The 57,020-nt window shown below is 71.0% G+C and carries 50 protein-coding genes and 1 tRNA gene (2 of these 51 only partly in view); 30 read left to right on the top strand and 21 right to left on the bottom strand.

Going from position 1 to position 57,020, the window contains the following annotated elements; all coding sequences use genetic code 11:
• Both rlmB and ACSC1Q_RS25855 read left to right on the top strand, forming a co-directional pair.
• On the top strand, positions 1–744 hold the 3' portion of the coding sequence (gene rlmB, locus ACSC1Q_RS25860; protein ID WP_436761268.1) for a 23S rRNA (guanosine(2251)-2'-O)-methyltransferase RlmB. The gene continues 225 nt to the left of window position 1, outside the view; 744 of the gene's 969 nt are visible here — the last part of the coding sequence; its start codon lies beyond the left edge, outside the window; the stop codon is at positions 742–744.
• A 72-nt stretch (positions 745–816) separates the two neighbouring features.
• A tRNA-Thr gene (locus tag ACSC1Q_RS25855) sits at positions 817–889 on the top strand.
• Here ACSC1Q_RS25855 and ACSC1Q_RS25850 read toward each other — a convergent pair.
• From ACSC1Q_RS25850 to ACSC1Q_RS25835, 4 genes are all read right to left on the bottom strand, one after another.
• Positions 863–1,261, bottom strand: coding sequence for a tyrosine-type recombinase/integrase (locus tag ACSC1Q_RS25850; protein ID WP_436761267.1), 399 nt, complete (start codon positions 1,259–1,261; stop codon positions 863–865). The genes ACSC1Q_RS25855 and ACSC1Q_RS25850 overlap by 27 nt on opposite strands.
• Positions 1,262–1,858: 597 nt before the next feature.
• Positions 1,859–2,008 (bottom strand): hypothetical protein, encoded by a 150-nt coding sequence (locus ACSC1Q_RS25845; RefSeq protein ID WP_436761266.1) that lies wholly within the window; start codon positions 2,006–2,008, stop codon positions 1,859–1,861.
• Between the two features lie 263 nt (positions 2,009–2,271).
• Complete coding sequence (locus tag ACSC1Q_RS25840; RefSeq protein ID WP_436761337.1) at positions 2,272–2,997, bottom strand: GntR family transcriptional regulator; 726 nt, start codon at positions 2,995–2,997, stop codon at positions 2,272–2,274.
• Between the two features lie 672 nt (positions 2,998–3,669).
• Entirely contained in the window at positions 3,670–3,972 is a 303-nt protein-coding gene (locus ACSC1Q_RS25835) for a hypothetical protein (RefSeq protein ID WP_436761265.1), read from the bottom strand.
• A 347-nt stretch (positions 3,973–4,319) separates the two neighbouring features.
• On the opposite strand from ACSC1Q_RS25835, the gene ACSC1Q_RS25830 reads away from it, so the two are divergent.
• The 9 genes from ACSC1Q_RS25830 to ACSC1Q_RS25790 all read left to right on the top strand — a co-directional run bounded on the left by ACSC1Q_RS25830 (position 4,320) and on the right by ACSC1Q_RS25790 (position 13,101).
• Positions 4,320–6,278, top strand: a complete 1,959-nt coding sequence (locus ACSC1Q_RS25830; protein WP_436761264.1) for a glycosyltransferase family 2 protein — start codon at positions 4,320–4,322, stop codon at positions 6,276–6,278.
• Positions 6,279–6,347: 69 nt separating this feature from the next.
• Positions 6,348–7,403: an energy-coupling factor ABC transporter permease gene (locus tag ACSC1Q_RS25825; RefSeq protein WP_436761263.1), complete on the top strand. Its 1,056-nt coding sequence runs from the start codon at positions 6,348–6,350 to the stop codon at positions 7,401–7,403.
• Entirely contained in the window at positions 7,403–8,167 is a 765-nt protein-coding gene (cbiQ, locus tag ACSC1Q_RS25820; protein ID WP_436761262.1) for a cobalt ECF transporter T component CbiQ, read from the top strand. Before ACSC1Q_RS25825 ends, cbiQ begins: the two co-directional genes overlap by 1 nt.
• Entirely contained in the window at positions 8,164–8,946 is a 783-nt protein-coding gene (locus ACSC1Q_RS25815; protein WP_436761261.1) for an energy-coupling factor ABC transporter ATP-binding protein, read from the top strand. Before cbiQ ends, ACSC1Q_RS25815 begins: the two co-directional genes overlap by 4 nt.
• 140 nt (positions 8,947–9,086) lie before the next feature.
• Positions 9,087–9,425 (top strand): anti-sigma factor antagonist, encoded by a 339-nt coding sequence (locus ACSC1Q_RS25810; protein WP_344750334.1) that lies wholly within the window; start codon positions 9,087–9,089, stop codon positions 9,423–9,425.
• Between the two features lie 100 nt (positions 9,426–9,525).
• On the top strand, positions 9,526–10,299 hold the full coding sequence (locus ACSC1Q_RS25805; protein WP_436761260.1) for an SDR family NAD(P)-dependent oxidoreductase: 774 nt from the start codon (positions 9,526–9,528) through the stop codon (positions 10,297–10,299).
• Between the two features lie 10 nt (positions 10,300–10,309).
• Positions 10,310–11,074, top strand: coding sequence for a crotonase/enoyl-CoA hydratase family protein (locus ACSC1Q_RS25800; RefSeq protein ID WP_436761259.1), 765 nt, complete (start codon positions 10,310–10,312; stop codon positions 11,072–11,074).
• Positions 11,075–11,357: 283 nt separating this feature from the next.
• The gene (locus tag ACSC1Q_RS25795; RefSeq protein WP_436761258.1) at positions 11,358–12,005 is read left to right on the top strand and encodes a rhomboid family intramembrane serine protease; all 648 of its coding nucleotides are present in this window, start codon (positions 11,358–11,360) and stop codon (positions 12,003–12,005) included.
• A 688-nt stretch (positions 12,006–12,693) separates the two neighbouring features.
• Positions 12,694–13,101, top strand: coding sequence for a BlaI/MecI/CopY family transcriptional regulator (locus tag ACSC1Q_RS25790; RefSeq protein WP_436761257.1), 408 nt, complete (start codon positions 12,694–12,696; stop codon positions 13,099–13,101).
• 84 nt (positions 13,102–13,185) lie between these two features.
• Here the strand turns inward: ACSC1Q_RS25790 and serC are convergent, their stop codons facing one another.
• Positions 13,186–14,295 carry a phosphoserine transaminase gene (serC, locus tag ACSC1Q_RS25785; RefSeq protein WP_436761256.1) on the bottom strand — a complete coding sequence of 370 codons (1,110 nt, stop codon included), beginning with the start codon at positions 14,293–14,295 and terminating at the stop codon, positions 13,186–13,188.
• Between the two features lie 282 nt (positions 14,296–14,577).
• Positions 14,578–15,684 (bottom strand): citrate synthase 2, encoded by a 1,107-nt coding sequence (locus ACSC1Q_RS25780; protein ID WP_436761255.1) that lies wholly within the window; start codon positions 15,682–15,684, stop codon positions 14,578–14,580.
• Positions 15,685–15,880: 196 nt separating this feature from the next.
• Here ACSC1Q_RS25780 and pdxH point away from each other — a divergent pair, with 196 nt between their 5' ends.
• The 5 genes from pdxH to ACSC1Q_RS25755 all read left to right on the top strand — a co-directional run bounded on the left by pdxH (position 15,881) and on the right by ACSC1Q_RS25755 (position 21,845).
• Positions 15,881–16,507 (top strand): pyridoxamine 5'-phosphate oxidase, encoded by a 627-nt coding sequence (pdxH, locus tag ACSC1Q_RS25775; protein ID WP_436761254.1) that lies wholly within the window; start codon positions 15,881–15,883, stop codon positions 16,505–16,507.
• A 56-nt stretch (positions 16,508–16,563) separates the two neighbouring features.
• On the top strand, positions 16,564–17,811 hold the full coding sequence (locus ACSC1Q_RS25770; protein WP_436761253.1) for an MFS transporter: 1,248 nt from the start codon (positions 16,564–16,566) through the stop codon (positions 17,809–17,811).
• A 159-nt stretch (positions 17,812–17,970) separates the two neighbouring features.
• Positions 17,971–18,675, top strand: coding sequence for an iron-dependent transcriptional repressor DtxR (locus ACSC1Q_RS25765; RefSeq protein WP_436761252.1), 705 nt, complete (start codon positions 17,971–17,973; stop codon positions 18,673–18,675).
• A gap of 117 nt (positions 18,676–18,792) precedes the next feature.
• Positions 18,793–21,018: an ATP-binding SpoIIE family protein phosphatase gene (locus ACSC1Q_RS25760; RefSeq protein ID WP_436761251.1), complete on the top strand. Its 2,226-nt coding sequence runs from the start codon at positions 18,793–18,795 to the stop codon at positions 21,016–21,018.
• A 53-nt stretch (positions 21,019–21,071) separates the two neighbouring features.
• Positions 21,072–21,845 (top strand): alpha/beta fold hydrolase, encoded by a 774-nt coding sequence (locus tag ACSC1Q_RS25755; protein WP_436761250.1) that lies wholly within the window; start codon positions 21,072–21,074, stop codon positions 21,843–21,845.
• Between the two features lie 143 nt (positions 21,846–21,988).
• On the opposite strand, the gene ACSC1Q_RS25750 is transcribed toward ACSC1Q_RS25755, so the two are convergent.
• Positions 21,989–22,150 (bottom strand): hypothetical protein, encoded by a 162-nt coding sequence (locus ACSC1Q_RS25750; protein ID WP_436761249.1) that lies wholly within the window; start codon positions 22,148–22,150, stop codon positions 21,989–21,991.
• Between the two features lie 101 nt (positions 22,151–22,251).
• On the opposite strand from ACSC1Q_RS25750, the gene ACSC1Q_RS25745 reads away from it, so the two are divergent.
• Entirely contained in the window at positions 22,252–22,815 is a 564-nt protein-coding gene (locus ACSC1Q_RS25745; RefSeq protein WP_436761248.1) for a hypothetical protein, read from the top strand.
• A 183-nt stretch (positions 22,816–22,998) separates the two neighbouring features.
• Here the strand turns inward: ACSC1Q_RS25745 and ACSC1Q_RS25740 are convergent, their stop codons facing one another.
• Complete coding sequence (locus tag ACSC1Q_RS25740) at positions 22,999–24,144, bottom strand: acyl-CoA dehydrogenase family protein (protein ID WP_436761247.1); 1,146 nt, start codon at positions 24,142–24,144, stop codon at positions 22,999–23,001.
• Between the two features lie 320 nt (positions 24,145–24,464).
• Here ACSC1Q_RS25740 and ACSC1Q_RS25735 point away from each other — a divergent pair, with 320 nt between their 5' ends.
• The 4 genes from ACSC1Q_RS25735 (at position 24,465) to ACSC1Q_RS25720 (ending at position 30,213) form a co-directional block, all read left to right on the top strand.
• Positions 24,465–25,853 carry a hypothetical protein gene (locus ACSC1Q_RS25735; protein ID WP_436761246.1) on the top strand — a complete coding sequence of 463 codons (1,389 nt, stop codon included), beginning with the start codon at positions 24,465–24,467 and terminating at the stop codon, positions 25,851–25,853.
• A gap of 12 nt (positions 25,854–25,865) precedes the next feature.
• Positions 25,866–26,705, top strand: coding sequence for a class F sortase (locus tag ACSC1Q_RS25730; protein WP_436761245.1), 840 nt, complete (start codon positions 25,866–25,868; stop codon positions 26,703–26,705).
• A 1,354-nt stretch (positions 26,706–28,059) separates the two neighbouring features.
• Entirely contained in the window at positions 28,060–29,283 is a 1,224-nt protein-coding gene (locus tag ACSC1Q_RS25725) for a glycerophosphodiester phosphodiesterase family protein (protein WP_436761244.1), read from the top strand.
• A 144-nt stretch (positions 29,284–29,427) separates the two neighbouring features.
• Positions 29,428–30,213 (top strand): class I SAM-dependent methyltransferase, encoded by a 786-nt coding sequence (locus tag ACSC1Q_RS25720; protein WP_436761243.1) that lies wholly within the window; start codon positions 29,428–29,430, stop codon positions 30,211–30,213.
• A gap of 35 nt (positions 30,214–30,248) precedes the next feature.
• On the opposite strand, the gene ACSC1Q_RS25715 is transcribed toward ACSC1Q_RS25720, so the two are convergent.
• From ACSC1Q_RS25715 to ACSC1Q_RS25685, 7 genes are all read right to left on the bottom strand, one after another.
• The gene (locus ACSC1Q_RS25715; protein WP_436761242.1) at positions 30,249–32,351 is read right to left on the bottom strand and encodes a xanthine dehydrogenase family protein molybdopterin-binding subunit; all 2,103 of its coding nucleotides are present in this window, start codon (positions 32,349–32,351) and stop codon (positions 30,249–30,251) included.
• A complete protein-coding gene (locus tag ACSC1Q_RS25710) occupies positions 32,348–33,397 on the bottom strand; it encodes an FAD binding domain-containing protein (protein WP_436761241.1) in 1,050 nt (349 codons plus the stop codon). The genes ACSC1Q_RS25715 and ACSC1Q_RS25710 overlap by 4 nt, the downstream gene beginning before the upstream one ends.
• Positions 33,394–33,972 (bottom strand): 2Fe-2S iron-sulfur cluster-binding protein, encoded by a 579-nt coding sequence (locus tag ACSC1Q_RS25705; protein WP_436761240.1) that lies wholly within the window; start codon positions 33,970–33,972, stop codon positions 33,394–33,396. Before ACSC1Q_RS25705 ends, ACSC1Q_RS25710 begins: the two co-directional genes overlap by 4 nt.
• Positions 33,973–34,119: 147 nt before the next feature.
• On the bottom strand, positions 34,120–35,286 hold the full coding sequence (locus ACSC1Q_RS25700) for a sugar-binding transcriptional regulator (protein ID WP_436761239.1): 1,167 nt from the start codon (positions 35,284–35,286) through the stop codon (positions 34,120–34,122).
• A 251-nt stretch (positions 35,287–35,537) separates the two neighbouring features.
• Positions 35,538–36,650, bottom strand: coding sequence for an ABC transporter permease (locus ACSC1Q_RS25695; protein WP_436761238.1), 1,113 nt, complete (start codon positions 36,648–36,650; stop codon positions 35,538–35,540).
• The gene (locus ACSC1Q_RS25690; RefSeq protein ID WP_436761237.1) at positions 36,647–38,275 is read right to left on the bottom strand and encodes a sugar ABC transporter ATP-binding protein; all 1,629 of its coding nucleotides are present in this window, start codon (positions 38,273–38,275) and stop codon (positions 36,647–36,649) included. Before ACSC1Q_RS25690 ends, ACSC1Q_RS25695 begins: the two co-directional genes overlap by 4 nt.
• Entirely contained in the window at positions 38,272–38,946 is a 675-nt protein-coding gene (locus tag ACSC1Q_RS25685; RefSeq protein WP_436761236.1) for a DUF2291 family protein, read from the bottom strand. The genes ACSC1Q_RS25690 and ACSC1Q_RS25685 overlap by 4 nt, the downstream gene beginning before the upstream one ends.
• 850 nt (positions 38,947–39,796) lie before the next feature.
• Between ACSC1Q_RS25685 and ACSC1Q_RS25680 the strand changes: the two genes are divergently transcribed.
• The 3 genes from ACSC1Q_RS25680 (at position 39,797) to ACSC1Q_RS25670 (ending at position 42,934) form a co-directional block, all read left to right on the top strand.
• Positions 39,797–40,699: a hypothetical protein gene (locus ACSC1Q_RS25680; RefSeq protein WP_436761235.1), complete on the top strand. Its 903-nt coding sequence runs from the start codon at positions 39,797–39,799 to the stop codon at positions 40,697–40,699.
• A 13-nt stretch (positions 40,700–40,712) separates the two neighbouring features.
• On the top strand, positions 40,713–41,567 hold the full coding sequence (locus tag ACSC1Q_RS25675) for a class F sortase (RefSeq protein WP_436761234.1): 855 nt from the start codon (positions 40,713–40,715) through the stop codon (positions 41,565–41,567).
• A gap of 221 nt (positions 41,568–41,788) precedes the next feature.
• The gene (locus ACSC1Q_RS25670) at positions 41,789–42,934 is read left to right on the top strand and encodes an acetyl-CoA C-acetyltransferase (RefSeq protein ID WP_436761233.1); all 1,146 of its coding nucleotides are present in this window, start codon (positions 41,789–41,791) and stop codon (positions 42,932–42,934) included.
• A 221-nt stretch (positions 42,935–43,155) separates the two neighbouring features.
• Here ACSC1Q_RS25670 and ACSC1Q_RS25665 read toward each other — a convergent pair whose 3' ends face one another.
• The 5 genes from ACSC1Q_RS25665 to ACSC1Q_RS25645 form a co-directional block, all read right to left on the bottom strand.
• Positions 43,156–43,347, bottom strand: a complete 192-nt coding sequence (locus ACSC1Q_RS25665) for a hypothetical protein (RefSeq protein WP_436761232.1) — start codon at positions 43,345–43,347, stop codon at positions 43,156–43,158.
• A gap of 412 nt (positions 43,348–43,759) precedes the next feature.
• Entirely contained in the window at positions 43,760–45,169 is a 1,410-nt protein-coding gene (locus ACSC1Q_RS25660) for a sensor histidine kinase (protein WP_436761231.1), read from the bottom strand.
• On the bottom strand, positions 45,169–45,855 hold the full coding sequence (locus ACSC1Q_RS25655) for a response regulator transcription factor (RefSeq protein ID WP_436761230.1): 687 nt from the start codon (positions 45,853–45,855) through the stop codon (positions 45,169–45,171). Before ACSC1Q_RS25655 ends, ACSC1Q_RS25660 begins: the two co-directional genes overlap by 1 nt.
• A gap of 153 nt (positions 45,856–46,008) precedes the next feature.
• Positions 46,009–46,518, bottom strand: coding sequence for a hypothetical protein (locus ACSC1Q_RS25650; protein ID WP_436761229.1), 510 nt, complete (start codon positions 46,516–46,518; stop codon positions 46,009–46,011).
• A 290-nt stretch (positions 46,519–46,808) separates the two neighbouring features.
• Complete coding sequence (locus ACSC1Q_RS25645) at positions 46,809–47,519, bottom strand: class I SAM-dependent methyltransferase (protein ID WP_436761228.1); 711 nt, start codon at positions 47,517–47,519, stop codon at positions 46,809–46,811.
• Positions 47,520–48,047: 528 nt separating this feature from the next.
• Between ACSC1Q_RS25645 and ACSC1Q_RS25640 the strand changes: the two genes are divergently transcribed.
• The 3 genes from ACSC1Q_RS25640 to ACSC1Q_RS25630 all read left to right on the top strand — a co-directional run bounded on the left by ACSC1Q_RS25640 (position 48,048) and on the right by ACSC1Q_RS25630 (position 51,811).
• Positions 48,048–50,144, top strand: coding sequence for an ATP-binding protein (locus tag ACSC1Q_RS25640; protein WP_436761227.1), 2,097 nt, complete (start codon positions 48,048–48,050; stop codon positions 50,142–50,144).
• A 166-nt stretch (positions 50,145–50,310) separates the two neighbouring features.
• The gene (locus ACSC1Q_RS25635; protein ID WP_436761226.1) at positions 50,311–50,883 is read left to right on the top strand and encodes an RNA polymerase sigma factor; all 573 of its coding nucleotides are present in this window, start codon (positions 50,311–50,313) and stop codon (positions 50,881–50,883) included.
• Positions 50,870–51,811 (top strand): hypothetical protein, encoded by a 942-nt coding sequence (locus tag ACSC1Q_RS25630; RefSeq protein ID WP_436761225.1) that lies wholly within the window; start codon positions 50,870–50,872, stop codon positions 51,809–51,811. The genes ACSC1Q_RS25635 and ACSC1Q_RS25630 overlap by 14 nt, the downstream gene beginning before the upstream one ends.
• Before the next feature lie 71 nt (positions 51,812–51,882).
• On the opposite strand, the gene ACSC1Q_RS25625 is transcribed toward ACSC1Q_RS25630, so the two are convergent.
• The gene (locus ACSC1Q_RS25625) at positions 51,883–52,902 is read right to left on the bottom strand and encodes an adenosine deaminase (RefSeq protein WP_436761224.1); all 1,020 of its coding nucleotides are present in this window, start codon (positions 52,900–52,902) and stop codon (positions 51,883–51,885) included.
• 108 nt (positions 52,903–53,010) lie between these two features.
• On the opposite strand from ACSC1Q_RS25625, the gene ACSC1Q_RS25620 reads away from it, so the two are divergent.
• The 3 genes from ACSC1Q_RS25620 to ACSC1Q_RS25610 all read left to right on the top strand — a co-directional run.
• Positions 53,011–53,214 (top strand): hypothetical protein, encoded by a 204-nt coding sequence (locus ACSC1Q_RS25620; RefSeq protein ID WP_436761223.1) that lies wholly within the window; start codon positions 53,011–53,013, stop codon positions 53,212–53,214.
• Between the two features lie 491 nt (positions 53,215–53,705).
• The gene (locus tag ACSC1Q_RS25615; RefSeq protein ID WP_436761222.1) at positions 53,706–55,823 is read left to right on the top strand and encodes an ATP-binding protein; all 2,118 of its coding nucleotides are present in this window, start codon (positions 53,706–53,708) and stop codon (positions 55,821–55,823) included.
• Positions 55,820–57,020: the 5' portion of an ATP-binding protein gene (locus tag ACSC1Q_RS25610; RefSeq protein ID WP_436761221.1), read on the top strand. The gene runs 839 nt beyond the window's last position; 1,201 of the gene's 2,040 nt are visible here — the first part of the coding sequence; its start codon is at positions 55,820–55,822; its stop codon lies beyond the right edge, outside the window. The genes ACSC1Q_RS25615 and ACSC1Q_RS25610 overlap by 4 nt, the downstream gene beginning before the upstream one ends.

Genomic DNA, 57,020 nt, shown 5'->3' with positions numbered 1-57,020 from the left:
GACGCGCCCGAGCACATCGGCGGGCGCAACCCCGTCGTCGAGGCGCTGCGGGCCGGGGTTCCGGCCAGCACGCTCTACGTGGCCCTGCGGATCGACAACGACGACCGCGTCAAGGAGTCGGTCCGCATCGCCGCCGACCGGGGCATCGCGATGCTGGAGGTCGGCAGGGAGAAGCTCGACCGCCTCACCGAGGGCGGGATCCACCAGGGCATCGCCCTGCAGATCCCGGCGTACGACTACGCCCACCCCGACGATCTGGTCCGCGTGGCCCAGGAGGCCGCGGAGGTCCCGCTGATCGTCGCTCTCGACAGCGTCACCGACCCCCGCAACCTGGGCGCCATCGCCCGGTCCGCCACCGCGTTCGGCGCCCACGGCCTGGTCATCCCCTCCCGCCGCTCGGCGGGGGTCACCGGCGGGGCCTGGAAGACCTCCGCGGGCACGCTGGCCAACCTGCCGGTCGCCCGCGCCGCCAACCTCACCGCCACCCTGCGGGAGTACCGCGAGGCGGGCCTGTTCGTGATCGGCCTGGACGGCGAGGGCACGGTCGACATCGGTGAGGCCAACCTCCTCGACGGCCCGCTGGTCGTCATCGTGGGATCCGAGGGCAAGGGCCTGTCCCGCCTGGTCCGCGAGTCGTGTGACCTGGTCGTCCGCATCCCGATGCACGCCGCCGCCGAGTCCCTCAACGCCGGGGTCGCCGCCGGCATCGCCCTCTACGAGGTCGCCCGCCACCGCCGTTCCTAACGGTTCGCAATCGGCAGGGCATACCTCGGTGACGTACGGGGAGCGAGCCGACTACACTCGTCTGGCGACCATGCCGACGTAGCTCAATCGGCAGAGCAACAGTCTTGTAAACTGTAGGTCAGGGGTTCGATTCCCCTCGTCGGCTCGCAACAAAGGGCCAGGTCACCCGGCATACGGTGACCTGGCCCTTTGATCGTTGAGCGGACTTCTTGCCTTTCCGTGCCACCCGCGTGCCATTGACCTTCTTCGTGGCCGTCTCGCGTGCCACCATGAGCGCCTTGCCCAGAGCTTCCGCGATGGCCTTGTCACGGTCCTGACTGGCGTGCTGGTAGATCAGCGCCGCCCGCGTGGAGGAGTGCCCCATCCGGGACCTCAGCTCTTTGAGACTCGCCCCGCTGGAAGCGGCCAGGGTGTTGCCGACGTGGCGGAGATCGTGGAAATGGAGATCGGGAAGCCCGGCAGCCGCACGGGCACTGTTCCACGTCCGGCGAAATCCCGCTCGACTTATCGTCGGCATAGACGCGATCCCCCGACTTGAAAAGCGAGCACCCTCGCAGGTGGGGAGTGTGGCGGTGCGAGACCTCCGGCGCCCCCCGCAACCAGTCACCGCACCACCACACTCGTCTACCGAGCCCGCCCAGCCAGCAACGCCGACCAGAAGGCCCGAGCTTCAGTGATCCTCCACGGACGGGTGTCATGGATCAGATGCCCGCCGTCGTTCTGAACGGTCCGCCTGATGAACCCTTGACCAGCGCCAACGTGAAGTTCGTAGACGACGGCCAAGCACGCGCACGTCCACACCTCCGGGTGTGCCCGCTGCAAAGCCCCGCCCGGGTTCCGCCACTCAAGACGCACATGATCACGCTGAACCATGACCACGTGCGGACTGATGCTGACGCACTCATCAAACAGGGTCGGCACGATGAGCTCCCACCCTCTCGGCGGGCAGCGGATGAGCCTTACGAAGATCGGCATAGCGGAACGCCACTCGCCGCGCGGCCCGGTCAGGTTCCTCCGCCGCATGCCAGGCGTACAGCACCCGTCCGCGCCCGATGTCCAAGCGCCCCGTGCTCCACCAGAAGGTCAGGCCATCGGACCAGACGGTCAATCCCGTCTAGGCCGACACCACGGCCAGCCCGTAACCGTCGTTGACGTCGGCATCGATCCCGCACCGCTCCAACGCCGCCCGCAGAGATTCCGCCGCCCTCACCGGCGAACAGGCACCGCCCAGGACCAGCCGTCCCGCAGGCAGGTGAGGACTCATGCGCCAAACCGCGTCATCGACGCCGGATTGACCCTCTGTCCCTGGCGGAGCAAGCAGTCATCCCGGACGCGAATAAGAGACAGGGTCGACCCTCGCAGACCGCCGATCAGGCCACGCCGCAGGCTTACGTACTTCCATCCTTTGCCGCCGCACGAAATAGACGGTTGCTCGGTCACGACACTCGACCCCCTCAGACTTCAACGCCTCACGCTTACCAGTAGCTCTGCGAAGACATCTACTCGACTAGAGGAGTACGCCAAGTCCTATCGCGCAGGCAGCTCGTACGAGAGCACGTAAGCATCGCTGGACATCACCGTGTCGCACACCTCCACAGCGCGACCATCGGTGGCATACGCCGTACGGACCAGGTGAAACACCGGAACGCCCGGCGCCAGTTTGAGCGCCCGCATCTCGTCACGCAGCGGCATCCGAGAGCGGATCTCCTCCACGAAGTGATCCAGCCGGAACCCCAGCTCCTCCAGCCGGGCGTAGATTCCTCCCGGACCACTGTCCGGCTGCGCGATCTGCGTATCCCGCGCGATGTCCGCCGGAATGTACGACACCGCCGTCTCCACCGGCTGACTGTTGATCAGATACCGGCGCGAGCGCCGGATCACGTGATCCTCCGAAGAGATCCCAAGCTTCTCGGCCACCTCCGCCGACGCCCGCTCCTCGGTGATCTCGATCGAGTCGACGGACGGCTTGCCGCCGGCCCCTTCCGTCTCCGCGATGAACGCCGCCTTGCCCCGCTCCCGATGACGACGGGCGAACCGATCGGAGGCCAGCCGCCGCACCGGAGGATGAGACCGGACGAAGACACCACGCCCATGCTCGGCCACGGTCAGCCCCTCGCCTTGGAGGACCTGGAGCGCGTTGCGGATGGTCATCCGCGCGACGCCGTAATGTTGCATGAGCTGAGCTTCCGAGGGCACCTTGTCACCTTCGGCGAGAACGCCCTGCTCGATCGCATGCCTGATGTGGTCGGCGATCTGCCGAAAGACGGCCCGATCGCTGGTCGTTTATCAAGCGGCGGCACGCCGCGCCACCGTACCCGGCCCTCTGCCGCCCGCCGACCGGGCGTGCGGCGTGGGCGCCGGTCCCGAACGGCGGCGCCCCGGGCCGTCCACCGACCCGCATGCCCGCCGTACCCAAACAACGCACCGACTCCAGCGGCCCGCCGCCACTACCATGACCAAACCTGAGCATGATCGGAGTGCGGCGTGAAGTGGACCCGAATATGGAAGCGTCGACAGTTGGACGGGTGTATCTGTAACCCGCTGTGGCCCGCGCTGGAAGTCGAAATCAACGGATACGTAGATCCCGTGCTACCGAGTGAACATGGCTCACTCATCGGAGGCACTGGCGTTGCCCCGGCTCGCTGTGCCGTCTGCAAGAACACATATCCAGACCCTTGGGTCGGCATCTCCGGGACACTTCCCCCCTTCCCTTGGGCTCGCGAAGAAGAACGTTAGGACCTTTTCGTGCCTGTGGCGGGGGCCTCGGCTCCGGGATGATCGACGTTCCGACACGAGAGCCGTAGATGGCTGAGGTAGGCCTGATCTTCCCGTCTGCCGCGTCCCAGGCAAGCCCAACATCTCGATCTTCCGTGTCCGACGGCTTCTCGTGCCTGCCCGCGCCCTCGGATGGACGACATCTGGTGGTCACTCGTGCCGGGCGGGTATCTCGGCCGGTGGGGCCGGGGTCTCACGCTGGTCGAGGGCGATCACGATGTATCTGCCGTTGGCGTAGCTGATCACGGGCCGCTGGAGCATGTCCCCCACGTCGCGGGCCACCCTCTGCCACAGCTCCACCATCTCCGGGGTGTCGGCGGTCACCCTGAACCGCCCGTCGGCGATGAGGTTCTGGGCGACCAGGGAGGCGAAATTCGCCTCGCCCCGGGCCTTCTCCTCCGCGTCGAGAGGAGTGCGCCGGGGTGCGAGCGGCGCGCCGAGGGGGTGGGTCATCGCTATCTCCTTGTGATCGCCGGCCTCCCAGCATGCCATCCGCGCTCTCCGCCCGAGGCCGGCCCCGAACGCCGTCAACGCGGTGGTGCCGCCGTACGCACGCCGCGACGATGCCGGTCAGGGAGGCGACGGCCGATACGACACCGGCCCCTGCCAGGGGCGGTTACGAGGTCAGGTGAGGTCCGCGGTACGCCGCGAAGTGTGCGAAACGGTTACTTCACGTCCTATGTGCCCCTCGCGTCGGCAGATCGGGGAGGGCACCCTGTGGATTCGCCCCCGTACAGGCGGCTCTTCGTCACATACTGAGACGCTAGATAAGCGGAAAGTGACCGACGAGGGGCGCGGCGGTGACAGTAACGATCCTCCAGCGAGTCCGCACGGAGCGGGGCGGCTGCGATATCACGAGCACGGGGCGGGGCGGCCGTGACATCACGAGCACGGGGCAGGGCTGCCGTGACATCACGAGCGAGGAGGCGATCCGGTCCGACGTCGACGTCACCGTGATCGTCCCCCTCCACAACTGCGGACCATATCTCGACAGGTGCCTGACCTCGCTGCTCATCCAGCGTGTCGCCCTGGAGGTGGTGGTCGTCGACGACGGTTCCACCGACGGCGGTGCCGCGCTGCTCGACCTGTACGCCTCCTGCCACCGCGGGGTGATCCGCGTCGTGAGGCAGGAGGCGTCCGGCGGCGCGGGGCGCCCGCGCAACGTCGGGCTCTCCCACGCGCGCGGCAGATACGTCTTCTTCTGCGACGCGGACGACTACCTCGGCCCCCAGGCGCTGGAGCGGATGCTCGCGATGGCCGACCGCAACGGCTCGGACATCGTGCTCGGGAAGATCGTCGGGCATGACCGCAAGGTGCCGATCTCGATGTTCAAGGAGAACGCCGAGCGGGTGCCTCTCGGCGACAGCGCGGTCTACAACAGCTTGAGCTGCTTCAAGCTGTTCCGCAGGGAGATGCTTGAGCGGCACGCCATCCGTTTCGACGAGACGCTCCTGGTGGGGGAGGACGTCGTCTTCACCACCCACGCCTACTGTCACGCGGACGTGATCTCGGTGGTCGCCGACTACGACTGCTACCACCTGGTCGCCCGGCCCGACGGCACCAGCATCATGCAGCGGCAGGGGAGCCGCGACCCGGTCTCCTGGCTGCGGATGATCAGGCGGCCGATCGAGCTGATGCTCGCCCACGTGCGTCCCGGGGATCTCCGTGACCACCTCCTGCGGCGCCACTTCCGGATGGACGCCTTCGGCAACCTCGGCCGGCCCTTCCTGGACGCCGGGGAGGTCGAGCGCAAGGAGATCGCCGCCGAGGTGGCCGACATGTGCGAGCGGTGGCTGACCGACGGGGTCCGCGAGCGGCTCCCCGCGATCGACCGGAGCCGGATCGCCGCGCTGCAGGACATCGACCGCCTGGTACGGCTCGCGCACATCGAGTCGGCCTCGGTCCGCAGGGAGCTCACCGCGCTCCGCTGGGAGCGGGAGGGGCGGCTCGCGATCTCGGGCAAGGTGGCGCTGAGCACGCTGGAGCGCTACGACCGCCCGGAGATCACCGGCGGCGACCTCGCCCTGGTGCTGCGGCGTCGGCACGTCGACCCCGGCCCGTCCGACGAGGTCGTGGTCCCGGTGACCGGCGACTGCGCGGGGTTCACCGGGATCGTCGACGTCACCACCCTGTCCTCCGGCATCTGGGACGTCCACGTGAGCGTCGCCTTCGAGGGCGTCCCCCGGCTCGCGCGCCTGGGCGCCGACGGGGAGGGGCTGGTGGCGCCGCCCATGCCGCGCGTGGTCGGCGACGTCGTCGCCCTCCCGTACTTCACCCATCCGTACGGCAACCTCAGCCTCGACATCGGCGGGCACGTGGTCGCGGTGCCGGGCAGCGCGAGGCTGGTGCGCGCCCGCTGGGCGGCGGGGCACCGGCTGGTGCTCGACGGCGAGGTCAGCGTGGGCGCGGCGGCCCCGGCGGCCGACGTGGTGCGCTACCTGGTCTGGCGGGAGCGCGAGTCGAGCCGGGAGCGGCGCGAGCCGGTCACGGTCGGCGCGGGCGGCCGGTTCACGGCCTCCCAGGCGATGGGGCGGCTGGGTCCCGGCACCTGGGACGCCTACCTGGAGCTCGACCTGGGCGGGCCGCCCGCGCGCTTCAGGATCGAGGCGGTGCCCGAGGTGATCGAGCAGCCGCGCACGTGGTGGCGCGGCGCGATCCGCTGGAGTGTCAGGCCCTACGCCACCGCGGGGAAGGGCCGGCTCAGCACGGTGGTCCGCACCCTCGGCCCCAGAACTTTCATCAGACGTATCGTTCGTTAATGCCACATTCTTGCAACTACAAGCCGATGGCCTAAAGTTGAGGGCAAATCCGCACCTCGGAGGCTTGTTGTGCACGTACCCGATGGCTTTTTCAACGCCGCGGTCTCGGTGTCGGCGGGGGTGGTCGCCGCCGCCGGCGTCGCCGTCTGCCTGCGCGGCGCCCGCCGCGAGCTCGACGACCGCACCGCTCCGATGGCCGGGCTGGTCGCCGCCTTCATCTTCGCGGTCCAGATGCTCAACTTCCCGGTCGCCGCGGGCACCAGCGGACACCTCCTCGGCGGCGCGCTCGCCGCGATACTCGTCGGCCCGTACACAGCGGTGTTGTGTGTGGCCGTGGTCCTCCTGGTACAGGCGTTCTTCTTCGCCGACGGCGGGCTGACCGCGCTGGGCGTCAACATCACGCTGATGGGCCTCGTCGCCGTGCTGGTCGGGTGGGGTGTCTTCCGCCTGATCACCCGGAGCGTGCGCAACAGGGGGGCCGTGGTGGCGGCCGCGTTCGTCGCGGCGCTGGTCTCGGTGCCCGCCTCGGCACTGGCGTTCACGCTGCTGTTCTGGGCCGGTGGCACCGCGCCCATCGAGATCGGCACGGTCGCCGCTGCCATGGGTGGCGTGCACCTGCTCATCGGGGTGGGCGAGGGGCTGATCACCGCGGTCACCGTGAGCACCGTGCTGGCGATCCGGCCCGACCTGGTGTACGGCGCCCGCGAGCTCGTCGCGCCGCTGGTCCTGCGCGGCGCGGACGGCGACGTGACCGTCACCCCCGAGACCCCGAGGCCGGTCGCGCCGGTCGCCGCCCGCCGTCCCGGCTGGTTCCTGCCCGCCGGGGTCGCGGTGGCGGCGCTGCTGGCGGGCGTCGTCAGCTTCTACGCCTCCTCCTCGCCCGACGGCCTGGAGTGGGTCGCCGAGGACAAGGGGTTCAGCGACCAGGCGACCGACCACTCGCTGGGCGAGCAGCCGCTCGCCGACTACGGGGACGTGGGCGGCATCCCGGTGGGCGTGGCCGGGCTGATCGGCGTCGGGGTGACCCTCGCCGTCGGCGGCGGGGTGTTCTACGCCGTGCGCCGCCGCGAGGACGGCGACGACGGCGGCGCCAGGGGCGACAGCGACAAGAAGGTCTCCGTCTAGTGGGATCGGGCCATCACCACCAGCTGCACCGGCCGGGCGACACGCTCGTGCACCGGCTGCCGCCCCAGTGCAAGCTGGTGGCGGTGGCCGGGTTCGCCCTGGTGGTGGTCGCGACCCCGCGCGAGTGGTTCTGGGCCTTCGGGCTGTACGCCGTGCTCCTGGTCGCGGTGGCGGCCCTCGCGCGCGTCCCGGCGGGGTTCGTGCTGCGGCGGATGGTGGTCGAGGTGCCGTTCGTGGTGTTCGCGCTGGCCATCCCGTTCATCGGGTTCGGCGAGAGGACGACCTTCATGGGCCTCTCGCTCAGCGTGGCGGGCCTGTGGGCCGCCTGGAACATCCTGGCCAAGGCGACCCTGGGCGTGGTCGCGAGCGTGCTGCTCGCGGCCACCACCGAGCCCCGGCTGATCCTGCTGGGCGCCCAGCGCCTCAGGCTGCCGCCGCTGCTGGTGCAGATCGCGATGTTCATGCTCCGCTACATGGACGTGATCCTGGACGAGATGCGCCGGATGCGGGTGGCGAGGGAGTCGCGCGGGTTCGTGGCGAGGGACGTGCGGCACATCCCGGTGATCGCCAGGTCGGCGGGGGCGCTGTTCATCCGCTCGTACGAGCGCGGCGAGCGGGTGCACCTGGCGATGCTCAGCCGGGGCTACACCGGGTCGATGCCGGTCATCCAGGATCTCTCCGCGGCTTCGCGGCAGTGGCTCGTCGCCGGTATGTTGCCGGGTGCGGCACTCGCCGTGTTACTCGGGAGCTGGGGGTTCGCGTGACCGTGCCGTCCTCGCCGACCGCGCCGACCCCGGCCGCGTCCCCGCCACCGCCGCCCTCGCTTGAGGTGAGCCGCCTGGCGTACGCGTACCCCGACGGCACGCAGGCGCTGTTCGGTGTGGACCTCCGGGTGGAGCGCGGTGAGCGGGTCGCGCTGCTCGGGCCGAACGGCGCGGGCAAGACCACGCTGGTGATGCACCTCAACGGCATCCTCACCGCCGGGCACGGCACGGTGGCCGTCGCGGGGCTGCCGGTCGGCAAGGGGTCGCTCATGGAGATCCGCAGGCGGGTCGGGCTCGTCTTCCAGGACCCCGACGACCAGCTCTTCATGCCGACCGTCCGCGAGGACGTGGCCTTCGGCCCGGCCAACATGGGGGTCGCGGGCGAGGAGCTACGGCGCCGGGTCGAGGACGCGCTGGAGCGCGTGGGCATGCTGGAGACGATCGACCGGCCGCCGCACCACCTGTCCTTCGGCCAGCGCCGCCGGGTCGCGGTGGCGACCGTGCTGGCCATGGAGCCGGAGATCCTCGTCCTCGACGAGCCGTCGTCCAACCTGGATCCGGCCTCCCGGCGCGAGCTCGCCGAGATCCTCAGGGGGCTCGACGTGACCGTCCTGATGGTCACCCACGACCTGCCGTACGCGCTGGAGCTGTGCGAACGCTCGCTCATCCTCTCCGGGGGCGTCATCGCCGCCGACGGTCCGACCCGCGAGATCCTCGCCGACGCGAGCCTCCTCGCCGCCCACCGGCTGGAGCTGCCGTACGGTTTCGCCGCGCCCTGACTCCGGGATCTCCGGGCCCGGCCTCGTTCCCGGGAGCCGGGGCGCGGTCGGCGCGAACTTGCTGTGAACAATCGCGCATGACCTCGCGTGGAGTGACGGCGAAGTAAAGTAGGTCTGCCCTTCGGGCGCGAGGAGGACTGATGAAGCTACGGCTGGCTCGCCGCGCCGTCGGGGACGCCGTGGTGGTGGCTGTCGAGGGCGAGCTCGACCTGTTCACCGCTCCCTTTCTGCGGGACGAGGTCCGTGACGCGATCAAGCTGGACGGCGCGAGGCTGGTCCTCGACCTCACCGCCCTGTCCTTCATGGACTCCAGCGGCCTCTCCGTGCTGATCGAGGCGTGGCGGCTCGCCACGAGCGAGGGCGGCGGGGTCTCGCTGGCGGCACCCCAGGCGCCGGTGGCCCGGATCCTCCGCACGACGGGGCTCGACCGGCGGATCAAGGTCTATCCCGACGTGAGCAGCGCCGTCGGGGAGATCTAGCCGCACCGGCCCGGCCATGGGCGTGCCATGGGGGTTGGTGACGGAGAGTTTTAGCCACCCCCAGTAGAACTTCATTCGGTCCGCGCGTTAAAGTCCGCACATGGACCTGAACGGAGCAGCAGCAATCATCTCGGGCGGTGCCAGCGGCCTCGGCGAGGCCACGGCCCGCGACCTCGCCGCGCACGGCGCCACCGTCGTCGTCGCCGACCTCAACGAGGAGCGCGGCAAGTCACTCGCCGACGAGCTCGGCGGCGTCTTCGTCAAGGCGGACGTGTCGGACGAGGAGCAGGTGCAGGCGGCCGTGGACGCGGCCGTGGCGACCGGCAGGCCGCTGCGCGTCGTGGTGAACAGCGCGGGCATCGGCTGGGCCAGCCGGACCGTCGGCCGTGACGGCTCGCCGCACGATCTGGCCTCGTACCGCAAGGTCATCGAGGTCAACCTGATCGGCACCTTCAACCTCATGCGCATCGGCGCCGCCGCGATCGCGAAGACGGAGCCGGTCGACGAGGACGGCCAGCGGGGCGTGGTGATCAACACCGCCTCGGTGGCGGCGCTGGAGGGGCAGACCGGTCAGGTCGCCTACTCGGCCTCCAAGGGCGGCATCGTCGGGATGACCGTCCCGGCCGCGCGCGATCTCGCCGCCATCGGCGTGCGCGTCAACACCATCTGCCCCGGCATCATCGACACCCCGATCTACGGTTTCTCGGCCAACTCCGAGGAGTTCAAGGCCAAGCTCGTGGCCCCGGTGGTCTTCCCCAAGCGCATGGGACTGGCCTCCGAGTTCGCCCACCTGGTCCGCTCGCTGATCGAGAACGACTACATCAACGCCGAGACGATCCGTTTCGACGGCGGTATCCGCTTCCAGCCCAAGTAGGAGTCACCCGGTGTCTGACGAGGTTCTGGTCGAAGTCGACGGCGGCGTGGCCGTCATCACGATCAATCGCCCCAAGGCCAGGAACGCCGTCAACGGCGCGGTCGCCCGGGGCGTCGCCGCCGCGCTGGACGAGCTGGAGGAGCGCAAGGACGTGTCCGCCTACGTCCTCACCGGCGCCGGCGGCACGTTCTGCTCGGGCATGGACCTGAAGGGGTTCCTGACCGGGGACTTCCCGGTCGTGGAGGGCAGGGGGTTCGGCGGCATCGCCGAGGCGCCGCCGAAGAAGCCGCTCATCGCCGCCGTCGAGGGCTACGCCCTGGCCGGGGGCTGCGAGCTGGCGCTGGCCTGCGACATCATCATCGCCTCCGAGGACGCCAAGTTCGGGCTTCCCGAGCCCAAGCGAGGACTGGTCGCGGGGGCGGGCGGCGTGATGCGGCTGCCGCGCCGCATCCCCTACCACATCGCGATGGAGATCGCCCTGACCGGCGACCACTTCCCGGCCTCCCGGCTGTACGAGCTCGGCCTGGTCAACCACGTCACGCCCGCGGGCGAGGCGCTGGCCACGGCCGTCGAGCTCGCGAAGAGGATCGCCGCCAACGCCCCGCTGGCGCTCGCCGCGACCAAGCGCGTGATCGTCGAGTCCGCGGACTGGAGCCGCGACGAGATGTTCACGAAGCAGGGGGAGATCATCAGCCCGGTGTTCGGTTCCAAGGACGCCATGGAGGGGGCGGCGGCCTTCGCCGAGAAGCGTGCCCCCCAGTGGAAGGGCGAGTAGTCCCTCCGGCGGTGGTCCCTCGGCGGTGGTCCCTCGGCGGTGGTTCCTCTGGCGGTGAGACCCTCCGCCGGTAGTTCCTCGCCGGTAGTCCCTCCGGCGGGCCGGAGGAGGTTCGAGTGGTGAGCGATCTCTCAGGGAGGGCGGAGGAAATTCGGCGGGCCGGGTGCGATCCAGGGGGTCGCGCCCGGCGCGTTCACGGCCAGGAGTGCGTACGGTAAAGGTGTGGACGGGTGCGGCGGGGGCACTTGACATCCACGCCACCGCTCCAAGGCCAGGAGAGTGCATGAACGACCACCCGACCGGGATGTCCCCCACCGGCCGATCCTCCGGTGATCTTCTGAAGCGCAGGGCGGGAAATCTGGCCGCGGGCGCGCTGGGGGCCGCGATCATCAACGTTCTCATGGTCGGCGCCATGTGGGTGATCGAGGTCGCCGACTACGTCCTGCCCGGGGAGTTCGACGTCTACGGCATCCGGGCCTGGGATCCCGAGGGTCTGGGCGGCATCTTCCTCGCCCCCTTCCTGCACGCCGGATTCGGTCACCTGATGGCCAACTCGCTGCCCCTGCTCATCCTCGGCTTCCTCGCCGCGTTGCGCGGGATCGGCCGGTTCCTCGCCGCGAGCCTGATCATCGTCCTGGTCAGCGGTCTGGGCGTCTGGTTCACCAGCTCGCCGCTGGCCATCACGGTCGGCGCCAGCGGCCTGGTCTTCGGCTACTTCGGGTTCGTCGTCGCCCGTGGCCTGTTCGACCGTCGCGCCCTCGACATCGTGATCGGTGTCGGCGTGGCGATCGCCTACTACTCGATCATCTGGGGTGTGCTCCCCGGCGAGGCGGGCATCTCCTGGCAGGGGCACCTGTTCGGGCTGGTCGGTGGCGTCATCGCGGCCTGGGTGGTACGCCGCAGGCGCCGGGCCGTCGCTCCCGCTTACTGAGCCTGTTGAGGGTCCTTCCTTCACCGAGGGAGGTTTACCGACACCGCCGAGGCTGGCCGGGCGCCCCTCGGCCGTGGCCTTTCCGGTCGAGGGTTCCTTACGGCGGGTCCTTTCCGGTCGCCCGGTTTTGCTTATTGGGTCCCTCTTGCCGAATCCCTCTCGCCGGGACTTTTTCGGTCGCCGGGTTTCGTGGAGTTCCGTCCGCCGGGTTCTCGCCTGTCGAGGCTTCGCCGTTCGCTGACGTGGCGCCTTTCGGCCCTCACGGGCTCGTCAACGCCCGGACTCGGAGGGCTTCGCCCGCAGATGGGTGCTGTATGGAGCTGTGGGCGCTATGTGGCGCTTCGTAGTGTCGCTGGAATCACCAAGGGTCGGTCGGCCGGATGCGGGTCTCCAGGGGCGAATGAGGTCGGCCTGGCGCACTGCTGGCCGACGGGGCCCGCAAGGCGCGGACGGAAGCCCCGCTTCCCGGTGGCCGGGTCCGGCGTCGGCGCGTTTCGGCGGACGTCCTTTCCCGGCGGTTTCTTCGTGACCACGCGACAGAAGATTCTGCTGGAATTCACCAGCTATGGCCGCACCGGTTGATTTAAGTGACAATATGACAAAATTTCATGTGTGAACCTGCCTGGCCGCGTGCCCGTACATGTTCCAGGGCCCACAGCCGGGCGCGACCCTCGAAAGGTGGCCGCGGGTGAACCTGGGATCCCTGGAACGCGCGATCATGGACGTGCTGTGGGGCTGTAAGCAGCCACTGCTGGTTCGCCAGGTGCAGGACATGCTGAACCAGGACGCGGAACGAAGCCTGGCCTACACCACCGTGCAGACCGTCGCCGAGCGCCTCGTCAGGAAGGGCCTGCTGGAGAGGGCACCCGTGCGCAACGCCTTCCGCTACACCGCCAGCCGCTCACGGGACGAGCACGTGGCCGGGCTGATGCTCGCGGCCCTGGAGGGAAGTCCGGATCGCGCTCCCGTGCTCTCGCGGTTCGCGGAGGGGGTGGATCCGGACGACGCCCTGCGCCTGTTGCACGAGCTGGCGCGGCGCGCGGGGGAGCGGGCGCACACCCCGGGGACGGGCGGGACCCCGAGCACGCTGCCCTAGGTTTCTCCCCCGGGGACTTCGCGCACGTTTCCCCGGGTGCCCGCCAGGGAGCCGGAGATCCGGCTCCCTGGCGGGAGCCGGTGACTACAGGCGCTCGACGACGTAGTCGACGCAGGTGGTCAGGGCCTCGACGTCGTCGGGGTCGATGGAGGGGAACATCGCGACGCGCAGCTGGTTGCGGCCGAGCTTGCGGTAGGGCTCGGTGTCGACGATGCCGTTGGCCCGCAGGACCTTGGCGATCGCCGAGGCGTCGACGTCGTCGGAGAAGTCGATCGTGCCGACCACGTTGGAGCGGAACTCCGGACCCGCGAACGGGCTGGTGCAGGAGGTCTTCTCCGCCCAGGTGTAGAGGCGCTGGGCCGAGTCGGCCGTGCGGGCGGTCGTCCAGGCCAGGCCGCCGTTGCCGTTCATCCACTCGATCTGCTCGGCGAGCAGGAAGAGCGTGGCGACCGACGGGGTGTTGTACGTCTGGTCCTTGGAGGAGTTGTCGATGGCCACCGGGAGGCTGAAGAATTCGGGGATGTAGCGCCCACCGGCGGCGATCTCGTCGACCCTGGCCAGCGCGGCCGGGGACATCAGGGCGATCCAGAGGCCGCCGTCGGAGGCGAAGCTCTTCTGCGGCGCGAAGTAGTAGACGTCGAACTCGCTCGCCTCGACGGGCAGGCCGCCCGCCCCCGAGGTGGCGTCGACCAGCACGAGCGAGCCCTCCTCGCCCACGCGCCTGATCGGCATCGCGACGCCGGTCGAGGTCTCGTTGTGGGTGAGCGCGTAGACGTCCACGCCCTCCTCCGGGCGGGCCTCGGGGTGGCTGCCGACCTCCGACTTGATCACGGTCGGGTCGCCCAGCCACGGGGCCTTGGCCGCCACGGAGGCGAACTTGGAGGAGAACTCGCCGAAGTGCAGGTGCTGGGACCTGTCGCGGATCAGCCCGAAGGCGGCGATGTCCCAGAACGCGGTGGTGCCGCCGTTGCCCAGGACGACCTCGTACCCCTCGGGGAGGGAGAACAGCTCGGAGAGCCCCGCGCGAACGCGCCCGACCAGCGACTTGACCGGCTTCTGGCGGTGGGAGGTGCCCAGGACGCTGGATCCGGAGGCGGCGAGAGCCGAGAGCTGCTCGGGGCGCACCTTCGAGGGCCCGCAGCCGAAACGGCCGTCGGCGGGCTTGATGTCAGAGGGAATCACGATGTCAGCCACCTGACCAGCCTACTGAGCCCGGGGATCGGACCAGGACGGGGTCCGGATTTTGAGACGAGCCGTGGGAGGCTTTTGGGCAGGGCCGGGTGATCGCGGGACCGGCGGGAGGATCCGGGGCCGGGGGACGATGCGGGAACGGGCGCAAGGCGGTCCGAGGCCGAACGGAAGGTCTGAGGCCGGCGGGATGATCTGGGGTCGGCTGGACGGTCCGGGGGTGTGGGGGCCGCCGCCGGCGACGGCTGCCGCGCGAGACGCCGCGCGACAGCCGTACAGGAGGGGATTTCAGAAGGGGTGGACGACCTCGGTGGCTCCGGGGACGTCCTGGACCGAGCGCTGGGAGGGACCCACGTAGTCGGCGCTGGGGCGGACGAGCCTGCCCGTGCGCTTCTGCTCCAGGATGTGGGCGGCCCAGCCCGCGGTGCGGGCGCAGGTGAACATCGAGGTGAACATGGACGAGGGAACCTTGGCGAAGTCCAGGATGACCGCCGCCCAGTACTCGACGTTGGTGGCGAGCACCCGGTCGGGCTTGCGGGCGTGCAGCTCCTCCAGCGCGGCCTTCTCCAGCGCCGCGGCGACCTCGTAACGCGGCGCGTCGAGCTCCTTGGCGGTGCGGCGGAGCACGCGTGCCCGGGGGTCCTCGGCACGGTAGACGCGGTGACCGAAGCCCATCAGACGCTGGCCCTTGTCGAGCTCCGACTGGACGTACTTCTTGGCGTCGCCGACCTGCTCGACGCCCTCGATCATGTGCAGCACGCGCGCGGGCGCACCGCCGTGGAGCGGGCCGGACATGGCGCCGACCGCACCGCTCAGCGCCGCGGCGACGTCGGCTCCGGTGGAGGCGATGACCCTGGCGGTGAAGGTGGAGGCGTTCATGCCGTGCTCGGCGGCGGACGTCCAGTAGGCGTCGATGGCCTTGACGTGCTTGGGGTCGGGATCGCCCTGCCAGCGGATCATGAACCGGTCGACGATGCTCTCGCCCTTGTCGACCTCGCTCTGGGGGACCATCGGCTTCCCCAGGCCGCGCGAGGACTGCGCGACGAAACTCAGGGCGTTCACACTGGCCAGGGCCAGGTCGGCGCGGGCCTGCGCGTCGTCGATGTCGAGCAGCGGCTTGAAGCCGTACGCGGGGGCCAGCATGGCCAGCGCGCTCTGCACGTCGACGCGGATGTCGCCGGAGTGGACAGGAATGGGGAAGGGCTCGGCCGGGGCCAGGCCCGGCTGGAACTTGTTGTCGACAAGCAGGCCCCACACGTGTCCGAAAGAGACGCGACCGACCAGCTCTTCAATGTCGACGCCCCGGTAACGAAGGGCGCCCCCTTCTTTGTCCGGTTCCGCGATCTCCGTCTCGAAAGCTACAACGCCTTCGAGCCCGGGTTTGAAGTCGGACATTCTCGGCTGCCTCCCTTTCTTGAAGTCAAAGCCTTGATGTCGAGATACCGGCGGGTCATATTCAACCCCCTGGGCCGAGGCGGTGTGCCGCCGGACCCGCCGGAACGCGATCGCCCCAGGTGGGGGGCGCCGCGTGGGCTTCCTGCTCGGCACGGGAGAATACCTTCCCGTGGATGCCACATCGCGACCGCCTTCGATGGCGGGCCTCCGACGCACGTACCAGGGGCTGCCCCTGGTCGAGGCCGACCTCGCCCCCGACCCCTTCTCGCAGTTCGCTCTCTGGTTCGGCGACGCCGTGGACGCCGGGCTTCCCGAGCCGAACGCGACCGTGCTCGCCACCGCCTCGGCGGGCGGCCGGCCGACGGCCAGGACCGTGCTGCTCAAGAGCTACGACGAGAACGGATTCGTCTTCTACACCAACTACGAGTCGCGCAAGGGCAGGGACCTGGCGGAGAACCCGCGTGCCGCCCTGCTGTTCCCCTGGCACTCCATCCGCCGTCAGGTGCGGGTGGAGGGCGCGGTGGTGCGGCTGCCGCGCGAGGAGTCGGCCGCCTACTTCAGGTCCCGGCCCTACGGGTCGCGGATCGGCGCGTGGGCGTCGCGGCAGTCGGCGGTCGTGCACTCCAGGGACGAGCTGGACGCCCGGTACGAGGAGCTGGCGGAGCGCTGGCCCGAGGATCCGCCGATCCCCGATTTCTGGGGCGGGCTGCGCGTGGTGCCGTCCGAGGTGGAGTTCTGGCAGGGGCGCACCGACCGTATGCATGACCGCCTCCGTTACCGGCGTTCCGGCGGGACCTGGATCATCGAACGTCTGGCTCCCTGACACCCTGCCCTCTCTTTACTGATATATCCATGTATGTCAGGTAGAGAGGTAACGGGGTGGGTTTCGGGGATTTCGTCCGTAGGCACGCGGCTGATACGCGCCCCCTCGCCATCCCGGCCTACCGGCGGCTCTGGGCCGGTCAGGGCGTGTCGTTCATCGGGTTCCAGCTCACCTCCGTGGCCGTCAGCGCCCAGATCTACGACATCACGGAGTCGTCCTTCTGGGTCGGCATGCTCGGTCCCGCCAACCTGATCCCCCTGGTCGTCTTCGGGCTGTGGGGCGGCGCGATCGCCGACGCGGTCGACCGGCGCAGGCTTCTCATCATCGGCGCGCTGATCGCCTGGTCGGGGACGCTCGCGCTCCTGGTCCAGGCGGCCCTGGGCTCGACGAGCGTCGGCCTGCTGCTGGCGACCGTGGCCGTGCACGCCACCGGGTTCGCCATCACCGGGCCGACCAGGGGCGCGATCATCCCCAGGCTGGTCCCCGCCGGCCTGATCCCCGCGGCCAACACCCTCAACTTCCTGGTGGGCGGCGTCGGCACCGTCATCGGGCCCCTGGTCGGCGGGATCGTGCTCGCGCGGAGCGGCTTCGCCACCGCCTACCTGATCGACGCGGTGCTGTTCGGCGCCGGTTTCTACGCCGCGGTACGGCTGCCGAGGCTCGAACCGGTCGGCGAGGTGACCCGCCCGGGGCTGCGGTCGGTCGTGGACGGCCTGCGCTACGTCTCCGGGCACCCGGTCGTGCTGATGTCGTTCGTCGTCGATCTCATCGCCATGGCGTTCGCGCTGCCCAGGGCGCTGTTCCCGGAGATCGTGGCCGAGCGGTTCGGCGGCTCCCCGATCGCGTTCGGCTGGCTGTCGGCCAGCATCGCCATCGGCTCGGTGCTCGGCGGCCTGCTCTCGGGCTGGGTGGGCCGGGTCCGGCGCCAGGGACTGGCGCTCACGTACGTGATCGCGGCCTGGGGGCTCACCGTCGCCGCGGCCGGGCTCGCGGGACAGCTGTGGGTGATGGTCGCCCTGCTGGCGTTCGGCGGGGCGGCCGACCTGATCTCCGCGGTGTGGCGGCAGACGATCTTGCAGACCCACGCGCCCGACGACATGCGGGGGAGGATGCAGGGGGTCTTCATGGTGGTCGTCGCTGGAGGCCCCAGGCTGGGGGATCTGCGGGCGGGGGCCACCGCCTCGTGGTTCGGCGCCACCGGGGCCTGGGTGGGCGGCGGGATCGCCTGCGCGGCAGCCGTGATCGCGGTGGGGCTGGCCGTCCCGGCCTTCAGAAAATATCGCCCGCTCGCGCGTAGCGTTTGAGCAGCTAGGGAAGGATTTGGCGCCCTCCGGCGTTGCCGTCCTTTGTCATCGCGGGCCGTTCTCCCAATAGGGTCGTCTTCTCAAACTTCCGAGGTCCCGCGTCGCCCTCCCGGGAACACCGCGCGATGGACGTAGCATCGAGAGAGGACGGGAGGAACCTTGACCGCACACGGCCTGATCGACACGACGGAGATGTACCTTCGTACGATCTTCGAGCTGGAGGAGGAGGGCATCGTCCCTCTGCGCGCCCGCATCGCCGAGCGCCTCCAGCAGAGCGGCCCGACCGTAAGCCAGACGGTCGCCAGGATGGAGCGCGACGGCCTGGTCCGCGTCGAGGGCGACCGCCACCTGACCATGACCGACCTGGGGCGCACGCTCGCGACCCGCGTCATGCGCAAGCACCGCCTCGCCGAGTGCCTGCTCACCCAGGTCATCGGGCTGCCCTGGGAAGAGGTGCACGTCGAGGCGTGCCGCTGGGAGCACGTGATGTCCGAATCCGTGGAGGCCAGGCTCGTCGGCCTCCTCAACAATCCCACCGAGGATCCGCACGGCAATCCGATACCGGGGCTTGAGGAGCTCGGCGTCGTCGGCGCTCCCGGCGGGAGGCCGGAGTCACTGCCGTCGATGGCGGCGATGGCCGGACCCAGAGATATACCCGTTGTCGTGCGGCGAATTAGCGAACAAGTGCAAAGCGATCCGGCTGTGATGCTTAAACTCAAGCAAGTTGGGATACAACCCGGACGCGAGGTGACGCTCGCGGCGAGCGACGACGGTGTGCGGGTGACAGGTGACGACGAGTCGGACAATTTTCTTGCGGATCTTCCGCGGGAGATTGCCGCGCACGTTTTCGTCTCCACTCGCTGACCGAGGCCCCTTAGCTCGGTTGGATCCCGTTCGGGAGTCCCTCCGCTCCCAGGCCGAGACTGCAGGAGCAACCGTGGTTCGCTTTGCACACACCCGCCCACGACGGGCGGTCACCGGATGAAGCGGTGGGGGGATGTTTCCCAGGACGCCGCAGACCACCTCACGGCTGGTTCCGTCCTGGATCACGCTGAGATGGCGGTGGTCGTCACCGACAGGTTCAGCAACCTTCTCTACTGGAACCCGTTCGCGGAAAGGCTGTTCGGGCGCCCCGGCACATCGGGGCCCCGTGACCAGTCCCTCTCCCTGGGCATCATGGAGAAGGATCACCCGCTCGCCGTCGAGCTCTCCAAGCACGTCCTCAAGGGCGGCGTCTGGGAGGGCACGTTCGACGTCAGGCGCGGGGACGGGACGATCATCTACGTACGGGCACAGGCCGTGCCGCTGCGGCACCCCTCGGGAGCGGTGACGGGCATCGTCATCACCGCCCGCGAGGCGATGCGCAGCAACGAGCGGGAGAAGGACCGCTTCGGCCTGCTGGAGCGGATCGGCGAGCGCCTCGCCGGATCGCTCTACGTCGAGGAGACGCTCAAGCGCGTCGCCGAGATGCTCGTCCCGCAGTTCGCCGACCACTGCTTCATCGAGCTGATGGAGGAGGGGCGGCTGACCCGCAGGGTCTCCACCCACGTCCAGGGCTGGAGCCCGCCGCCCAACACCTGGGCGCCGCTCGGGGCGGAGATCCGCTATCCGGTGGGTCACTACGCCGAGATCGCGCTGCGCCGCCAGGAGACGATCCTCGTCGAGGACTTCTCCCAGACCAACTATCCCAGCCCGGGTGAGGCCAACACCCGCCTCGCCGCCGAGATCGGCATGACCTCGGCCATCGTCGCGCCGCTGTGCGTGCGCGGCGAGACCCTCGGGCTGATGTACCTGGGGCTGTCCAACCTGACCGACCGGCGCAGCCCGCACTACGACGCCTTCGACCGCGACTTCGTGGGGGCCATCGCCACCCGGGTCGCGCTCGCCGTCGACAACGCCCTGCTCTTCGAGGAGGAGCGGCACACCGCGGAGTCCTTCCAGAAGCACCTGCTGCCCCGCGCGCTGCCGCAGCTCGACGGCCTGGACATCGCGGTCCGCTACTACCCGGCGGCGCCCCTGGCCAGCCACGGGCAGGGCATCCAGACCCAGGTCGGCGGTGACTGGTACGACGTCATCCCGCTGTCGGCGGGCCGGGTCGGCATCGTCATCGGCGACGTCGAGGGCAGGGGAGCCAAGGCCGCGGCGGTAATGGGGCAGCTGCGGGCGGCCCTGCGGGCCTTCGCCCAGGACGACAAGCCGCCCGCGGAGATCCTCGCCAGGCTCGACGAGTGGACCCGCATCATCGCCACCCCCGAGCAGGACGAGAGCGGCACCGACATCAGCGTCCCGCCCATCGTCACCTGCCAGTATCTGGTGTACGACGCCTGGTCGCGGCAGCTGTCGTTCGCCAACGCCGGTCACGCCCCCCCGTTGCTGCTCATCGGCAACACCTGTACCGAGCTCGACATCCACGAGGTCGGCCAGCCGCTGGGGGTGCGGGCCAAGGGCATGCACGCCGACCTGGTCTACAAGGAGGAGACGCGGACGCTGCCCCCCGGGGCCGCGTTGCTCCTCTACACCGACGGGCTCGTCGACCGCCGCCCCATCCGCGACGCCGACGGCAGGCCGCCCAACGTCGAGGAGACGCTGGCGCAGCTCTGCGGCAAGCTCATCGAGATCAGTGACGCCTCCGTCGAGCGCCTCGCCGACGCCGCCACCGTCGCGGTGCCCGGCGAGATCGACGACGACATGGCCATCCTCGTGCTCAGGTCCGCCTCCGAGGACCTCGCCGTCGAGGAGCGCACCTTCCCCGCTCAGCCGATCATGGTCGGGGAGGCGCGCCGGATGGCCTCCGAGGCGTTCGTCGGCTGGAACGTCCCCGAGGAGCGCGCCGAGCTCGCCTGCCTGCTGGTCTCCGAGGTCGTCACCAACGTCGTGCTGCACGCCGCCAGCGCCAGCATCCCGCGCAGGGAGCTGACGATGGACGGCCCTCCGCTGCCGTTCGACGAGTCCTGGGACGTCCCCGGCTTCGAGGACGAGGTCGTCAACGAGAAGGAGTTCACGCTCAGGCTCCGCCGGGGCGGGGAGTCCGTCTGGGTCGAGGTCTTCGACCAGGACCTCCGGCTGCCGCGCATCCGCAGCGCGGGGGAGAACGACGAGGGCGGGCGGGGTCTCTACCTCGTCGACCAGCTCGCCAAGCGCTGGGGTTCCCGCCCCACCAAGGAGGGCAAGGCCGTCTGGTTCGAGATCCCGACCAGGTCGCGCTGAGCCACTCGCGGCAGAGCTGGAACACCTCCCCGATCGGTGGTTGACTCGGGGGCATGGAGCTGGCGTTCGAACGGCGCGGGACAGGTTCCCCGCTGGTCCTGCTGCACGGTATCGGGCATCACTGGCAGGCATGGCTGCCAGTGCTCGACAGGCTCGCCGCCGAGCGGGACGTGATCGCCGTGGACTTCCCCGGTTTCGGCGTCTCGCCGCCGTTGCCGTCCGGCACTCCGTACACGGCCGAGAGCCTGGCGGACGCGATCGAGTCCTTCTTCGCGGTACTCGGCCTGCGCGACCCTCACGTGGCGGGCAACTCCCTGGGCGGTTACGTCGCCCTCGAACTGGCCTCGCGCGGGGCGGTCGGCTCGGCCACCGCGCTCTCCCCGGCCGGGTTCTGGAACCGCAGGGAGCTCGCGTACGCGCGAGCCGTCCTCCGCGCCACCAGGGTCTCCGCCCGCCACCTTCACCCCGGACGGGCCGCCGCCCTCGCGGAAGATCCGCTGGGCCGTGTCCTCTGCGCCGGTGTCATGGTCGCCCACCCGGTGAGGCTCACGCCCGAGGCGCTGCTCGCCGCCCTCCAGGCACTCGGGGACTCCTCCGGTTTCGACGAGACCCTCGCCTCCTTCGCGGGGCTGATGCCTCCCGCGCCGCCGAAGGCGCCGGTCACGATCGCCTGGGGCGAGCACGACCGGCTGCTCCCGCGCCGGCAGGCCATCCGGGCGGCCAGGTGGTCGGGGCAGCGGGTGAAGCTGCTCAAGGGCTGCGGGCACCTGCCGATGACCGACGACCCGGAGCTGGTCGCGAGCGTGCTGCTGGAGGCGTCCCGGTAGGGGTGTGATTTCGCGACGTCCCGGCCCGGTTTCGCGACGTCCCAGGCCGGTTTCGCGACGTCCCGGCCCGGTTTCGCGGCGTCCCAGGCCGGTTTCGCGACGTCCCGGCCCGGTTTCGCGACGTCCCGGCTCGGCGGAGGGGGTCAGCGGATGGTCTGTCCCCAGATGGCGAGCATCGCGATGACGAACGCGACCATGACGCCGAGGTAGGCGACCGGGCCGAACCGGAGGGCGCGGCGCACCCGGTTCAGGCCCCAGGCGAACAGGAACGCCAGGAAGATCAGCAGAATCAGCCCGCTGTCCATCGTCACCACCTCGGGGGAGTCTCCGCTGACCAGTATGCGTCGGCGGAGCCGCCCGTGTGGCCGGTGAACGCAATCCCCGACCCATGGGATCGTTACCTTTCGTGAACAGAACATCGAAGGTAACGCGTGCCCTGCTGGTGGCAGCTCTGGGCGCAGGACTCTCCGCATGTTCGGGCGGGGGCGGCACACCCGGGCCGTCCGGCACGTCGGCGATCGCCACCGTCACGGTGACCGCCACCCCGTCCGCCGCGGCCTCCGCCACCCTCTCCCCGTCTCCCTCCCCGTCCTCTTCCGAGTCTCCTTCGCCCTCCCCGTCCCTGTCCGCTTCCGCTTCCGCGGACGTCGACGCGTCCGCCACGGCGTCGCCGTCCACGAGCGTTCCCGGAGGCCGGGACGTCGACGCCACGGTGAACGGGAAGATCGCCCTGCGCGGGGTGGACGGGATCACCGTGACCTCCGAGAGCGACCAGGAGGTGAAAGCCCTCCTGCTGCCGTTCACGGTCGTGCGCGACGCGCGGGGACTGGTCTGCAAGGAGGGGAGCGCCCCGTACAGCTGCTCGATGGAGCAGCTGCAGAAGGCGATCAAGAAGGGGGGCGCCTTCTTCGCCACAGTGACGATCAAGGACGGGGTGGCCGTCCAGATCGAGGACATCAGCGAGAGGTGACGGCCCCGGCCGACCACCGGGAACCGCCGTCCCGCGGGTGCGTGGACGGCGGTTCCCTGTGGTGGCGTTCCGGAGCCGGTGCGTGTCTCCTCGGCGGGACCGGTGTGTTCCTCGGAGGCCGGAGAAACGGCCGGTTCGGAGGCCGAAGGATCGGCCGACTCAGAGGCCGAAGGATCGGCCGGTTCAGAAGCCGAAGGAGCGGCCGATGATCTCCTTCATGATCTCGGTGGTGCCGCCGTAGATGGTCTGGACGCGGCTGTCGACCCAGGCCTTGGCCACGGGGTACTCCATCATGTAGCCGTAGCCGCCGTGCAGCTGGAGACAGCGGTCGATGACCTTGGTCTGCAGCTCCGTGGTCCACCACTTCGCCTTGGCGGCGTCCACGGCGGTGAGCTCCCCGGCGTTGAGGGCCAGGATGCACCTGTCCACGTAGAGGCGGGCGATGTCCACCTCGGTGTCCAGCTCGGCCAGCACGAACCGGGTGTTCTGGAAGCTGCCGATGTTCCGGCCGAAGGCGGTGCGGCTCTTGCAGTACTCGATGGTCGTCCGCAGGACCGTCTCCGCCGCCGCCACGGCCATCACCGCGATCGACAGGCGCTCCTGCGGCAGGTTGGCCATGAGCTGGAAGAAGCCCTGCCCCTCCTCGGGGCCCAGCAGGTTGGCCGCGGGGACCCTCACGTTGTCGAAGAACAGCTCCGCCGTGTCCTGGGCGTGCATGCCGATCTTCTCCAGGTTGCGACCCCGGCTGAAGCCCTCCATGCCCCGCTCGACGACGAGCAGCGAGATCCCCCGGGCGCCCGCCGCCGGGTCGGTCTTCGCGACCGTGACGACCAGGTCGGAGTTGATGCCGTTGGTGATGAAGGTCTTCTGGCCGTTGACCACGTAGTGGTCGCCCTCGCGTACGGCGGTCGTCCTGATGCCCTGCAGGTCGCTGCCCGCGCCCGGCTCGCTCATCGCGACGGCCGTGATCAGCTCGCCGGAGGTGAACCCGGGCAGCCAGCGGGCCTTCTGCTCGCCGTCGGTGAGGTCCACGAAGTACGGCGCCATCACGTCGTTGTGCAGCGAGTAGCCCAGGCCGGTCGCGCCGATCGCCATGACCTCCTCGACGATCACCGCGTTGTAGCGGAAGTCCGTGATCCCGGCCCCGCCGAACTCCTCGGGCACCCCGAAGCCGAACATCCCGATCTCTCCGGCCTTCTTCCACACCTCGCGGGGGACGATGCCGTCCTTCTCCCACCGGTCGTGGTGGGGCGCCACCTCGCGGGCCAGGAACTCGCGCACGGTCTCACGGAAGAGCTGGTGCTCCTCCTCGAAGAGGTCTCGCTGCATGGTGTGCCTCCTAGGGACTCGTGGCGACGTGCGGTGGACTCGCGGCGGCCTATGACGGCTCGTGACACAGAATACGATTCTGTTACCAGCAGGTACACCCGGACCCGGTGCGTTCGTCGACCTGTGGAGGTATGCGGAGGTACATCCAGATCACAAGTGCGCCACGGTCTTCGGATCCACCCACGATCTCGCTGCGGTGAAGATGGTAGAAACCGTACGATCTACCCTCGGTGTGCTATGGGTATGCCCGTTGACGGCAGCCTTCGTGATCGGAGTGTGTGGTGGTTCGGTGGCGATCTGGGCTCCGTAGGTCTCTCGCGGTGTCAGCCCTGTGCCTTTTCGGCGGTGCGCTGGTCGCGCTGCCCACCGGTGCGTCCGGTGCCAGCAATGCCGAACTCGTGGTCGACTACAGCTGTACGGGGGGTATCGCCCTCGGCAGCAGCGTGGTGAACCTCCGGACCAAGGTGTCGATCCCGACCACGCTCACGGTCGGGCAGCCGCTCAACATCGGCTGGGCCCTCAACTACAAGAACGGCGACCCGGCCAGGTTCGGCTCCCCGGGCTACTTCGGCCCCGGGGGCAAGGTCTTCGTCACCGGGAACGTGCAGCTCTCCGGGAGCTGGGTCGGTGTCCTCCAGCCGAAGGGCGTCGTCGACCAGCCGGGCAAGCTGCAGCCGGGAAAGATCCTGAAGCTCCCCGACGGGATCTCCGACTCCGCCCACCTCGCCCAGGCGGGCACGGTCAACGTCAGCCCCCGGAAGCTGTTCGTGGACTTCATGCCTCCGGCCGGTGAGGTCGTGGTCAACAACGACGACCCCCAGGTGGGCTACCACGCGGCAGGCGACTGGTACGAGCTGAACGACCAGCCGCTGAGCATCGGCGACTACGGCCGCGACCTGCACCGTACGGACAGGGTCAACTCCTTCGCCACCTTCACGTTCACCGGCACCGGGATCGAGTACGTCGCCCGGCGCAGCACGGAGGCGGGGCAGGTCGGATTCAAGATCGACGGCCAGGACGCCACGCCGTCCTCCATCGACGCCTCGAAGAACCCCGACGGCACGCCGACGAACGCCGCGCACCAGGGCGGGCTCACGCTGTGGAGGTTCAACGGCCTCAAGTACGGCGAGCACACCATCCAGGTCACGAACCTGGAGGCCGGAAAGTTCGCGCAGGTCGACGCCTTCCGGGTGATCACGAGGGAGCTGGCGAACCCTCCGGCCGACTATCGGGCCACGTGCTCGCTCGTCAGCGCGCCGGTCTCGGTGAACGTCACCATCTCCGAGGCGGGCGGGTCTCCCTCGCCCACGGTCAGCCCGACGGTCACCCCTACCGTCACCCCCACGGTCACCCCCACCTTCACTCCCACGATCACCCCCACCCCCACCCCCACGATCACCCCGAGCGCGACCGGTGGCCAGAACAACCAGTCGGGCGGGTCGAACAGCACCACCAGGAGCACGACCACCTCGACACCCAAGCCGACCCTGACCGTGACCGCCACCGTCACCCCCACCAGGCCCACCCCCACCGCGCCACAGGTGATCATCACGCCCAGCGGCGGGGCACAGACCGGTGAGGCTCCGGAGGGAGGCTCCGGGCTGGGGCTTCTCGGCGCGGGCACGGCGATGGTGACGGGCAGCGCGCTGGGCGGTGTGGTCTTGATGAGGCGGCGGGCGGCGCACGCGCGCGGCCCGCGGGACAGCTGAAGGAGGCGCCGGATGTACCAAGGACCCGTGCAGGGTGGTCCCCCCGACCCCTACCAGGGGCGGGGCCCGGCTCCCAAGCCCAAGGGGAGCATGCTGATGGCCGGCCTCCTCGTGGCCGGGTCACTCGGCGGGGTGGCCGTGATCATGGCGGGTCTGCTCGCGTACCTCACTCCGGCGCTGGAGTCCGACGCGCCGTACGGCCCGCCCGTGCCGCAGGCTGCGGACGGCAATGTCCAGATCCAGGAGGTCCCGGCCGCCGGTCAGCAGCCCATGGGGGTGACGCCGTCCTCGGTGGGGCCGGGTGGGCTGGACGCTCCTCTGACGGCCGCCGCGCCCACGGCGGCGCCGCCGCTGCCGGTGGTCATGCCTCCGGAGCCGTTGAAGAGCGACGGGGTGACGCCGCGTCGGCTGGCCATCCCGAAGATCGGCGTGCTGGCCCCGCTGATGGCGCTCAGCGTCGACTCCAAGCGGGAGATCCAGACGCCCCCGCTGAGCAGGCCCAACCAGGCGGGCTGGTACAAGCACGGCCCGATTCCCGGCCAGCAGGGGCCCTCGGTGGTTCTCGGACACGTGAACACCAAGAACGGCGCCGCCGTCTTCAGCCGGCTGAAGGAGATCAAGCGCGGGGACAAGATCAAGGTCTCCCGGTCGGACGGGACCGTCGCGGAGTTCACGGTCGACGGGGTGGAGCAGGTCAGCAAGGCGGCCTTCCCGTCGAAGCGGGTCTACGGCAACACCGGTGAGGCGACCCTGCGGCTGATCACCTGCGGTGGCGTCTACAACAGCAGGACCCGTCACTACACCGACAACATCATCGTCTACGCGACCCTGTCGAAGACCCGTCGCGTCTGACCGCACTGCGCCGTACCGTCTGACCGCACTGCCCGGCCCGTGAGCCGGGCGCGGTGGGTCGTACCCCGCGCCGGGTACGGTGCTCGCCGAATCCGCAGGTCACGGCACATTCGCCGCCCTTCTCCGATCGTTAGCCTCCCCGGCAATCCGGGTAGGGAGTTGTTCAACAGGAGACATCCCCCCGAACGAGCAGAAGGCGGGGGTGTGCCCAGGTGAGCATCGTGCGGGCCGGGGTCGTAGCCGTACTCATAGGGGTGGCCGCTCTCGGCGCGGTCCAGCACTCGAAGTCGGGGAACGATCGATCCGCGGGCTGGGGCGCCAAGCGTCCCGCGCACTCGGCGCCGAAGCACGCCGGGGGCTGGACGACCAAGAACTGGGGCAACGGGGGACGGACGGCCGAGCGCTCGGAGACGAGGATCGAGCGCAGGGGAAACTGGGGACTCGGGCGGCCGAGACATTCGAACGGCGGGCGGCACAGGGCCAGGGAGGCCCGGCGGGATCCGGGGTGGGGACGCCACGGGAACCGCGGGTTCTGGCGGCGGGATCCGGGCGGCGAGCGCGGGAGGTTCGGGCGCCCCGGTGGCCGGGACTCCGAGCGGCGAGGCTCGGACGCCGGGAGCGGTGATCCCTGGGACCGTGAGCGGCCGGGGGATCCGGCGTTCGAGCGGTATGAGGGGAACAGGCCGGGAGAGCGCGGTGACGGGTGGGAGCCCGGACGCTCGCGGGACCGGGAGTTCGGACGGCCGGAGGATTCGAGGTTCGGGCGCTACGAGGAGGATTACGGGTTCAGGCGGGGAAGTCCGGGTGGCGAGCGCGGCGAGGGGTGGGGGTTCGGGCGCCCCGGGAACCGGGAGTTCGGGCGGAGAGGTCCGGAGACCGGATGGTACGGGGGCCACAGGTTCGGACGGCACGGGGCCGACGCCCGGCGCCACCGGGACCGGGAGTCCGCACGGCCGGCGTGGGCCAGGAACGGCGTACGACACCATCGTCACCGGTACGGATACCGGCACGGACACAGACATGGGCACGGGCACGGCCGCTCGGGCGAGGGGCGGGGCGGGCGGGGTGAGCGCGGGTGGTGATTCCGAGGCGCTCCGCCCGTTGACCCGGGTTTCCCTTTTCCACGCGTACTTTCCCACGCGTAAGAGTGGGCGATCGATCGCCCACTCTTTTTTGTGATCGTTTTTGTGATCGGGCCACACCGTGCCGCATCTACGGAAATGCCCCAGGAGACGGTCATGTGGTGTTATCTCAGTCAGAATCGCTTCTGATCGTTAATCGCATGTCCGGTCCGGGTATAGCCGTTTATGCGAATGTGTCTCCCCCGCTGATCCGGAGCGAGGGGTGTACACAGGTGAGCAAGGCGCGGGCCGGTGTGCTGGCCGTACTCATAGGGATCGCCGCGGTCGGCGCCCTCCACCACGCCGACTCGACGGGCACGCGATCCGTGAGGCCCGCGGACGAACGATCCGGTGACTCGACGGGGCGGTACGCGGGTTCCACGGACGGACGCTCCGCGAGCTCCATCACCCGGCATTTCGCGAACCCCGAGGCCCGGCACTTCGGCCGCCAGGAGGTCACGCCGATCGTCATCGCACACCGCGGGGCCAGCGCGTTCCGGCCCGAGCACACGCTTCTCGCCTACACGGTCGCCATCTCGATGGGCACCGACTACATCGAGCCCGATCTCGTCTCGACCAAGGACCACGTGCTGGTCGCCCGGCACGAGAACGAGCTCTCGGCGACCACCGACGTCGCCCGGCACCCCGAGTTCGCCGACCGCAGGACGTCCAAAATCATCAACGGGCTCCGGCACACCGGCTGGTTCACCGAGGACTTCACCCTGGAGGAACTGCGTACCCTCCGCGCCAGGGAGCGTTTCCCCAGGGAACGGCGGGACAACACCGCGTACGACGGGACGGAGCGCATCCCGACGCTCGACGAGGTGGTCCAGCTCGCGCAGGAGCACGGGGTGGGCGTCTACGCCGAGACCAAGTTCCCCACCTACTTCGCCTCGATCGGGCTGCCACTGGAGGAGCCGCTGCTGGAGACCTTCGCGCGGTACGGGTGGGACGACGAGCGGGATCCGGCCTTCATCCAGTCCTTCGAGACCGGGAACCTCAAGCGGCTGCGTCCCCTCACGCGGCTGCGGCTCATCCAGTTCGTCGGCGCGACCGGCGCCCCGTACGACCTCGCGAGCGCCGGTGACCCCCTCACCTACGACGACATGGTCACCCCGGAGGGGCTGCGGGAGATCGCCAGGTACGCCGACGGCATCGGGGTGGTCACCAAGCGGATCGGCCCCGGCGATCCCGGGGGGCTCGACGGGAGGCCGGTGACGCCGGTCGAGCTCGTCAGGAACGCCCAGCAGGCAGGGCTCCTGGTCCACGCCACCACGGTTCGCAAGATCGCCGCGCGGCTCCGGGCGGACCTCAGGGGCGAGGCCTCCGGCGGGCGTGCCACCGAACAGGTGAAGAGGTGGCTGAAGCGCCTGTGCAGGCTCAACGTGGACGGGGTGATCGCCGACGACCCCGGCCTGGCACGCGCCGTACGGGATCAGCTCCGCGCCGGAGGCTGAACGCCTCAAGCCCCGCCGGGTAGCGCTGGGGACCGGCGCGCGCCGGCCGGGGTCGCGGGGCGTGGACGTCCACCACCTGGGCATACGCCGCGTGGGCGGTCGCCCGGTCCCGGCTGCCCGGGAACCCCGGACTACCATGGACCTGTGAACAGTTCATCTCCCTTCCGGGACGTCGATCCCGAGGTTCTCGCGACGCGGGCCTCCTCGTTCGGCAGCCAGGCGGAGGCGTACGCGCGGGAGCGGCCCGACTACCCCGACGCCGCCGTGCTGTGGGCCCTGGAGCCGGTACGCGGCCGCGAACCGCTGCGCGTCCTCGACCTGGCGGCGGGGACCGGGAAACTGACCACCGTGCTGTCGCGGTACGTCGCCGACGTCGTCGCGGTGGAACCCGACCCGGCCATGCTCGGCGAGCTCCGCCGCCTGCTGCCCGGCGCCCGGGCGATGGCGGGTACGGCGGAGGAGATCCCGCTGCCGGACGGGTCGGCCGACGCGATCCTCGTCGGGCAGGCACTGCACTGGTTCGACCTCGATCGGGCACTGCCCGAGATGGTGCGGGTGCTGGCCCCCGGCGGGGTGCTGGCGGGCCTGTGGAACCTCGACGACGACGAGGTTCCCTGGGTGAACGACCTGAAGGAGGTCTCGAAGAGCCCGGTGTCGTTCCGCCGGTGGCGGCCCGAGTCGATCCTCAGGGAGGGGCCGCTCTTCCCGGTGATCGAGTACACCCGGTTCCCGCACAGCCAGCGCCGTACCGTGGAGTCGATGGTGGCGACGATCCGCACGCACTCGCACGTGCTGACCCTCTCCGAGGCCGAGCGGACCGAGCTGACGGACCGGGTCACCGGTTACCTGCGCTCCATCCCCGAGACCGCGGGCGGCGAGTTCGATCTCCCGATCACCACCGTCACGGTCCGCGCCGTCCGCCCGGCCTGAGCGGAGCAGGACTGAGCTGGGCGAAGGTGGTTCGTTCAACCGGCGCGCGTCGCCGCCCGTACCCGCTCAAGGGTGATCGGCAGGTCGCGCTGCCGGGAGCCGGTCGCGTGGAAGACGGCGTTGGCGATCGCCGCGGCGGTGCCGACGATCCCTATCTCGCCGATGCCCTTGGCGCCGACCGGGTTGAGCTCGTCGTCCCGCTCGTCGATCCAGTCGGCCTCGATCGCGGGGACGTCGGCGTTCGCCGCGATGTGGTACCCGGCCAGGTCGTCGTTGACGAAGTCGCCGAACCGGGGGTCCACCTCCAGGGCCTCGTGCAGGGCCATGGAGATCCCCATCGTCATGCCGCCGAGGAACTGCGAGCGCGCCGTCCTGGCGTTGATGATCCGGCCGGCCGCGAAGATCCCCAGCAGCCGGTCGACCCGGACCTGCCCGCTGTCGAGGTTCACCCTGACCTCGGCGAACTGCGCCCCGAACGAGTGGCGTGAGAAACGCTTCCACACGGCGAGATCCTCGGCGGTGTCCGCCCGTGCCCCCAGGCCCTCCGGGGGGACCAGCCCCGACCGCTCGTCGAGATCCTTGACCAGCGCCCGGCAGGCCTTGCTCACCGCCCAGCTCCAGGAGGCGGTGCCCATGGACCCCCCGGCGAGCGCCGCGGGCCCGAAGACGCTACGGCCGATCCTGACCGTCACCCGGTCCATCGGCACGCCGAGCTCGTCCGCGGCCACCTGGGTGAGCGCGGTGCGGGCGCCGGTGCCGATGTCGACCGCGGCGATCTCGACCACGAACCTGCCCGTGGGCTCGGCGTAGGCGGCCGCGGTGGACGCCCTGGTGTGGACGGGGTAGGTCGACGCCGCGACGCCGGTCCCGACGAGCCACCGGCCGTCCTCGCGGACGCCCGGCGTGGGGTCGCGCCCGGCCCAGCCGAAGCGCGCCGCCCCCTCGCGCAGGCAGGCGACCAGGTTGCGGCTGCTGAACGGGAGCCCCGACTCGGGATCGGCCGAGGGCTCGTTGACGATCCGCAGCTCGACGGGGTCCATCCCGAGGGCGTACGCCAGCTCGTCCATCGCCGACTCCAGGGCGAACATCCCAGGGGCCTCACCCGGAGCACGCATCCACGAAGGGCTCGGCACGTCCAGCCGCAGGAGCCGGTGGGCGGTGTGGCTGTTGGGCGTCGCGTACATCATGCGGCTGGGCGAGGCCGTCTGCTCGGTGAACTCGACGAGCTTCGAGCTCTGCTGGAGCGCGTCGTGCCACACCGCGGTCAGCCTGCCGTCGCGCTCGGCCCCCAGGCGTACGCGCTGCACGGTGGGCGTCCGGTAGCTGACGAGCGCGAACATCTGCTGCCGGGTCATCGCCACCTTGACCGGTCGCCTGACGGCGCGGGCGGCCAGCGCCGCCAGCACGGTCGGCGGGCGGATCGTGCCCTTTGACCCGAAACCGCCGCCGACGTGGTCCGCGACGATGCTCACCGCGCTCTCAGGAAGGCCGAACAGCCGGGCGATCGCGGTCGCCGACATCCACGGGGCCTGGTCGGCGTTGTAGAGCGTCAGGGTCTCGCCCTCCCAGAACGCGATCGTGGCGTGCGGTTCCATCGGGCTGGCGTGCTCGGCCGGGGTCGTGTAGGCGGCGTCCACGCCGACCGGCGCCGCCGCCAGGGCGCGCTCGACGTCACCCCAGCCGACCGTCCCCGTGAGGTCCGGGTTGACCTTCTCCGGGAAGGAGATCCGCGGGTTGCCCGGATCCAGGACGACGTCGTACTCCTCCTCCTCGTAGTCCACGCGCACCGCCGACGCCGCCTCGCCGGCGCCCTCCAGGGTGGTCGCGACCACGGCCGCGACGATCTGCCCCCGGTAGGCGACGTCGGCCGACTGCAGGACGGCCAGCTCGGCGTCCTGCACGGGACGCAGCCGGGAGACGTTGCCGCTGTCCAGCACGGCGATCACCCCCGGCAGGGCCAGCGCGGCGGCGCCGTCGACGGAGCGCACCCGCCCCCGGACGATCGTGGACTGCACCGGCCAGACGTAGACGGCGTCCGGTACGGGGTACTCGTACGCGTAGCGGGCCGCGCCGGTGACCTTGTCGCGTCCCTCGATCCTGACCGGTGCCCCGCCCACCACCTTGTCGAGCGTGGTCATCCTCGCTCCTCCCACGTGAAGTCGTTCCCGGTGAATCCGGCGGGCCCCGTGGACCCCGCCGGCCGCGTGAGATCGCGGACGCTCGCCGCGATCAGGTCGCCGGCCAGCCCTATCTTGAACTCGTTCCTGGGGAGGGGCCGCGCCGACGCGAACTCCGCCTCCGCGGCCGCCAGCAGCAGCGCCCTGGTCGGCCGGTGGCCGGTCAGCATGCCCTCGGCCTGCCGGGCCCGCCACGGCACGGGGGCCACCGCGCCCAGCGCCAGCCGGACCTCCCGCAGCGAACCGTCGGCCTCCGTCGCGACCACCGCCGCGACCGAGACCACCGCGAACGCGTAGGACCAGCGGTCGCGGACCTTGCGGTACAGCATCGCCGCGCCGTCCGGGGGCGGGGGCAGCTCGATCCCGGTGATCAGGTCGCCGGGCTCCAGCACCGTCTCCCGGTCCGGGGTGTCGCCGGGCAGCAGGTAGAAGCGGGAGAGCGGGACCGCCCGCTCCTCGCCTCCCGCGAGCCTGATGTGCACCACGGCGTCGAGGGCGGCCATCGCCACCGCCATGTCGGAGGGGTTGGTGGCCACGCAGGAGTCCGAGGTGCCGATCACCCCCAGGTCGCGGTGGTCGCCGCCGATCGCCGGGCAGCCGGTGCCCGGCTCGCGCTTGTTGCACGGCTTGGTGACGTCCTGGAAGTACAGGCAGCGCGTGCGCTGCAGCAGGTTCCCGCCGGTGGTGGCCATCGACCGCAGCTGCCCGGAGGCCCCGGCCAGCACCGCCTGGGAGAGCGCGGGAAAACGTTCCCTGATGCCCAGGTCACCGGACAGGTCGCTGTTGCGGACCATCGAGCCGATGAGCACGCTCCCGTCGGCCCGGTGCTCGATCCGGTCGTACGGCAGCCCGGTGACGTCCACCAGCCTCGCCGGGCTGGCCACGCCGAGCTTCATCAGGTCCACGAGGTTGGTGCCGCCGGCCAGGAACATCGCGTCGGTGCCGTCGAGGACGGCGGTGGCGGCGGTGCCGGGGTCGGTGGCGCGCTCGTAGGCGAAGGGCTTCATCGCGCGCCCCCGGGATTCCGGCCGGCGAGAACGCCCCCACCGGCCGCGTCGAGGACGGCCTCGACGATTCCGGCGTACGCCCCGCAGCGGCAGAGGTTGCCGCTCATCCGCTCGCGGACCTCCTCGGCGTCCAGGGCGCCGCTGGAGGCGACGCCCGCCGCGACGTCCTGGGTGACATGGCTCGGCCAGCCCCGTTCCGCCTCGTCGAGCGCGCCGATGGCCGAGCAGATCTGGCCCGGAGTGCAGTAGCCGCACTGGAAGCCGTCGTGATCGAGGAACGCCTGCTGGAGGGGGTGCAGATCGGTCGTGTCAGCCAGGCCGGCCACCCCCTCGATGGTGACGATCTCCTGCCCGGCGGCCGTGACCGCGAGTGTCAGGCAACTGTTCACCCGGCGGCCGTCCAGCAGGACCGTGCACGCCCCGCACTGCCCGTGGTCGCACCCCTTCTTCGTCCCGGTCAGCCCGAGATGCTCCCGTAGCGCGTCCAGGAGGGTCACCCGGTTGTCCAGGGAGACGGGGTGGTCGGCACCGTTGATGCGCAGCGTGATTTCGCTGCTGAACGTTTCGACTGCCATGCGTTTATCCTGTCAATTCCCCGACGATGGGGGGATTTCTGATTAATCTGAAAATTCAAAAGAAGCGGCAATCGTGGCGCTTCGAGAATCACGGGGGAGCCAAGAAGTCGCCAAGACCGGCGACACCCCGTCCCGGACGGGCCGGTGTCAGCGGGGCCCGGTGAGCAGGTGCCGCGCGACCTCCACGTCGGTGATCAGCACGTTGACCCACCCGCCCCGGAGGGCGGCCCTGATCGCGGCGTGTTTCCGCTCGCCACCGGCGACGGCGACCCGGCGCTCGACGGAGCGGAGGACGTCGGCGCCCATCCCGACGACCCGCCGGTCGAAGGCCGAGCCGACCGGGTCGCCCCCGGCGTCGAAGAAGCGCAGGCACACGTCGCCGACGGCACCGAGTGCATGAAGCTCCTCCCGATCGGCGCGGCCGAGTGGGCTGCCGCTTCCCGGCAGAGGCTCCTGGCCGGTGTCGCTGTTTCCTGGCGGGCGTTCCCGGCCGGGATGGCCGCCTCCGGGCGGGTGTTCCCGGTCGGCGTGGCCGTTCCCGGGCGAAAGATCCTGGTCGGCGTCGCCGCTTTCGAGCGGGTGTTCCCGGTCGGCGTGGCCGTTCCCGGGCGGAAGGTGCTGGTCGCCGTTTCCAGGCGGGGGCGGGGGCGGTTCCAGGCTTCCGATGTCGACCAGCACGACGGTCAGCTCCCGCCACTGCGCCGTCACCTCGGCGACGGCCGCGTCCCGCAGCAGCGCGTCGCGGGCCTCCGGTGTGCTGGCGACGCCCGCGGCGGGGACGAAGACGGGCCTGGCGCGGGTGACGCCCGCGAGACGGCTGACCAGCCGGGTGGCGTGGACCCGTGCCTCGGGGCCGCCGAGGTCTCCGACGACCTGTACGACACGGTCGGCCGCCTGGGTGTTCCTGGAACGCATCCGGTCGACGGCGGCCTGCAGGGTCTCGCCCCGGGAGGAGACGCCGATGACGTCCCCGCACCGGAAAGTGGCGCCGAAGTAGAACGCGGCGGCCGAGGCCAGGGCGGCGTCGCCCACGGTCCCGCCGGTGTCGACCACCACGGCGTCCCGCAGGGAGTAACGGCGCTGGAGCCGCTCTTCGAGCTCGGTGTGCACCCCCTCGGGGAGGGCCACGACGGTGCGGACGACTCCCAGGGTGATGGCCTCCTTGAGCAGGCGGGAGACGCGCGGCTGCGAGATGCCGAGAGCCGCGGCGATCTCGGGTTGCCGCATGCCCTGCTCGTGGTACATCCGGGCCACCCGTGCCAGCAGGCGCAGATGGCCGGAGCCGTGGTCCAGCCCCGGCTCGGGGACGACCATGCACCGCCTCCTCGTCGGCCGGGTGGGACCGGCCCGCTCCGATGCCGGCCGGGTGGGACCGGCCCGCTCCGATCCGCCGCTTCCCGTGGGAAGGGACGAGGGGGAATCGCCTCACCCACGACCGGCCACTCAGCGTACCGGCTCGATCTCTCTCCGTCCCGGCGGGCCGGGAGACGCGATCCGCGGCCACGGAGCCGGAGGCGTACGGCCACGTCGACCAGGGGCCAAGGCGGTCAGGCCGGTCAGGCCGGTCAGGCCGGTCGCCTGCCGGCGGCCATCGCCGACACGGTGGCCCCGCGCCGCTGGAACCGCTGCCGGCCCCGATCCAGCATCACGACGAGAACGAGCACGGTTCCCTTGACGACGATCTGCCAGAACGCCGACAGGCCGATGAGCACCAGGCCCTCGGAGAGAAGGCCGATGACGCAGGCCCCGAGGAGGGTGCCTCGCACCGTGCCGAGCCCCCCGCCCAGCGCGGCGCCGCCGAGGATCACCGCGGTGATCGCGTTGAGCTCGTACGTCTCACCGGCCAGCGGTGTCGCCGAGGTCAGCTCGGAGGCGATGACGAGACCCGCGAGCGCCGCGCAGGCACCGGAGATCACGTACACGGCCGTCTTGACACGGTCGATCGGGACCCCGGAGAGCTCCGCGGCCCGCTCGTTGCCGCCCGCGGCGTACAGCCACCGTCCGAACGGCGTCTTGGTGAGCACCAGCGTGACGGCGACGGCGAGGAGGATCGCGATCCAGATCGCCATCGGAAGGCCGAGCGGGCGCCCGTTGCCGAGGACCTCGAAGCCGGTGTTGCCCAGCTCGGGGTTGCCGTCCAGGTTGGGATAGGTCGAGCCGTCGGAGATCAGCAGCGCGATTCCCCGCGCCACGTACAGCATGCCGAACGTCGCGATGAACGGCGGCACCTTGAACCGGGTGATGACGACGCCGTTCACCAGGCCGACGAGCATGCCGACCGCGACGCAGAGCACGATCACGCCCCACACGGGCGGGTAGGCGACGGCGTCGGCGAACCCGAGGTCGAGTCCTTCGAGCAACTCTCCGGCGACGACCCCGGAGAGCCCGGCGATCGAGCCCACCGACAGGTCGATGCCACCCCTGACGATGACCAGCAGCATGCCGAGCGCGATCACCGCGTTGATCGCGATGTGCTTGGCCATCGTGACGAGGTTCGGCACGGAGAGGAACGTGTCCGACAGCAGGCAGAAGACCACGATCATGACCACGAGCGCGATGAGTGCCCGCAGGTCGAACAGGCCGTTCACCAGGGAGAGGCGGCGGGCCTCGGTCGCGGCCCTCTCCGGCGGGGAGTGGCCTGGCGACGCCGGCGCGGGGGGCGTTTCCCGAGGTGTCACCCCTCACCGTCCCTGCCTGCGCGCCTGTCGAGGTCGAGGTAGATGTCCGTGTCGAGGTCGAGGTCGGTGTCGAGGTCGGCGGCGGTGCCGTCGGAGACCCTCAGCAGCTCCTCCCGGGTTATCGTGCCGCGCCGGAACTCGCCGACGAGGACCCCGCGGGCGAGCACCAGCAGGCGGTCGGGGACGCGCAGGGCCTCCTCGGCGTCCGACGTGCTGAAGAGGACGGCCAGGCCGCGTTCCGCCCGTGCCGCGACGAGCTGGAAGATGTCCGCCCTGGCGCCGGCGTCGACGCCGCACGATGGCTCGTCCAGCAGGAGCACCCGGGGGACGGTGAGCAGCGCCCTGCCGATGACCACCTTCTGCTGGTCTCCGTCGCTCAGCGACGCGACGGGCGCCTCCGATCCGTTCGTGCCGTTCGTGCCGCTCGTGCCGTCCGCTCCGACGGTGATGTCGGTGATCATCCGGCGGACGGCGTCCCGCTCGCGGTCGCGGCGGACGAACAGCCGCCGGACGAACGCGCCCAGCCCGGCCAGGGAGAGGTTCTCCCCGACCGACATCGTCTGGACTAGGCCGTCGCGCCGCCGGTTCCCCGGGACCAGGACCATGCCCAGGCCGACGCGGTCGCGGATCCCCACGCCCTCCAGCGGGACGCCGGAGAGCAGGATCCGGCCCGACTGCGAGGGGATCCGGCCGGCGAGCGCCTCCAGCAACTCGGTGCGGCCCGAGCCCGTCAGCCCGTAGATCCCCACGATCTCGCCCTTTCGCACGGTCAGGGAGAGGTCGTCGACGGCGAGGCGGCCGGGGTTGGCCGGGTCGGCCACCACGAGGCCGCGCAGGGACAGCAGCTCCTCCCCGGCAGCCGGGGCACGGAGCGGGAGCGGGTCGCCCAGGTCGCGGTCGGTCATCCGCTCCACGATCCACCGGACGCCGACGTTCCCGGCGTCCGCCGTGGCGGCCAGCCGCCCGTCACGCAGTACGACGACGTCGTCGGCGATCTCCAGTGCCTCCTCCAGGTGCGAGGAGACGTAGACGATCGCCACGCCGTTCGAGGTCAGCTCCTTGATGACCCGGAACAGGACCTTGACCTCCGGGGCTGTGAGCGCGGAGGTGGGCTCGTCCATGATCAGCACCCGCGCCTCCTGGAGGAGCGCCCGCGCGATCTCGACGATCTGCTGCTCGCCCGGAGTCAGGTCACCGACCCGAAGGTCGGGATCCAGATACTCCTCCAGGCTGTGGAGGACCGCCGCGGTGGTGGCCCGCTGGGACGAGCGGTCGATCACCCAGGGGCCGCCGCGGATCTCCCTGGCCAGGAACAGGTTGTCCTGGATGCTCAGGTTGGGACAGAGGCTGAGCCCCTGGTGGACGATCGCGACGCCCTGGTCGGTGGCGTCGCGGGGTGACGTGAACCTGACGGGCTCCCCGTCGAGCTCGACATGGCCGGTGGTGGGGTGCTCGATCCCGGAGAGGATCCGCATCAGGGTCGACTTGCCGGCGCCGTTCTCGCCGAACAGCGCGGTCACCCGGCCGGCGGCGACGTCGAAGTCGACCTCCCTGAGCACGTACGTGCTCCCGTACACCTTGGTGACGTCGCGGGCGCTCAGGACGGTGGTGGTCGGGGTCCTCACGGAATCTCCTTGATCGAGACCGGGGTGATGGTCACGACGGAGGGGGTGAGGAAGCTGAAGGCCCCGACGAAGGAGATCTTCTTGTCCTTCAGCCGTGACACGTCCAGATTCTTGAGCAGCTTCTCCCGCATCCTGTCGTTCAGCGCGGTGGCGGCGTCGGCGTACTCCACCTGGTCGAGGAACTGCCCGAAGCCGATGAACCCCACCGCGTCCCGCAGTGCCGTGCCGTTGATGACCGGGCCGACCTGAAGCGACACCCGGGTGTCCGGGGGAAGGCCGGGCACGGTCACGGGCATCAGCCCCGACCTCACCGTCCCGGCCGTGCCGGTGCCCCTGACCGCGAAGGCGTAGGGGCCGTTACTCTGCCGGACGCCGTACCGCTTCCCGGCCGCCTCCATGTCGGCGTGCATGGCCCGCACCAGCACGGGCAGCTCGACGGCCTTCCTCTCGACCGCGGGCACGATCTTGTGCTCGTACGTCCGCGCTCCGTACGCGGCCGGGTCGAAACGGCGGGGACCCGACGCCGCGACGGACTCCGCCGAGCGGTACTGGGTGCTGAACCCGATGGCCGCCAGGATGGCCACCGCCAGGGCGACGGCGATCCATCGCGCCGGGATCCGCCGGCGGGGCGCCTTCCCGCCGCGCGCCCGCGACGCGACCGGCGTGCTCATCTCGGTCCTTCCACTGGGGAAACCTCACAGGTGATCGCTGATCCATCCGCTGGGAGAGAGCCCCGGGAGGGGCTCGCGGCCGGGCGGGGGGAGGGCTCACGGGAGAGCCCGGGGATGATCGTCGCTGTTCGGCGAAGGCGTCCGGCGGAGCCCTCCGGACGACGCGGTGCGCCACCGGGGAGTCCTCGCGCCCGCGAGGACCACTCCGCCGCCTCGCGGGCGCGGTGGATGCTCTTCATGACCCGTATACCCGTTCGCACGCCTTCCACCGAATCCTCTCCGGACGGGGGCCGGTCGAGTCGCCGGACGTCGTCGTCCAGCCCGTGCGGCGGGCGCGCGGACGAACCCGGAGGCCCGGTCGGGTGGACCGGGCCGATGACCGAGGTGTATGTCAATGAAATATTTCAGCAACCCAAGGGTGTATTCGGAGCGTCCGAATCGGGCCCACCGCAGGTTCCACCCTGCCCGATGACGCTCCCATATGGTGATCTTTAAGTGCGTTCACACCGGTTTTGACCTGGTCTTTTCCATATATCCAGCCGCTGATTGCCAACGCTGGGCCACCCGCCCGCCGCGCGGCCGGATTCGCGACGAGCCCCCCGGCGGGCCTCCGCGAGACGTCTCGTGTACGTTCCGTGTCCGAGCGGGGGCCGATCCGACCCGCCACGACGGCCTTTACCGATGTACGGTGTCGTTTGCTGTGTGATAGATGGGAATTTGTGTCCGTTTAGCCGACTTGCTCGCGCGTCGCGGTCTCTGTTCGTAGGATCTATGCCGAACCTTGACCACAACCCGTAAGCCTCGGCGGCCGGTGTGAGGCCGGTCGATCAAGCTGGAACGAGGAGAAACTGTGCTGAAGTCCAAGACGCGGCTGCGCGTCGCGGTCAAGACGGCCGTGGTCGCTACGGCGGGCGCAGGTATCTTCAGTGCGTTTCCCGCGCTCGCGTCCATCTATGCCGCTCCCAAACCGGTGATCTACAACTGCACGGTCGCCGGTGGAGGGGCAGGGGCGCCGTACACCTTCACCATGGACATCACCGGCCCGGCGTCGGGGGTGGTGAACTCCCCCCTCGTGGCGACCTGGAAGATCAGCCCGCCGGCCACCCTTCCCTCCCTCACCCCGTCCGTGTCCGTCTCGCCGGGCGCGAGCCTCGTCGCCGACGCGGAGATGCAGATCAGCGCAAGCCCCGCGGGAGTCCTGACGCTCCCCACCGAGCTCCGCTCGATCCTGGTCACCGCCGCGCCCCCGGCCGCCGGGCAGCCGGTCACCGCTCCTCCCCTGGTCGTCACGGTGACCCCCCTCGCGACGGGGGTCGTCGCCTTCCAGCCCGACGCGTTCACCCTGCTCCTGGCGACCGGCGCCGGTGCCGCGAACGAGGTCGAACTGCTCGACTGCGCCCCTCCCGAGGCCGCCCAGGCCTCGCCCGCCGCGCTGCGGGTGACCGTGGGCACGGGCAGCCCCAGCGCCAGCCCGAGCCCGACGACCACCAGCCCGACCCCCACCCCGAGCAACTCGGCCACCAGGACCCCCACGCCGACCGTGACCGTCACCCAGACCAGGACCTCCGACGTGGAGCCCGACCCCGACGCCAACGAGCAGATCGACGAGACCCCCAAGGGCGCGGCCTCCACGGGCGGCGGCGGCGACGCGGGTCCCGACGCTCGGATGATCATGTTCAGTGGTGTGCTGATGGTGGCCCTCGCCGGCTTCGGCGGGCTCGTGCTGCGGCGTCGCACCGCCGGTCGCGGATGATCGGAGTGGCCGGATGACCACCCCCCCGCCACCGGGCGGCTGGCCGCCCCCAGGGCCGCCGCCGCATTACCGGCCGGTCCCGGTCCAGCCGCCGTACCCGCCGCCACCGGGCCACCATCAGCAGTACGGGCCGCCGTACGAGCAGTGGCCCGGACAGGAGCCCCCCCTCGCCGGCGGCGGCCGGATGATGCGTTCGGTGCTCATCCTGGCCGGGATCGCCGGGGTGGTCACGGTGCTGGTGGGTTTGCTCTTCATGCTGGCCGCGCCCGAGGAGTACGGGCTGGCCGACCAGCGCACCACGCTGCCGCCCCGCGACCTGGCCGCGGCACCGGCGAACCCCTACTTCCAGGCGCCCCCGACCGCGCCGCCGCCCCTGCCCAGCCTGCCCGCGGCCCCGGCCATGCAGCCCTCGTCCCCGGTTCGTCTGGTCATCCCGCGGCTCGGGGTCAACGCGCCGGTCAGGTCCGTCGGGCTCGACAGGAAGGGCGCCATCGAGGTGCCGCCGGTCGGCAACCCGAACCTGGTCGGCTGGTACCGCTCGGGACCCACCCCCGGTGAGGCCGGTCCCGCGATCATGCTCGGGCACAAGGACACGCGCTCGGGAGGCGCGGTGTTCAGCCGTCTCGACGAGATCCGCAACGGCGACGTCATCGAGGTGCACCGCAAGGACGGGATCGTCGCCGTCTACACCGTGGGCGGTCTGGAGCAGGCGGAGAAGTCGGTGTTCCCGACGCAGCGGGTGTACGGCCGGTCGCCGACCCCCCAGCTGCACCTGATCACCTGCGGTGGCGTCTACAACCGCGCGACCGGCCACTACACGGACAACGTCATCGCCTACGCGACCATGACGAGCACCAAGAAGGCCTGAGCGGACCACTCGGTCGGGGCGGCTTCCGGTCAGGGGGTCGCTTCCAGGGAAGAGGGCCGCCTCCAGGGAAGAGGGCCGCTTCCGGTAAAGGGAGCCGCTTCCGGGGAAGGCGCGATCATCCTTGCCGCCGTACGGGCGGCCCCCGTCCAGGGCGCGGGCAAAAGTTCTGTTGTAACCTCCTACTAACCGAACATTGCTCGGTTTCGTAAGCAGGAGGCACTGTGGCAGAGGCGTACATCGTCGGGGCGGTCCGCACCCCCGTCGGCAAGAAGAAGGGCGGTCTGTCCACCGTCCACCCCACCGATCTGGCCGCGCACACCCTCGGCGCGCTCGTCGAGCGTACGGGCGTCGACCCGTCCGCGGTCGAAGACGTGATCATGGGCTGTGTCATGCAGTTCGGACCGCAGAGCATGGACATCGCGCGCAACGCGTGGCTGTCGGCGGGACTTCCGGAGAACGTCGCCGGTGTGACCATCGACCGCCAGTGCGGCTCCTCCCAGCAGTCGATCCACTTCGCGGCCCAGGGCGTGCTCTCCGGCACCCAGGACCTCGTCGTGGCCGCCGGGGTGGAATCCATGAGCATCGTCCCCATGGGGTCGAGCATCACCACCGCCCTGGAGAAGGGCATGCCCTTCCCGTTCGGGGAGAAGTGGGTGGAGCGGTACGGCAAGCAGGAGATCTCCCAGTTCCGCGGCGCGGAGCTCATGTGCGAGAAGTGGGGCCTCAAGCGCGAGGAGCTGGAGCGGTTCGCGTACGAGAGCCACCAGCGGGCCTCGAAGGCCGTCGCGAACGGCTACTTCAAGGACCAGATCGCCCCGATCAACGGTGTCGAGGACGACGAGGGCCCGCGCCCGGACACCACGCTGGAGAAGATGGCGTCGCTGAAGACGCTGAAGCCCGACGGCGTGATCACGGCCGCCACCTCCTCGCAGATCTCCGACGGCTCGGGAGCGCTCCTGATCGCGTCCGAACAGGCCGTCCGCGACCACAACCTGACCCCCAGGGCGCGCATCGTCACCCTGGCGCTCACCGGCGACGACCCGGTCTACATGCTCACCGCGCCGATCCCGGCGACGCAGAAGGCGCTGAAGAGGGCGGGCCTGTCCATCGACGACATCGACGTCACCGAGATCAACGAGGCGTTCGCCCCCGTCCCGCTGGCGTGGATCAACGACCTGGGCGCCGACCCGGCCAAGGTCAACCCGAACGGCGGCGCGATCGCCCTGGGCCACCCGCTGGGCGGCACCGGCGCGATTTTGATGACCAAGCTCCTGCACGAGCTGGAGCGGACCGGTGGCCGGTACGGACTGCAGACGATGTGCGAGGGCGGCGGCCAGGCCAACGTCACGATCATCGAGCGCCTCTGACACTCCTGACGTCTCTGACGTCCCTGATGCCTCTGACACCGGTGCCCGCACGGCCCGTACGGCCTGAGCGGCGCCCGTGAGGTGCCGGTGAGACGCTTGTGATGGGAGAGGCCCCGGTCCTGGACTCCAGGACCGGGGCCTTTCACCTTCCCGTGAAGGGACCCGCGGGCCGGTCTCGCGAAGAAGGCCACAGGTCGGCTTCGCGATGACCGGCCCGCAGGTCAGCGGCCGCCCTTGCCGGGGATCCGGCGCGGCTGCTGGGTAGGCCGCACCGGCGCCGGGGGCATCGGCAGGTGCCGGGGCGCCGGGGGCACGACGTGCTCGGGGAGCGGAGTGCGGGTCTTGGTGGTCTTGGCGGTCCTGGACTTCCCGCCGCGCTTCTGGGCGAGCTTGTGAGCAGCGTGAATTCGCATATGGGACTCCTTGAAGAATGTGACGACGCGGTGAGATCCCGGGTCGGACAACTCAGCTGCCGCGTCAGACGAACGGGGCCAGAGGGCTGAGTGCGGGCGGATCGGCGAGGACCGATCGACGCCGACTCTTAGGAGTTAATCCACATGCGGACGAACATACGGCGCCCCACCAAGGCGTGCAACCGATTTATCCGCCGCAGGTTCCGGGCCACACGCACCCGGTGAGACCGGTAGATCCCGTATGTTCCGGGCCGCGCGCACCCGGTGAGACCGGCAGATTCCGCAGGTTCCGGGCCATGCCCGCCCCGCGAGACCGGCCGATCCCGTCGAGGCCGGGACGGTGAGGGCTGGGACGGTTAAGTGCCGGTCCGGTCGCGGCTCGGTCTGTGAGACCCGCCGGTCCCATCGGAACTCACCCGGCGAGACCGGCCGGTCCCGCGGGGGCGGGGCGCTCGGGAAGCTCCACGTGAACGCGGGTGCCCTCCCCGGGAGCCGAGGTGATCCAGCAGCGGCCCCCGTGCGCGTCGGTGATCGCCTTGACGATCGACAAGCCCAGCCCGGCCCCGTCGGGCAGCCGCTCCCCGCCACGGTGAAAGCGGTCGAAGGCCCTGTCCACCTGCTCGGCGGACATCCCGGGGCCGTCGTCGGAGACCTCGATGAGCGCACCGCCGTGCGGCCGCCGCGAGACCCGTACGGTGGCCGTGGTCCCCGCGGGTGTGTGCGTCCGCACGTTCGCCAGGAGGTTGACCAGGATCTGCCGGACCCTGGCCTCGTCGGCGGTGACGGTCGGCGACCCGGGGGCGTCCACGACGATCGGCGACTCCGGCTCGACGGCCGCGCAGTCCGCGCTCACGTCCCGCGCCACCGAGGCCAGGTCGGTCTCCGTGAGCTGGAGCCCGGCGTTCCTGTCCAGGCGGGCGAGGTCGAGCATCTGGCTGACGAGATCACCCATCCGGGTGGCCTCGTCCTCGATCCTGCCCATGATCCTGGGCAGGTCCTCGGCGCGCAGCGCCCCGGTCCGGTAGAGCTCGGCGTACCCCCGGATGGTGGACAGCGGGGTCCGCAGCTCGTGCGAGGCGTCGGCGGCGAAACGGCGGACGCGCTCCTCCGACGCCCAGCGGTCCCTGAAGGCCTCCGCGATCCGGTCGAGCAGCAGGTTCACGGCCGTGCCGATCCGCCCGACCTCCGAGGGGCCCTCGGGCATCCGTACCGACAGGTCGCCCTCCCCGGCCATGTGGTACGCCGCCCCGGCGATCCTGGCCAGCGGCGCGAGACCCCTGGTGATCAGGGCGCGGCCGGCGAGCGCCAGCACCAGGATCAGCGCGCCGCCGGTGAGCAGTTCGGCGATGACGAGCCGGCGGATCGGGGCCTCGACGGACTCCAGCGGGACGGCGACGACCACCAGCCGGTTGCCCTGCCTGGCCTCGGCAACCCGCGCGATCATGCCCTGGCCGTCCGCCGTGCCGAGCGCGAACGCCTCCCCGCTCTCGGCCTGGGCCCTCAGGCGGGCGACACCGAGCGCCTCCACCAGCTGGGGTACGGTCGCGGCGGCGGGCGCGTCCCCGTTGACGAGCCTGGCCCGGCCCGAGTTGAGGTTCAGCGCGGCCACGGCGTAGGTGGACCCGGTCAGGGTCTGCGCGAGCTGGCCGCCGGGGGCGGCGACGATCCGCTTGGCGGCGGTCGCGGTGGCCGCCCGCAGCTGCCCGTCGAGCCTTTCCATGAGATGCCCGCGCAGGACGAGGACGCTCACGATGGACAGCATCACCAGCAGGGCCGTGCTCACCGCGAGCAGGCCCGCGAGCAGCCGCGCCCTGAGCGACATCAGGTGCCCTGGGGCGGGCGTAGCGCGTAACCGACCCCGCGCTGGGTGTGGATCAGCGGCGGGCCGAGCGGGTCGAGCTTGCGGCGCAGGTAGGAGATGTACGTCTCGACGACCTGCGAGGAACCCCCGTAGCCCCAGACGTGTTCCAGCAGCTGGCGCTTCGTCAGGACCAGGCCGGGATGTTCCATCAGGAAGGCGAGCAGCCTGAACTCGGTGGGGGAGAGGTCCAGCGCGACCCCGGCCCGCCGCGCCTCCCAGCGTGACTCGTCGAGCTCCAGGTCCGCCACCCTGAGCGCCCCGCCGGGGTCGTCGGAGACGGCCGTCCTGCGGAGCACCGCCCGCACGCGGGCGACGAGGGCCTCGACGGAGAAGGGCTTGGTGACGTAGTCGTCGCCGCCCAGAGTGAGGCCGCGTACGGTGTCGGTGGAGGTGTCCCTGGCCGTCAGGAAGATCACCGGGGTGTGCAGGCCCGCGGTCCTGATCCTCCGGCACACCTCGAAACCGTCGACGTCGGGGAGCATCACGTCGAGCACGATCAGCGCGGGAGGACCGCCCTCCACCGCGTCGAGGGCCTCCCCGCCGGTCGCCACGCCCGTCACCCCGAAGCCGTGGAAGCGCAGGGCGACCTCGACGATGTCGCGGATGTTGGGGTCGTCCTCGACGACGAGGATGGTGCGCTCATTCATGGAGGCCCCATTCTTGCCTACTGACCTGTGCTTCGTCCCGGTTCGTAACTGTTAGTCCTCGGTGGGAGGCCGCCGTGAAGCGGTGGGCTCCCGGCGCATCTCGGGATCCCACCGCTTCACGGCCGGCTTCCGCCAGGCCTCCCGGGCTCCCGGTCAGCTCCCCGGGGTGGTGGCCGGCGGGTCCAGGAGGGCGCGGTCACGCGGTACGAACACCGCGGCGGCCGTCGGGTCGGTCGAGGTGGGGACGCCGATCACGAAGACCCCGTCGCCGACGACGAGCTTGGTGAGGTCGGCGCGGACGCCGAGCCTGCGGAACCTCGTGGACGTGTCGAGGTTCCAGTTCCAGACGAGGCCGTCCTTGCTCTTGACGGTCAGCTTGTTCTCACCCTTGGCGGTGATCACGCCTCGCTGCCAGGTGTAGTCGATGAACGTCGACTTCTTGTCCCTGACGGTGGCCCGTCCGTGGACGCCGACCACCCACAGGTTGTAGTGGGAGCGCAGCCTCGGCCCGCGAAGCGTGGAGTCGGCCTTGAGCAGCTGGTCGGCGATGGCGGTCACGCCGGCCGGCACCGGGGGAGCCGTGCCGGTCGCCCAGGCGGTGGAGCCCGTCAGCATGATCGACGCCGTAATGGCCGCGGCGCCGAGTGCCAGTTTCCTCTTCATGGTGATCCTTCCGGGAACGCCTCCCGACGGGGAGACGTCGATCAGGCAATCGCCCCGGGCTGTGATCTCTGGGGGAGGATCCTGGGAATTCCCTGAGAGCGACGGAAGAGCGTGGAAAAGCCGCGCGCGGTGCCGCTCCCGGAAGGCCGGGAGCGACACCGCGCGGAGGGTGCCTCGGGGGCCGCGAGCCATGTCGCGAGCTATGTCGCGGGCTACTATGTCGCGGGCTACGTCGTGGGCTGTTTCTTGGGCTACGTCTTCTTGGGCTACGTCGCGAATTACGTGGCGGGCTACTTGGGCACGCGGGCGACGCAGAAGACGGTCTGCCCGAACGGCGGGCGGACGAAGCGCTCGATGAGGCGGGTGAGGGGCACCACCGTACGGTCGTAGATCTTGACCAGGCGGGGGTCGGGGTAGCCGACGCCGCCACGACGGACGGCCGCCCACCAGGCGATGCCGCCCAGGAAGTTGATCGGCTTGAGCACGTCGATGTCCAGGCCCGCCTTGGAGACCGTGCTGCGCAGGGTGGCGGGGGTGTAGCGGGTGACGTGGCCGACCTTGCGGTCGAAGTCTCCGTACAGCTGCATGTAGCCGGGCACCCAGATGACGATCCGGCCGCCGGGGAGGGTGACCCTGGCGAGGGAGCGCAGGGCCTCGACGTCGTCCTCGATGTGCTCCAAAACGTTCATCATCACGACGGTGTCGACCTTCTCACCGATCGGGATCTCGGTCGGCAGGCCGAACTGGAGCACGTCGATCTCGTCGCGGCCCTCGAAGCGCTTCTGCAGCTGCTCCACGCAGTAGGGGTCGAAGTCGCTGACCACCAGCCGGTCGAGGCGAGGCAGGAACGCCTCGGCGAAGTGGCCGAGCCCGGAGCCGATCTCCAGCATGGACCGGCCCACGTGCGGGGCGACCATGTCGAGCTCGTACTGCCGGTAGTTCTTGGCCTCGTCCCCACCGAGGTGGTTCTCCAGGGCCTCGTCACCGGCCGCGGGTTGCACTACGCGGTCATACCCAGACATGCGGTTCCGTCCAGCTCGCTTACGGAAGGGCCGTGGCGAGGCCACGGCCAGGGACAGCCAGAGTCTAGTGGCGCTTCCCTCGCGGCGGCCCCTCAAACGCCTCACGGCCGATGTAACCCGGCCGCCGCCGTTCCCCCGCGACGACCCGCCGGACGCTTCACGGCCGCCGCGATCTCTCCGCGACGACCCGCCGGACGCTTCACAGCCGCCGCAGTCCCAAGTGACGACTGGCCGGACGCTTCACGGCCACCGCAGTCTCCCGTGACGACCTCCCCTCCCGGCGGGAGGCACGCCCTCCGTTCCCACCCCGGTTACCGGCTCCGCCGAATCAGCTATAAAGCACCAGCATTTCCAGGGCTCGCGCCGTACGGAGGAAGTTCGGCCTCGATTCGGCGGTGAGATTTGCACCGGGGGACAAGGAAACCCCTCTGGGGAATGGCGGTCCGGCCGGTTCGTGATTTGGAAAGGGTGCGATTCCCGGTGAGTGGAAAAAAGGAGTGCGAATCGATGGAACAGATCCAATGGTGGCGCGGGAACCTGCCCGCGGAGACGAATGGCTTCATCGGCAGGGAGAGCGAGGTCCGGCGGCTGCTGAGGCTCCTGGCCGACACGCCGCTGACCACGGTCACCGGTGTCGGGGGCATCGGCAAGTCACGGATCGCGGTCAGGGCCGCGCGGAGGCGGCAGGAGCACTACCCGGACGGCACCTGGCTGGTGGAGCTCTCCGGCGAGCGCAACGGCGATCTGCTCGCCCACACGGTCGCGGCCGTCCTCGGCCTCCCGGAGCGGTCCGCGCGGTCGCAGACCGGGACGCTCGTCGAGTTTCTCGCGGGCAGGAGACTCCTGCTCATCCTCGACGCCTGCGAGCACCTCCTGCCGGCCTGCCGCGACCTCGTCGCGGAGATCATGGCGGGGGCACCCGGCGTACGGATCATCGCGACCTCCGACCGGCCGCTCGGGCTGCCGCGGGAGGCGCTGCTCCCCGTCGAGCCCTTCGAGGCACCCGCCGTACCCGCCCGGCGAGCGGAGGGGGCGGGGACGGAAAGGCTGGAGCAGGAGGGGGACCCCCCGGAGAGACCGGAGGAGGCGGAGGAGAACGACGCGCTCCGCCTCTTCCTCGAACGGGCCGGGGACGCGGTGCCCGGCCTGGAGACGACCCGGGCCGGCAGGGCGGCCGCGGCCAGGATCTGCCGGCGGCTGGACGGCGTGCCGCTCGCCGTCGAACTGGCCGCCGGATGGCTGGGATCCCTCCCGGTGGAGCGGCTCGCCGATCACCTGGACGACCACTTCGAGGTCCTCCGCGGCCGGGCGCCGGTCCACCGCCACCGGATCGTGCGTGCCGCGATCGGCTGGAGCCACGAGCTGTGCGCCCCGGAGGAACGCCTGCTCTGGGCCAGGCTCTCGGTGTTCGCGGGAAGCTTCGACGCGGCCGCCGCCGAGTGGGTGTGCGGCGACGAGCACCTGGACGACGTACCGGGCCTGCTGGCGAGCCTGGCGGAGAGGTTCCTCCTCGTCCGCGTGCCCGGCGGCTACCGGCAGCCCGCCACGGTCAGGGAGTACGGCAGGGAGCGGCTCGCCCTGCTCGGCGAGGAGGCCCGGCTGGCGCGGCGGCACCGCTACCACTACCTCGACCTGGCGCGCAGGGCCGAGGCCGACTGGTACGGCCCCGAGCAGGAGGAGTGGGCCGCCAGGCTCGCCTTCTCCATGACCGACCTCCGTCTCGCCCTCGACCCCGCCTCCCCGACGTCCGTCGAGCTCGCCGGAACGCTCTGGATCCTCTGGTTCTGCCTGGGCCGGCTGAACGAGGGCCGCTACCACATGACGCGGGCGATCGAGGCGGCTCCCGTCACCGATCCCGGCCTGCCCAGGCTCCTGTGGGCCGACGGCTGCGTGGCCATCGCCAGAGGAGAGCTGGAGGTGGGCCGCCGCCGGGCGGAGGCGGCGCTGTCCGCGGCCCTCGACTGGGGCGACTACGCGGCGGCCGGGCACGCCCAGCTCCGGCTGGCCAGTACTTCCCTGTGCTCCGGCGCCCTGGAGGACGTCGAACCCTGCGTCGAGCTCGTCCGCGAGTACTTCCGCCGGGCCGACGCCGCCACCGTCAGCGAACCCCTCGCCCTGGTGACCGCGGCCATGGCGGTCACCTGGCGCGGCGAGTTCGACCGGGCGGTCTCCGTGCTCAAGGAAGTGCAGCGGCTCTGTGACGCGCGCGGCGAGCGCTGGGCCCGCGCCTGCGGCGACTACGTCCTGTCCATCGCCCAGCTGGGCCTCGGCAGGGTGACCGAGGCGGCGGAGGCCGCCCGGCAGTCGCTCGACGTCAAGTGGCGCCTGCGCGACGCCACCGGCGTGGCGCTCGCGGTCGACCAGCTCGCGGTGATCGCGGCGGTCGAGGGCGACGGCCGCCGCACGGCCAGGCTCCAGGGCGCGGGGGTACGGCTGTGGGCCACCTTCGGGCTCAAGGGCTTCGGCTCGGAGGGCATGTCCGAGCCGAGGACCGTCGCCGAGCGGACGGCGAGGCAACTGCTCGGCGACGAGACCTACGACGCGGTCTTCGCCGAGGGCTACGAGGCCGACCCGGACGCGGCGGTCGCCTATGCCCTCCACTGACCTCCGGAGGCACCCACCCCGGTAGGTGATTCCGCTCGTGCCCTGTGAGGCCGATTCGGACGCGGCGGTCGCCTGTGCCCTCCACTGACCGTCGGAGACACCCGTCCCCGACCGGCGATTCCGATCTTGCCCGCGGACAGGGACTTCCGCAAAAGGCTCGTATGCGGTGGAATCTCTCACGACATCCGCGAAGGAGCCCCCGACGGACGACGACGAGGCGATCACCCGGTCGCTCGCCGGTGACCTGGAAGCCTATGAGGCGCTGGTCACCCGCTACAGCGCGCTCGCGCACCGGACCGCGGCCATGCTCGGGGCCGCCGACGAGGCCGAGGACGTGGTCCAGGAGGCGTTCGTCAAGGCGTACCGCCACCTGGCCTCCTTTCGCAGGGACGCGCACTTCCGCCCCTGGCTGCTGCGGATCGTGGCCAACGAGACGCACAACCTGACCCGCTCCCGCGGACGCCGGGAGAGGCTGGCCGTGCGGCTCACCGAGACCGTTCCCGCGCAGGGTGAGGGGCCCGAGGAGGCGGCCGCCGCGGCGGACCAGAGGGCCCGGCTGCTCGACGCGGTGCGTACGCTGCCCGAACGGGAACGCGAGACCGTGGTCTGCCGGTACTTCCTACAGCTGTCGGAGGCCGAGACCGCCCAGGTGCTCGACCTTCCCGTCGGTACCGTCAAGTCGCGGACCTCCCGCGGCCTGGCCCGTCTGCGCGAGGAGGTGGCCCGTGACCTCACCTGACGACCTCGAAGCCCAGCTCCTCGCCCTCGGCGAGCTCCTCGACGTCCCGTCCCCGCCTCCCGCCCGCGTCGCGCGGGCCGTACGGGCCCGCCTCGAACCACCGCTCGCCCCCGAGAGCCCAGCCTCCGAGAGCCCGGCCCTTGAGACACCGGCACCGGCGGCGAGCCCCGGGACACCGCCTTTTGAAACACCGGCACCGGCACCGGCTCCCGGGACAACGGCCCCCGAGACACCGGCGCCGGTCCCCGGGATTCCCGCTCCCGGGACGCGCGTCCCCGAGGCGCCCGCGGTCCCCGGCGGTCCCGGAGCGCTCCGGCGCGGGTGGAAGACGCTCCGGGCCGGCGGCCGGGCGCGTCGGCGGGCGGCGGTCGCCGCCGTCGCGATCCTCGTCGCCCTGCTGCTGGGAGCGACACCCGCGGGAAGGGCCGCGGTCACGGAGATCCTGCGCTTCGCGGGGGTCGAGTTCAGGACCGGCGGCCCCGGGCCGCTGCCCTCGGGGGTGCCCCAGCCGCTGCCCGGAGAGCGGCGGGTCACCCTGGAGCGGGCACGGGAGCAGGTGGCGTTCCCGATCTCCCTCCCGGCCGCGCTCGGCGATCCCACCGAGGTCAGGGTGAGTGACGGCGGCAGGGTGGTGTCACTCTTCTGGCCCGGCCTCAGACTGGACGAGTACGACGGCAGCCTCCATCTCGTCTTCCGCAAGGAGCTCGGCCCGCCCTGGCCGCAGGAGACCGGCGTGGGCACCGCGAAGGCGCAGTGGATCCCGGTCCACCACGGCCTGACCTACCTGCCCAGGAGCGGTGGCCAGGCCGCGATCCGTCCCCGTCCGGCCGGGCCCACCCTCATCTGGCAGCGGGAACGGGTCGGCCTGCGCCTGGAGGGCGTCGGAGAGCTCGGCCGCGCCCTGGAGATCGCCCGCTCGGTCCGCTGACACAGGCCCGTCGCGCCGAGGCACCGACGGCCGGCGGGTCGCACGACGCGTCACGGCCGGAGCTCACCCGTTCAGCCCGCCGGTGCCAGCCAGTCGTCGATCTCCTGGAGAAGCTTCTCGCGCACGTCGTCCGGAGCCGCCGACGCCCGTACCGACTGGCGGGCCAGCTCGGCCAGCTCCGGATCGGAGAAGCCGTAGACCTGCCTGGCGAGCTCGTACTGGGGCAGCAGCCTGGCGCCGAACAGCAGCGGGTCGTCGGCGCCCAGCGCGATCGGCACCCCCGCCTCGAACAGGCGCCGCAGCGGCACGTCCTCGGCGTGCTCGGCCACCCCGAGACCGACGTTGGACGTCGGGCAGACCTCGCAGGTGATCCCCCGGGCCGCGAGGCGCTCCATGAGCCTGGGCGACTCGGCCGCCCGCACCCCGTGCCCGACCCGGTCGGCGTCCAGCACGTCGACGCACTCGGCCACGCTGGCCGCGCCCAGCAGCTCCCCGCCGTGCGGCACCGCCAGCAGCCCGGCGCGCTTGGCCAGCCGGAAGGCTCCGTCGAAGTCGCGGGCCCGGCCGCGCCGCTCGTCGTTGGAGAGCCCGAACCCGACCACGCCCTGGTCCATGTAGTGCGTGGCGAGGCGGGCGAGCGTCTTGGCGTCGAGAGGGTGGCGGGTACGGTTGGCGGCCACCACGACGGCGATCCCTATCCCCGCGTGTTCCGCCGCCTTGCGCGTCGCGTCGAGCATCAGCTCCATGGCCGAGGTGAGCCCGCCGAACTTCGACGCGTACCCGGAGGGGTCGATCTGGATCTCCAGCCAGCGCGACCCCTCGGCGGCCTCGTCCTCGGCGGCCTCGCGCAGCAGCCGGTAGACGTCGCTCTCCCGCTGCAGGACCGAGCGCGCGATGTCGTACAGCCGCTGGAAGCGGAACCAGCCCCGCTCGTCGGTCGCGCGCAGCTGGGGCGGCCAGTCCTCCTCAAGCGCGTCGGGAAGGTGTAACCCGTGCTCGCGGGCGAGCTCGACGAGGGTCGAGTGCCGCATGGAGCCGGTGAAGTGCAGGTGCAGGTGCGCCTTGGGCAGTTCGCTGAGGGGACGTGGCATTTCAATATGGTGCCGTACCTTGGGCGGCCCCGATCGACGGCCCCGGAGTTTTTGGTCCCGACCTGACGCTCCGCCGTGCGCAGGGGAGGGCGAAAGGGGACCTCGCCGATGACGGAAGAGGGCGAGGCGGCCTCCGAAGAGTTCCCGGCCGCGCGGAGCACGGCGTCGCCGCGCACCGCGATCCCGATCCGTGGCGCGTCGCCGTACGACGCGGAGAACCTGGTCCAGAACGCGCTGGAGAAGATCTACCCGGAGACAGGGCCGGCCCGGGATCGGGGAGGTCGCCGGGGGAGAGTCGTCATCACCGGGTGAGACCGGACGTGCCGCTCACCGGGACGCGGGAGAACGGAGATGCGAGAGAACGGAGATGTGAGAGAACGGGGACGCGGGAGAACCGAGATGCGAGAGTGGGGACACGGGGAAGGGAACGCGGGGAGGGGAACGCGGGAGAACGAGAGCACGGAAGGGCAGGGGACCCTCCGACCGGTCAGAGCCGTCCGACCGGCCAGGGACCCTCCGGCCGGGCCGTCCGTTCGGGGTGTCAGGCCGAGGCGTCCGGCCAGGGTGTCCGGCCCGGCTCCGAGGTCGTCCCGTTGATCCTTCCCGGTGTTTCAGCAGGGCTTTTCCCAATTGCCCATTTATAGGTTTTAAGGTGTTATTTCGGACGCGTGTTGCCGGGTTCAGGGCACACCCGTCCATATCCCATCCCCCGTTATATCGAGGAAATTTAGGAAACGGGCTTTCAGTGGACCATGTCTCCGTGCGACCGTGGAGGCACACGTTGTCAGGACGCTGGGGCTGCCATGGAAGCGGACGTCTTCGTCGGCAGGGAAACAGAACTCGCCGACGTATCCGCGCTGCTGGAAAGGGTCCGGCACGTCACGCTGACCGGTCCCGCCGGGGTCGGGAAGACCTGTCTCGCCCTGCGGCTGGCCGGCACCCTCGAACCCGCGTTCCCCGGCGGCGTCCACGTCGTGGAGCTGTCGGAGGCGCCCACCGACCTCGACTCCCTGGCCGAGACGCTCGCCGACGCGATCGGCGTCCGCCGCAGGCCGGCCACCCCCGCGCTGCGGGCCCTGGTCGACGAGTTCCTCGCGCGCCGGACCCTGCTCGTCCTCGACACCTGCGACCGTGTCGTCGGCACCGCGGGCATCCTGGTCGGGCTGCTGCTTCGCTCGGTCGAGGGGCTGCGCGTCCTGACCACCAGCAGGCAGCGGCTGGGCCTGCCCGGCGAGCACCTCTACCCGGTCGGCGGCCTGCCCGACGCCGACGCCGTCCATCTGATCACCGCCCTCGCCGGTGACAGGCTCGGCGGCACCGATCCGGCCGAGCTCTGCCAACGCCTCGACAACCTGCCGCTGGCGATCCGGCTCGCCGTGGCCGACGGTGCCCCCAGTGGCTCCGACACCCTCGACGGGCTCGCCGCCGCCCTCGACGGCCGCCTGATCTCCACCGCCGGGCTCGCCGCCTTCGACGGCCACGTGACCTCGCCCGACGAGCTCGCCGCGGCCCTCGAAGGCCGTACGATCCCCGCGGCCGAGCGCGAGATCCACGCGGAGAGGACCGGCGCCACCCCGCGCGGGCGGGCCGCCGCTCCCCGGCGGCACAGTTCCATGCGCGTCGCCCTCGGCTGGAGCCACGAACTCTGCACACCGCAGGAGCGCCTCCTGTGGGCGCGGGCCTCGGTCTTCGCCGGCACCTTCGACATCGAGGCCGCCGAGGAGGTCTGCGCGGGCGGCGCCCTCGCCGTCAAGGACGTCCTCGACGGACTGCTCGGCCTGCTCGACAAGTCCGTCCTCGTCCGCGAGGAGGGCGAGGGCGGGGTCCGCTACCGCCTGCTCAACACCGTCCGCGAGTTCGGCGTGGTCTGGCTGGAGCGGCTCGGCGAGACCGACGAGATCCAGCGCCGCCACCGCGACCACTTCCTCGCGCTGTCCGCGCGCGCCGAGATGAGCTGGCAGGGCCGCCAGCTGGAGTGGTACCGCAGGCTGGTCCTCGAATGCGGCAACATGCGCGGCGCCATCGAATACTGCTACTCCCGCCCGGCGGAATACCGCAAGGGCCTCGACCTGGTCGGCAACCTGTGGTTCCTGTGGGCGTGCTGCGGCATGCAGGCACCCGGCGACGACCTCCTCCAGCGCGGCCTCGATCTCGACCACACCCCCAGCCCCGAGCGGGTCAAGGCCCTCTGGGTGCACGCCTGGGTCTCGATCCAGCGCGGCGACCTCGAACGCGCCGAGCGCATCCTCACCGAATGCGCGGCCGAGGACGCCGACGGCTACGCCACGGCCTACGTCAGCCAGTTCCAGGCCCACCTGGCCGTCGTCAGGGGCGACGTGGTCGAGGCCCTGCGGCTCATCAAGCACGCCAGGGTGCGTCACCGCTCCACCGGCAACGTCTTCCCCGGCTTCCTGCCCACCTACACCGTGGTCGCCACCGCCATGATGCTCGCCGGCCACCACGAACAGGCCGTCGCCGTCCTGCGCGAGGGACGCGAGCTCTGCGAGTCCTGCGGCGACTACTGGACGCTCATCCGCCTCGACCTCCTCCTGGCACAGGCCGAGCACGCCCTCGGCAACATCGACTCCGCCGTCGAGTTCGCCTGCGCCTCCCTGCGCGGAGCCCGCCTGTTCGGCGACAGCATCTCCCTCATGGAGTCGCTGGAGGTGTTCGTCGTGATCGCCGAGGCGTGCGCCGACGACACCTTCGCCGCGGTCATGTTCGGGGCGTCCCGCGCCGCGTGGACGAGCGCCGGCGTACCGCCCAGCCGCTCGCCCATGATCGCGAGCCGGATCCGCGCGGCCGAGCTGAGGCTGCGCGGGCGCATGGGCAGGGCGGAGTTCGACCGGCTGGAGGCGCGGGGAGGTTCGATCAGCCTGCGCGACGCCGTGGAACACGCACTCCAGGGAGACTTTTCTTGACGCGCTGCGGCAACCTGCCGGCCGAGATGAACAGTTTCGTCGGCCGCACCACCGAGCTCGACGAGATCGCGAAACTCCTCACCCGGACGCGCCTGCTCACCCTGCGCGGCCCCGGGGGCGTCGGCAAGACGCGCCTGGCCCTGCGGGCCGCGCGCGACGTCCGCGACGACTACCCCGACGGCGTCTGGGTGGCCGAGCTCTCCGCGGAGACCGAGGGCGGCCTGCTCATCCACGGCGTCGCCGGGGTGTTCGGCCTGCACACCCAGGCGGAGCGCCCCGCCCTGGAGTCCCTCATCGAGTATCTCGCCGACCGGCGGCTCCTCATCGTCCTCGACACCTGCGAGCACCTGGTCGACTCCTGCGCCGCCATGGTCGTGGCCGTCCTGACCGGCGCGCCCGACGTGCAGATCATCGTGACCAGCCGCCAGGAGCTCGGCCTGCCGCTGGAGGTCGTCATGGTCGTCGAGCCCTTCCCCGCCCCGCCGCCCGAGGCCGCCGACCTCGCCGGCCACGACGCGCCGAGCCTCTTCCTCGACCGGGCCAGGGCCGTGGCCCCCGGGCTGCGCACGGACGGGCGGGCCATGATGGCCGTCGCCAGGCTCTGCCGCAGGCTCGACGGCATGCCGCTCGCCATCGAGCTGGCCGCCAGCCAGATGCGCGGCCTGTCTGCGACCCAGCTCGCCGACCAGCTCGACGTCCATTTCAAGTTGCTGGCCGACGGCGAGGGGCTCCTCGTCCGCCACCAGACCCTCCGCACCGCCGCCGGCTGGAGCCACGAGCTGTGCACGCCCGCCGAACGCCTGCTCTGGGCCCGCCTGTCGGTCTTCCCCGCCGCCTTCGACACGGAGGCGGCGCGCGGCGTGTGCGAGGACGAGCGCCTGCCCGACGTCCCCGGGGTCCTCACCGCGCTCGCGGCCAAGTCCGTCGTCGCCCGCGTGGGCGACCGGTACCGCCTGCTCGACACCATCAGGGACTACGGGCGGGACTGGCTCGCCGAGCTGGGCGAGAGCGACCTGATGGCCCGCAGGCACCGCGACCACTACCTGTCCGCCGCCCGGCGCATGGGCGCCGAATGGTGTGGCCCCGACCAGCTCGAATGGGCCTGCTGGGCGCGCGGGGAGCTGCCCAACATCCGCGCGGCCCTCGACCGCTGCCTCAGCACGGGCGACCACGGCGGCGCCCTGGAGCTGGCCGGGG

This window comes from Streptosporangium heterodermiicola, assembly GCF_051390675.1.
Lineage (GTDB): Bacteria > Actinomycetota > Actinomycetes > Streptosporangiales > Streptosporangiaceae > Streptosporangium.
Note: the sequence above shows the minus strand (reverse complement) of the source record. Positions and strands in the feature narration are given on the sequence as shown.

Excerpts from the sequence above, each read along its gene's own strand:
- ACSC1Q_RS25850 (WP_436761267.1), bottom strand. The coding sequence starts at position 1,261 with ATGCCGACGATAAGTCGAGCGGGATTTCGCCGGACGTGGAACAGTGCC.
- ACSC1Q_RS25845 (WP_436761266.1), bottom strand. The coding sequence starts at position 2,008 with ATGAGTCCTCACCTGCCTGCGGGACGGCTGGTCCTGGGCGGTGCCTGT.
- ACSC1Q_RS25835 (WP_436761265.1), bottom strand. The coding sequence starts at position 3,972 with ATGACCCACCCCCTCGGCGCGCCGCTCGCACCCCGGCGCACTCCTCTC.
- ACSC1Q_RS25810 (WP_344750334.1), top strand. The coding sequence starts at position 9,087 with ATGAAGCTACGGCTGGCTCGCCGCGCCGTCGGGGACGCCGTGGTGGTG.
- ACSC1Q_RS25805 (WP_436761260.1), top strand. The coding sequence starts at position 9,526 with ATGGACCTGAACGGAGCAGCAGCAATCATCTCGGGCGGTGCCAGCGGC.
- ACSC1Q_RS25795 (WP_436761258.1), top strand. The coding sequence starts at position 11,358 with ATGAACGACCACCCGACCGGGATGTCCCCCACCGGCCGATCCTCCGGT.
- ACSC1Q_RS25780 (WP_436761255.1), bottom strand. The coding sequence starts at position 15,684 with ATGTCCGACTTCAAACCCGGGCTCGAAGGCGTTGTAGCTTTCGAGACG.
- pdxH (WP_436761254.1), top strand. The coding sequence starts at position 15,881 with ATGGCGGGCCTCCGACGCACGTACCAGGGGCTGCCCCTGGTCGAGGCC.
- ACSC1Q_RS25760 (WP_436761251.1), top strand. The coding sequence starts at position 18,793 with ATGAAGCGGTGGGGGGATGTTTCCCAGGACGCCGCAGACCACCTCACG.
- ACSC1Q_RS25755 (WP_436761250.1), top strand. The coding sequence starts at position 21,072 with ATGGAGCTGGCGTTCGAACGGCGCGGGACAGGTTCCCCGCTGGTCCTG.
- ACSC1Q_RS25750 (WP_436761249.1), bottom strand. The coding sequence starts at position 22,150 with ATGGACAGCGGGCTGATTCTGCTGATCTTCCTGGCGTTCCTGTTCGCC.
- ACSC1Q_RS25740 (WP_436761247.1), bottom strand. The coding sequence starts at position 24,144 with ATGCAGCGAGACCTCTTCGAGGAGGAGCACCAGCTCTTCCGTGAGACC.
- ACSC1Q_RS25730 (WP_436761245.1), top strand. The coding sequence starts at position 25,866 with ATGTACCAAGGACCCGTGCAGGGTGGTCCCCCCGACCCCTACCAGGGG.
- ACSC1Q_RS25715 (WP_436761242.1), bottom strand. The coding sequence starts at position 32,351 with ATGACCACGCTCGACAAGGTGGTGGGCGGGGCACCGGTCAGGATCGAG.
- ACSC1Q_RS25710 (WP_436761241.1), bottom strand. The coding sequence starts at position 33,397 with ATGAAGCCCTTCGCCTACGAGCGCGCCACCGACCCCGGCACCGCCGCC.
- ACSC1Q_RS25705 (WP_436761240.1), bottom strand. The coding sequence starts at position 33,972 with ATGGCAGTCGAAACGTTCAGCAGCGAAATCACGCTGCGCATCAACGGT.
- ACSC1Q_RS25700 (WP_436761239.1), bottom strand. The coding sequence starts at position 35,286 with ATGGTCGTCCCCGAGCCGGGGCTGGACCACGGCTCCGGCCATCTGCGC.
- ACSC1Q_RS25685 (WP_436761236.1), bottom strand. The coding sequence starts at position 38,946 with ATGAGCACGCCGGTCGCGTCGCGGGCGCGCGGCGGGAAGGCGCCCCGC.
- ACSC1Q_RS25675 (WP_436761234.1), top strand. The coding sequence starts at position 40,713 with ATGACCACCCCCCCGCCACCGGGCGGCTGGCCGCCCCCAGGGCCGCCG.
- ACSC1Q_RS25665 (WP_436761232.1), bottom strand. The coding sequence starts at position 43,347 with ATGCGAATTCACGCTGCTCACAAGCTCGCCCAGAAGCGCGGCGGGAAG.
- ACSC1Q_RS25660 (WP_436761231.1), bottom strand. The coding sequence starts at position 45,169 with ATGTCGCTCAGGGCGCGGCTGCTCGCGGGCCTGCTCGCGGTGAGCACG.
- ACSC1Q_RS25655 (WP_436761230.1), bottom strand. The coding sequence starts at position 45,855 with ATGAATGAGCGCACCATCCTCGTCGTCGAGGACGACCCCAACATCCGC.
- ACSC1Q_RS25650 (WP_436761229.1), bottom strand. The coding sequence starts at position 46,518 with ATGAAGAGGAAACTGGCACTCGGCGCCGCGGCCATTACGGCGTCGATC.
- ACSC1Q_RS25640 (WP_436761227.1), top strand. The coding sequence starts at position 48,048 with ATGGAACAGATCCAATGGTGGCGCGGGAACCTGCCCGCGGAGACGAAT.
- ACSC1Q_RS25625 (WP_436761224.1), bottom strand. The coding sequence starts at position 52,902 with ATGCCACGTCCCCTCAGCGAACTGCCCAAGGCGCACCTGCACCTGCAC.
- ACSC1Q_RS25620 (WP_436761223.1), top strand. The coding sequence starts at position 53,011 with ATGACGGAAGAGGGCGAGGCGGCCTCCGAAGAGTTCCCGGCCGCGCGG.
- ACSC1Q_RS25615 (WP_436761222.1), top strand. The coding sequence starts at position 53,706 with ATGGAAGCGGACGTCTTCGTCGGCAGGGAAACAGAACTCGCCGACGTA.